Genomic DNA, 53348 nt, shown 5'->3' with positions numbered 1-53348 from the left:
GCCGCATCTCAATCACGCCGCTTCCTCCCGGGGTGGGGCACGGCGGGGTCGGGACGCAGCAAATCGTGATTGAGCTCGCAAATCTGCTCGATCGTCTCCTTCAGTTTCTGGTAGTTGTCCAGCCAACGACGAACCTCGGCCACCCGCTCCCGCCGTACGCTGATCTGTTGCGTCTGTCCGCGCCCATAACTGACCGTCAGCACGTACACCTGATGGCCCTCGCCGCGCGCGCATTTCGGACAGCCGCTCTTGTGACGCACGACTCGCTCCAACAGCGTCCCACGCAAAAGCTCGCCGGTGATCGGCAGCGTTCCAACCAGTTTCTTGCGCTTTTGAAGCGTGCGTTCACGAATCATCCCAATCAATGAATCAGGGGCGCGCACGGGCGTCAAACTCAAATCCGTCCAGGCTTGCAGAAAATCACAACTGCGCCGATTCTGCCCCAACACTCGGGCTCACGAATTTTGCGCCGGAAAGTAGCTAGTTACGGGAGGCCCGCGATGTCGAAAGACCACACCACACTGAACACCGCATTCCTGCTAATGGCTCAATACAACGGCAAGGCCGTAATCCCGCTCGCTGACGTGCAGCGGGATTACTTCAGTCACCTGGACGTCGTCCACATGCTTCGCAAAATTAACGACGGTGATATCCGCTTGCCTGTTGTTCGCATCGAGGACAATCAGAAGTCAGCCAAGGGAATCCATCTGCAAGATCTGGCCGACTACCTGGATGAGCGCCGCGCGGCGGCTAAGAAAGAGCTAAAGCAGGTCTGGGGATGATACCGCATAAAGGCTAGTTGCCTCGCCCGCCACCCGCGATCTATGGTAGCGGGGACTGGGGGATTTCAATGAAGAACATATTTGCGCTTTGCGCCGCGCTTTTGCTTGCCTGCTGCCAGACAGCCGAACCACCGTCAACCGCTAGTGGCAAGCCAGAGGTTACAATCCGGGCTTCGGTGTCCAAAATCAAAGCCCTGCTGATTACCCACGCCATGAACAACGGATTGAGCATCACTAAGGATACCGAGTATCTGCTCCAATTCGACAAGCCGACGACGAATGTTGGCGCAACGCTGTTGCTCGGATCGCGCTATGCTGGCACGCCAAACGAGCGCTACGTCATCACGTTCGCCCCTCTCGGTGAAGAAACTCGCGTCATAGCTTCTGCGATGTTCGTCACCAACCCTGGCTCAGGCTTCGAACAACTTACGCCAGTGAACGCTGGCCCGGGCATCGATCAGACTCAACGGGACTTGCAGCAGATTAAAGCGATGGCAGAAACGCCAGATACGTCGGTCGCTGCAGCGAAGCCAGGCGCCAAGCCCCGCGCTGTCACACGGTAAAGAAATTTGACGTTCGAGGGGATGATGGTAGTTAAATGAACCCAGCCAACAATAGCCTACCCTACTGGCCCGCCGCCCTACGGCTAAACCAGGCCGCCGCCTACTGCAGCCTGTCGGTCGATACGTTTAAGGACGTGTGCCCAGTCAGGCCGATCCAGTTTACATCATCCGCATGGGGCAATCGCTATTTGCGGGCCAGTCTCGACTCCTGGCTGGCGAGCCTCGATCCGAACGAGCAAAGCGCGCCCCCACGTCGTAAAATCGGTGACATGATAGGGCGATCCTCACGCTAAAACCAGCCTCGCCTTCGCATCCCTTACTGCTGCGCCAAGGCCTGACAGCCCCTCACTGCCTGCGCAAAATCAACCTTCGGATAAGCCGTCAACGTGCTGACTGGCGAAGCGTTCAGCACCTCAACGCCTAGCCTCTCCAGCAATGGCGCCTGAGCGTCCAGCACCTTCCGCCAAATGGTAACGCACAAGATGCCCTTGTTGGGTAAGCCGTGCTTATGGCCGCCATGCCAGTTGATGCCGCGATCTATCCGGCAATCATATCCGACCAGCACGATGCGTCGCGCGCCGAATTGAATCGCCAGGTTCAGGGCGTGGAAGCCGCCATTGCAGCCCCAGCCGATCGTGCCGTCAGGTTCAACAAGAATCTCGTTACAGTACTTGTTGATGCGAGCAAGCTTCAGGCAGAGCGCAGGATCCGTCTTCTGGCCGGATATTTTCAGGCCATTAAACGAAGGCACGCCACTCCACACGTCCCACCATTGCTTGTCGTGAGCATATAGCGCGTCAGCCCACGGAGCCAGGCGCCAACTATCGTTGATGGCTATGAACCTCGCTTTGCCACGCGCCTTCTCCAGCGGAACGCTTGCGGCGCTTGGCCCAGATGCCACTATGACGGGCAGTCTCACCTCGCCAATCAGGAAACCAGTCTGGCCTCTCGCCCTGCATGGAAACGCCCATTAGGCGAACGAACTTTCAATTGTTTGAATCGTGCCGATTGCGCGAGGCGTCAGCCAAATCACATGATCGGCTGCTTCTTCTGGATCATCAAACACAGCGAGGTGATGCTTCGCTTGTCCGGGCATCATTGCGCGGACGATGTAGAAGGTGGGTTGATCGGGCTTTTGTTCTGCAACAGCCTGGTTAAGGTCGCTCTGGAACTGATCCAGGCGCGCGCCGAGCTGGACTATAAGATCGTTGGACAAAATATCACTCCAATTATTGATTAAGCGCCGCTATTTCGGTGGGAATTCACTGCTGGGCCGTCTCTGCGGTCGCGGCATTGGCAGATTTGCCTGAGGAAAAGGCGACAAATCTGCTAGACCGGAGACCGAGCCAAGTTCACTCTCTGCGCTCTCGACATACGCATCTCGTTTCAGATGAGCATTACTCGGCAACAGAGACGCTTTTTAGAGCGACAGCAACTAAAAGCGGTGCGTCGTGAGCGACGGGTCGTGGGACCACCTGATACAAATCCGAAGTCATTTTTGACAAAAACACGTGCTGCGGTTGCACTTGTGGCATCTATGGCTACGATTATAACGTCCTCCTATCTCTACTGGCCTTCTATGGACGTGATCGCCGAGCCATGGGAAGCAATTACGGATGCGAGCAATGCCCACTTTGAATTCAAGAACGTGGGCCGAACCAAGATAAAGAATGTTAGCTTTGAGTGCCTGATTAACACAGTTAGCACGCGAAACTTTCATTCTTCCGGAGGTTCATCCAATAGGCCGCTTACTGGTTTTAAGAGCCAGAGGATTGGAGATTTAGCGGTCGAGCAGTTTGTATCGAGAGATTGCCTTGGGGGGCTCCCGGCCAGGATTGGTGGTCCCCCGCTTAACATCCGGATCGACGCGAGTTTTGAGTGGCCCATAACGGGTTATCGGCGACAGATAGCGCGATACTTTGTAAGCGAGACGGACGGGCATCGTGTATGGATGACACCCGAACCGTTGCCAGCAACTGCCCACTAACGAGCAAGTCGTCAAGCTGCGGCGCGCAGCTAACTGGACTGGGGAAATCGGAATGCTATCCGAAAGACAGTTTCTATTTTTGCGCGAGGCCGCCCTTCAACTGCAGTATGCGTTAGATGCTTTCGAGGAATTTGCGCGACTAAAGCAATCAAGCGCGCGCCCTGACACGCTGTTCAAGGCGTTGGATGACTTTCTCGATCATGCTGCACGGGTCGAAGCGGTGTTCTGGCCAACCAAGAAGTACTTCGCCAGGGGGCAGGAACTTCGAGAACTACTGTCCGTCAAGGACGACAATTATCTTCACAATCACGAGCTAAGAAACCGCCTTCAGCATTTCGATGAGTATCTGGACGACTGGATCGACAAGCCGCAGACCGAGGCTCACATCGGTGACTTGTTGGTCGACTCCGTCGTCAAAGTTAATGGCAAACGAATTTACGGTTTAAGGGAATTCGATAGTGCTACGACTACTTACATATTCAACGGCAAGGAATTCCTAATCGGACGTATGGCTGAGGCAGCTCGCAGCCTCATGAACGATCTGCAAAAGCTGCCGCCACATCCTTTGGGGACGGTCCTACCCCACCGTGAACGTCCTCTGCTAGCGGACGGTCACGGTGCTGGAAGCATAGATATTTAATTTATCGTCACAACGCCCGAATTGCTGTACCAATCTCCGGTGCTCAATCCGACTGACGACGTTGGCACCCCCTGAATGGAAAAGTGCGAGCCCTTGCCGCCTGCAGCAATGTAGTTGGGAGCGATCATGACTTCGACCGCACTGGATAGATTGGAAAACAGCGCAGTCGCACCGCCTCGCAAGCTATTGCCCCCCACAAAACCCTTGCTCGCGTTTGTTCCCGCTCCAGTCGTTCCGTCAAAGTTCAGTAGCGCCGTCATGAACTGCGCGTCGTTGCCGATGACGCTGAAGCCTTGGACCCCCGTGAGTTGCCCACCGATTGAGAAACCGTAGTTGCCACCAAGCGACGGATCAGCACCGCCCACCCTGTTGCCGATGATGTTGAGCCCATTACCGGCGTAGAAGCTACCCCAGACCTGTCCCGCAGCCGTGACGTCGTAGAACCCGCAGTCGATGATATTCACGGCGATGAACGGCACGACGGTACTTGTGTTCCAGAACCGGCCACTTCCATCCGCCGTCGATGCTTGCACATTGCAGCCTATGAACGATATTTTTTCCCCAGAACCAAGAACCGGGAACGCCGTACCACTCGGCGTGAAATTGCAATCCTTGAAATTGTGAACATTGGAAAAGATCAGCCCGCCGCTGCGCGCGACATTCTGAAACGCTATTGCTGTGCCATCTCCACCGAAAAGACACTTCTGAAACTCGGTCGTCAACGCACCGTACAAATTGATGGCTGCAGCGCTGCCATTATAGATCACGACGCACTTGCCCATGCTCATGGTTTGCGAGAATGACGTCAGCGTCGATTGGCCATTGTCGAGCAAATAGCCATCGTGGGCCGGATTGGTGCTAGCAAGCTTGATGTTCTCAAACGTGATACCGATTGTGTCGCGCGCATCAATAACCCGGGCGACACCCGCGCCCGCGGCTGTATGAATTGTCGTCGCCTGGTCAGCACCAGCACCCCAACCACCCTTACCTACAAATCGAATTAGCGCGCGGCCGAGCAAATTGAGCGAGGAAATAAGGATATCACCGCTTACAAGTACCGTGCCACCCTTTAGCGGAACAGCATCGACCGTCGCCTGCAACGCAATTGTCTGATCGCTGCCATCGCCAAGCACTCCGAACCAAGCCGAGTCAATTACCGGACCCGACAGATCCAACTGCCACCAATTGCCGGCTCCCTCCTGAAACGCCATCGGCCCACCAGATGCGCCGGGGACATAAGTCGCATATGATAGCGGATATCCCGCAGCATACCGCGTCACCTTGATGGCTTGCACCCCAACCGGAATCGTTGCGCCGGCGGCCTGCGCTCGTGTGTCGTATTGGTGGACCTGATTTCCAAGCGCAGCCTCGGAACCAGCAGCAGCAGAGGCGCTAGCGGCAGCAGCATCCCTAGCAGCTGTAGCGTCCGCAACAACGCCGGCCGTATCAACCGGCAGCGAAATCAGCGCCTGATAGTGGTCCACGCTCCAGAACAGAAGCGAACCGACGTTGGCAACGAATGTGTTAGCCGCTGGCGTCGAGTTAAGTGCATTCTTGATCGGCGTCGCCGCAGCACCATTGATGACAATAGTCATCGCCGCGCCAGTATTGTTCGCTGTGGGCGTCAAAAGATAGAGCTTCCGGCCCGGTACCTGCGGAGTCTCGGGCGCAGTAGCAACAATCGCGTCACCAGTCCCGCCCGCAACCGTCAGCGGAATAAGGGTGCCAGGCAGATCGCCAATGCGCGTCCATGAACCAGACCCAGAGCCGCCGACCTTCTGATAGAGGCCATTATTTGCTGGCGTGGGGTCATTATAGACAATAGCAAGCGAATTGGCGGCGCGGGCCAAGTCTGATGCGAGTTGCGCCAACGAAGCGTAGCCTAGACCGGGGCCGCCGCCGCCGCTGACCGCCTCCATAAGGTCCGTCCAAGCGCGAATTTCACGCTTCACAGGTTGATGCGCTCCGCTCGCGGGAACGCCGTCAGTGTCGTAGTCGCGCCAAACCTGTCGTCCGGTGAGTTGAATTGTCATAGATGGATTGGTCCTACTAATGTAGATGTTCGTGTTAAACCTCAGGCCGACGCCTGATCGTGCTGTTGAACGTTGTGCGGTGGTTGCGTGTTGTCTTGTTGCGCGGCGCGCGTGATGTGCTACACCCCCGCTCCTGTCGAATAAGGAGCTGCCGAGTGGCCAAGAAGACGACGAAGAAAGCCGCAAAGCCGCGCGCGCCGCGTCGTGAGTGGACCAAGGCTGATGTCAAGGAGCTGAAAGCGCACTCCAAAGCGCGGACTCCAGTCGCCAAGATATCGAAGCTCACGAAGCGCTCGATTGGCTCGCTGCGCCAGAAGGCGTTGCATCTAGGAATTGGGCTCGGGCATCAGCGGTAGTCGAGACGCCCTACCCCCATATTTTGAATTGCAGATGTGCGTATTTTGGTTGGCCGCCGGTCTTTCAAAAATCGTTCTTTTGAAGATCCGGCACGCCCCCGGGGTGATGGGCGCCGACGTTCCCGCAAGCGCCCATCAAGTCCATCACGCAACGGGTCGGATCTTAGCGTCACCGAGCACGGCGACAGCACCTGCCGCAATCGACGTGCCACTGTTTAGCGTCAACACCGTGCGAATGTAGCGATTGCCGCCGAGATAGCCTTGTTTGTACGTGGTCGACGCCGCGAGAGCGGCCGGCAGCGTGCCAACCAACAATGACGCGGCAACGTCGGTGAAGTTCGTGCCGTCTGAGCTATCCTGCAGCTTCGCGGTGAAGTTGGCAGCACCGACAATAGCGCCGGTGGTGATCACGATAGCGGCAGATTCAAAACCATTCGTGTCGACGGCAGTACCGTTCACGGTCGCGGTCTGTACTGCCGGAGCAAGCGTCTGAACGACGCCAATGTTCTGCGAAATATCTCGAAGCATAATACTATTCCTTTTCAACTATGATTGGTGGCGGACACTGCTGTTCCCTCCAGTGTCCGCCGGTCGCGCTGCTGAAGGACCGTCAGAGCGCGACGTTAGGTGTTCATCTCGCGCCAGACGCAGCGCTTGTCGCGCGGCTTGCTGGCCTTTACTTCCGCTTCTGCACGCCGCAGGCGCGCGCTTCTGCTCATCGGCTTGGCAGGCTTTGGTGCCGACTTCGGGGTGTACTTTGCTACAGTAGGTTTCGCCTTCTTGGTTGCCCGCTTCGCTTTCGCTTTAGCAACGTTCGCCTCAACCTTGACCAACAGCGCTTTCGTATCCGCCGCGATTTGACGACCTGTCTTCATCTTCATTGAAATTCCCATTAACGCACCAACAACTGAATGTTCGCTGGAACTGTCCAACGCGGTGACTTTCCGGCGCCCACGTGCCTGTGCTCAATTGCGCTTTCGATTAGCGTATTGAGCGGACATGTCGGGTCCGCGATATAAGCAAGCGAACCCATGTTGATTGGCCGGTAATGCAGCCACTCCACACCATCTTCGCGCTGTTGATTGATAAAGGTGTGGTGCCTCGAAATTTCGTCACCGAACGCGCGAGCCCTGTCGACGATGGATTCAACCAGCGCCTGATATTCTTCCCGACGCTGCGCTACGACCAGTTCGGAATATTCTCGCCTCGCTTTCGTTAGCTCCGGCGCCAGCAGCTTCAGTGCTTCAGCGATCGACTCCAACTCCTGGCCAATGGCCCGATATCGCGGCTCTTCGGCCCATGCCGGCGGCAACGGCGGCGGATTGAGTTCCTCGATCGGCTGCGGGCTCAGCAATTCTCCAACCAGTTCGACCGCGCCTTCATGCCTGAGCTTCGGTTTGGGTTTCGGCTTCGGCAGCTGCGCCACCCAGCCAAGAGTTGCACGCCTCGCGCGCTCAGCCAGTGATACCCGCTCTGGAGTCATGCTGACTCGTTCGCCGTCTTCCGACCGGCCAAAGTGGAAAATCTGCGGCGTACCGTTGTTAAGCTCACGCTGCAGTTCGTCCTGCCGATCAAGCAACTCGCGCTGCTTCGTAAGTAGCGCGGCGTATTTGGGATGAACGGCGGCGATGCGATCGATTAGGGACGGTTCAGATTTGGTTTTAGCCAATTGTAACTCCAGTGGTTTAGCGCCCTGCCCAGGCGTCATTTTGAAAGTCTGAAACGATGTTGCGCAGTGCTTCGCCGCTGATGGCGGTGACGCGCGTGGTGTGGTTGTCGGCGCGCTGTCCGAACTCCATTTGCGCAGATCCAGTGATCACAGCGCAGGCGGGTGGCTCCAACTGGAAGACAATGCTGAGTAAGCCGTCCAAGCACACGCGACCGGAGATCGCGCCTTCCAGCCAATCAACAAATTGCAGGCCGTCACCCTCTAATGCGGCAAAACTGCGCACCGTGGTCGGCACTTTTCCAAGACCATCGTCGGCGACGGCGCAGATCAGAAGCCTGGCAAATTCGAGGTTGGTAAGGTGCGGCCTGTCACTGCCGGTGGCTACTGGCAATAGGCCGGCTTCCGATGCACGCTGCGAGAGAGCGGCGACGCGATTCACATTCAAGCCAAGTCGACGCGCAACGACCTGGCACGCGCGACGCTTGCGCATGGTTTTGCAATCCTAGTTATCAGAGATGAAATGAAGAGCGCCAAGGTTTGACGCCGCTGTCGAAAAAGGACGCCGGCCGAGACCGGCGCCTAAGTTGTCACGTCGGGAGGGGAGGAACGCCCCCACGGGTGATAAAGCGGAATGAGTGGCAGATTAGGGACCGAGGTCTCGTAAACGAAACCGCAACCCTTCATCGCCAGCTAATGATGGTCGCGACAATTGGAGAAAAGCGGATGATGCAGTCTAGAGTGGATATATTGAGAAGAACGGCCTTGGTTCTCGCCAATGCGCTCAATTGCGTCGAAGTTGGCTCATTGGAATATTTCGACCTGGTTCGGCTGCTGGAGAAGACCGCGACCGAGCTTCGTCGACTAGGTGAATGATAACGAACGAGGCCGCCTCAATTGGCGGCCTCGTTCGCTTCGCACCCTCACGCCACCGCCAGATCCGCAGCGTCCCGCTTTGCGTATTCGGCCATGAGCTTGGCTATGGCACCGTCAACCAGCCGTACGGCCATGCGCTCGCCGGTCTTGGCCGACAAGCCAAGCTCTTCGCCGATCTCTTCGCTGGTCTGCGTTCCAAGCGCTAGCTCGAGCACGCGGCAGACCTCCCTGCCGAGGCGCCTTTTCATGGCTGCATGATCCAGGCGACAGGCTGCCTCGTGGTCGGCGTCGGGCAACTCATCGGGCATGGTGTGGCCGGCGTCCATGGCGAGACGGAATGTGTCGCTGTCCTGCGCAGGTCCGCGCGGTGTGCTGAACGTCTCGACCAAGCTGCGATACCGGCCGCGGACCTTGACGGCCACGATGCGCTTCTTGTCGTCATAGAGGATCCGATCAGCTTTCTCTGGCCGGCCAGCCTTCCGGTCCTCTTCATCGGCCACCGCCGCCGCGTAGATGTCGTCACCATCCGGCATCTCCTCGTCCATCCGGCCATCAACGCGGCTGATCTCGGTGCGGCCAGTGTCGTCTACTGGCAGGTTGTCATTAGCGGCGTGAAAGCCGCCACCGATCTCGATACCCTCATCGCCGGCATATCGCTCCAGCGCCTGAATCTCACGCCAGGCATCAGCGCGCTTCAGGCGGCCTAGCGTTGGCCAGTATTGGTTGCGAAACCGAACCTCGCGGGTGTCGTCTTGCTGAGTGCGCTGCTGGGCCAGGATGGCCCTGTGTTGCTCTGGTGTACGCGGCTGGTTGTCGTTGTGGTGATGCATGGATTGTCTCTCATAACGTGACGTGCAGGCCATTATCGGCTCTTGTTTCGTCGGCATCTGCGTGCCGATCGAATAATCAAACCAATCAAAAAAGTTTATGCGTGCCTTAGCGGCTGGTCTTCTGCGATCGATAAGCTGCGGACTTCGAGATACCCCGGCCGTTTTAAAATTCCGCGACTTCGGCTCGGACAGTTAGCTACCTTAATTTCCTGCCCAAACTCCCGAATTTTAAACCTTCAAAAATAACCTCAAAACTCGCGGGATTTAGCGCGCGATTGCACGACCGGCATGTACGCGGCTAGGTTGTACACTTTGCGGGTACCCGTACCCGGCTACCGGCAATGTCGGTCATTCCCCGGTGTGGGTCGCCGGTGCTTCGCCAACAGCTTGCTGAAGTCCATGTGTGGTGCGGCAATGCCGAGTTTATTCTCTAACCAGCCAACCGCTTCGACGGGCGATAGCCCAAGGCATGCTGACGCGAGGTCTATGGGCGACATGCCGACACCAGCGCTGTGGTCGAAGATGCCCTGCGGTTGCACCGACAGCGCACGGTTACGCTGCTTCGCATATGTGCTGCGTGTCGGTCGAAAGTTGGCGACGCTGTGGTAACCGCTGGCGTACGGACGCATATCCTCAAGACCGATATCCATAACCCATGCATTCAGATTGCTGAGCGCTTGGCTGTTGACTGCCGACCAGGGATGATCGCCGGCCGCAGACCTGGGTTGGTTGTCACGCACCCTAGCCCGCTTGATGATGGTGCCGTGCGCTGCGAAGTGGGCTTCCGCACACTCTAGCAGAGCGTCCACGGTTCCCGGTGTAATTTCCGGCAGATCAGCGAGTGGCGTTTCGGCAGGACTGCCGTTGTGCCATTCGTACGGCTTGCCGGTGTCCGGATGAGTGCCGAACGCCACGAACATGTTGCCGACACCAAGAACCTCGACTTGGCACTTCACACCGCTAATCAGATAGGCGCCCGTCGACGTCTTTCCGCGCGGCTCGGTGGTGCGGAATGCATAGAGCCGCTTCGGTGCCTTGCCGATGCGAAACGGTGCTGCACTGGCGCCAGGAACCATGCCGCGAATGGCCTCAGCGGTTGCTTGGTCTGGTGTGTCGACGTCCAGACCCACCAATTCGCCGCAAATCAAGCCCGTCGAAGGGTAATCGGCATATTGCCGCGAATAGACTGGCACCACATTCGCCGCCAATTGCAATTCCTGCCAACGGTAGCCAGCAGGTGTCTTACCCTTCACGGCAACGGGTCGATAGCCGTGCGCAATCAAGCCCCGGCGAAGGTGGTTTATAGGTTCAAGCATTTTGGAATCCTGGTGACGCAATGACGCGTGGTGACGCGTTTTCCGTATGATCTCTCACACGCGCGCGTATATGGGCCAAAAAAGGAAAATCCGTCATTACGCGTCATGCGTCATTGCTTGCAGCGGGCCGCGAAACCTGCACACCGATGTACATTGCTCCGTGTTGTGTGCGCTTCCTCTCGAAACCTCGTTTCACAAGCTCTTGCCCGAAGGATTTTGCCGTTCCGGCATGTTCGCCTGCCGCCTCTGCATATTTCGCCCACGACTCGAATAGATCGGCGGCGAATTCGGAAACACTCCTATTTCGGATATCAACCCGGCAACAATCAGAGAGCCATTGCCCAAAGACGTCCTGCTCAGCGAAGTAAGCCTCGGTCGCCTCCGCAATAGATTTCGGGCGCACCAGACCTTCGCGCTGCCAATCCAGATATCCATTGATCGCCCAGCGCAGGATGCCGGGTGCTTCGCTAATAAGCTTCTTATCTAGCTCAAGATCCTTCTTCGCGGGCGTGTGCGTGAACGGCACGATCATGAATCGACGTCTATTCGCCTCGTCAACGCTATGCAGCGATGGTTGGTGATTGCCGATAATCGTCAGCTTAAACTGCGGCATGTAGGTGAAGAAGTTTTCCCGCATGAAGCGCGCGGTAATCGGGTCGCCACCGGTCAGCGACTTGATGCGACTTTCCGCCCAAGCGCGACCCTGCTCAGTCTCGGATGCAGTCACCAGGCGTGCGCCGCGAAGCATGGCAAGATCGGTCGGGTGGCGGTCCCACTTGCTGGCAGTGAACGTTTCCATGCTGGCAACAACCGCATAGTCGTTCATGATGTGCTTGACAGTGTTGACGTACATTCCCTTGCCGTTCCCGCCAGGGCCGTATGCAAAAACCAATTTTTGCTCTCGCGTATCGCCGGAAAGGCAATAACCGGTCCACTGTTTCAGGAATCGGATCTTCTCCTTATCGTCGTTCATGGCTTCAGCTAGAAACTGCAGCCATCGCCGACAATCTTCTGCGTCAGATGGCGAGACAGATGTGATTTTCGTAATGCCGTCTGCTGGATCGGCCTCGCGCAGCTTTCCAGTGCGCAAGTCAACGGTGCCATCTGGCGTGCCGAGCAGGAAAGGGTCACGATCCCAGTCCTCGAACGTGCGTGCCAATATCGGCTCGCCTTGCGCAAATCCCTCAACGCCGCGCGCAAAAGAGCGCTTTCTGATTGAAGCAAGCGTTCTTGGGCTGTTAGTACCCTTCGACATCTCGCGCGCCATAAGTCGCGCGTAGTGCAGTGCGATCTCTTTTTCGTCGCGCTTCCAGTATTGCCCGGTCCATTCGTGCCATGCACCAGCAGTATGACAATAGCGAAGCTGGTCGCGATAGACGTTCGCAAACACCTTGGCCACACCGTCCTCGGTTGGTGATACTCCCGCGCCGATCTCGCGCTGATTGTCGTTGGCGGCGAAATCGTGGAGGATAACGTTATCGGTCGGTTTAGCTGTAGTGCTGTGCATCGTGCATGCGCCCTTCATGGCAATAAAGTTTGTTGGATCAGATTGCGCTGGCATATCGGCATTCGCCCAAAATCATAGTTGCGATAGTCTTGACCATTTCGCGATCGAACGCAGCGCCGCGTGCGAAGGCTCGATACGAACCGTCGTGAGCGCGGGTAATGCGAACGCCGAACATCTTGACGCCCGGCATGATTTCGACGTCTGCCAACGCGAGATCAGCGCCGAGTGGCGCGTGTGTTGCGATTATCTTCATCGAAGTATGCGTCTCCCATCTGAAACATCCTGGTCAGCTCGCGGTCGATCTGGATCGGGTCGTAATACAAATTGTGAGAACCTGGGATCTTGATCGGCGTGGTGTCGCGGTGGAAGTTAAGCTGCTGCGTCATTCCTTTCCTCCAAGTGTTTGTCGACTGATTACGATCGGCACTCACTCAAGCCCCGAAACTTGGCACCTACCAATATGTGGTTGATCGCCGCGCGAAACGTAAAGCGCCAACAAACAAAACTAGGCATCGGCGACGCGAAAACGGTTGCGGCTTAGAAAATAAACTTGGCAGCACGCATTCTGAACGCTCGAAATTCTTTAGTGTCTTCAATGTGCGAACGGATCACGAAAGTTCAGAACGGACGTTGATTTTCCTAGCGTGCTGGCCGGATTTCGATTCCGAGGGTCGGGAGTTCGAATCTCTCCGAGCGCGCCATTCTTTTTTGGCGGGGTTTGTTGTCCGATCATGGTGCTGGCCGATCTGCCGGTCGTTTCCGGCAGACCGGCCTTGCCTCAATGATGAGCCGAGACGCTCTTCATGCATTGGGACAGGAGATCGGCACCGGCAGAGTGGCCCACATCGCCCAGGCTGATCATGCCGACCATCCGTTTGCTCTTGTTGATCACCGGTAGCCGGCGGATCTTGAGCGTCTCCATGTGATGCACCGCTTTCGCGAGATCGTCGTCTTCCCGGCAGCAGTGGATGCCCTTGGTCATCACATCCCGCGCCATCGTGCGCGCAGGGTTGAAATCCTTGCTCACAAGACCTTTGCAGACGATGTCGCGATCCGTCACCATCCCGATCAGATGATCGTCATGCCCGATCGGAATGCAGCCGATGTCATGCGCTTGCATCAATTTCGCGATTTCGGTGATTGGGGTGTCGGGGCTTACCCAATCGACGCCCTTGTGCATCATGTCCTTGACTTTCATGGAGGACCTCCCTTGCAAGGCAGCAGCCCCCTCTCTTGCAATTTATACAGCAGATCGGGCGCGAGCGCATGTGTGCCGCGCCTTGATCAGGGCGCGCCGACAGATGGCCACGTCATCATGCCGCGTCAGTCGTGCGCACTGATGCGGCCGTGCAGCGCATTGGCGGTCAGGCGTGCGAACTGCGCACGACCGAGATGAAGCAGCGTCTCATGATCGCCGGCTTCTATATAGATATCAGGCTGCATCTGGATGCCGTCATCAACGATAACGTCGAGCCCATAGCAAATGCCGGCGGCGGGAACCGCCCCATGCGCGCAGTCCGCGAACAGCTGATCGATCTCGCTTTCGCCGGCCATGGCGATATTGTCGCCGAATCTCGCTCTCAGATCCGCCAGCCTGAGGTGGTGCGATGCCGGCAGCACGGCGAGCAGGTAGCCGCCGTCACGACGCAACACAATCGCCTTGGCCAAGCGATCGCCCGGGACGTGACATGCCTGGGCAGTATGGGCGGATGACATCGTCAGCACGTGCGGGATTTCTTCGTACTCGATGTTTTCGGCAGAGAGATATTTGTGCAGTGTGGGAGAAATAGTCATGGCGTCACCTCCGGTGCGACATGCAACCCATCCACCGTGGTCCTGCCCGCCGCACGATGAGCGGCTGCGTGGTTTTCAAGACAAAGCATAATTCTTGTCGCTGGACGCTGCAATTCAATCCCTAACGCGGGCGCCCCCCCAGGCTGAGTCGCAGCGCTCGATCGCAGGGCATCCCAGACTTGCCAATTGGAGCGTGTCGCCGGCTATGGCATTGTAGCGCCACAGCGAAGCAATAGTGCCCATCCTCATCGGCCGTGGCGCGCCATTTCACGGTTTTGCGCGACTGCGGCGACGGGTGGTGCACTGCGGCTAGCGCCCCAGAGAGAACCGCATTTCACGTCTGCGCCCGCTCGAACATCATCAGTTCCCAGTCAGCGCGCGTCTCATCGAATTTCAGGATGTGCAACGCTCCGTCGCTATCGAAATGAGGCGCCAGCATCGTACCGTCGTCATCAGGATGGAGCTCGGCTTCAACGCGCATGGTTGGCCTCCCAATGACGGCGGCGCCCAATGCCGCCGCGAGCAGCGTACCGGGTCAGCGCTCCGACGGCCGAGCCGATCTGGCATTGGCTCGCATGGGCGCGCGCGCATAGCCTTCGGGGATAACGATCGAGGGATCGGCCGGGTCCAGCGCATCGTGCGTGACCACCGTGCCCACGAGCGCGGTCGTGGCAAGATCGAACTCTGTCTTTCGCACGGAGGCAAGCGAGGTCTGGACACGCGTGCGGTAGAATACGTAGGCGGCAAGCAGCGCCTGGACAATCGCGGTAAACAGGAATAGCGCGCGCGGCCCTGCCGCCGACATGAAGATGGCGGCAATAAGAGGCCCGAGCACCGAACCGAGGCCGTTGGTAAGCAGGATTGTAGCGGCTATCGGGACGATGTCACTCGCCGGTGTCTTGTCATAGGCGTGGGCAGCGGCAAGCGAATAGCCGGGCAGCGCGAGCGCCCCGAAGAGAATGCCGAACAGCAGCAGCGTATTTCCCGATGCGGAGATCAGCCACGAGGCGACGCCCGCGGCGGCGGCTCCGACCAGGAGAACAAGCAAAACCCAGCGGCGATCGAAGCGGTCGGACAGGCGGCCGATCGGCAACTGGACGATCGCTCCAGCCAGCACCGACGTACTCATGAACAGCGCCGCATGATTGATGCTGAGGCCGCTGCCGGCGGCCGACAGCGGCGCAAGCCCCCAGAATGCACCGTTAGCGGCTCCAATCATGAAACTTGCGACCAGCGCGACCGGCGCCGCGCGATAGAGCTGCCCGACGCGAAAGCTGACGATGGTGATCGGTGCTGGTTGCGCCGCGCGGGTCAGCGCCACCGGCACGATAGCCAACGAGGACAGCATGGCTGCCACCATGAAGTTCCCAGCCTCGGCGATCGGATAAAGCGTCACCAAACTCTGGCCAAATGTGATGGCTACATAATTGACCACCACATACGCCGACAGCACGAGTCCGCGAGTCTCGTTCGAGGCGCGATCGTTGAGCCAGCTCTCGACCACCAGGTAGAGTCCGGCGAGGCAGAGGCCGGTCAGGGCGCGGAACACGATCCAGGCCGCGACGACCGGCGCGAGCGCGTAGGCAAGCGCCACGGCAGCCGCTACCGCCACCATTGCCGTAAAGGCGCGAATGTGTCCTGCGCGCAGGATCAGGTAAGGCGCGAGCAGACAGCCGCTGACGAAGCCGACGTAATAGGCGGAACTGATGACGCCGAGCGCAAGATTGTCAAAGCCTTCTGCGCTGCCGCGCAGCGGCAGCAGGGTAAATTGCAGGCCGCTGCCCGCAAGCAGGAACGCGAGCCCCAGGAGCAACGACACGATCGGTCGCAAGGTCTTCGGCATCCAGATCGACCCAACATTCATCGGAGTTCAGGTTCATTTGAATCCACAATGTGTTGATAAGGCAGATGGATGATAAAAAGTTGCGAACCAATTCAGGGGCAATTGCGGGGGGATCGGTTGCGCTGAGTCAAACGTCTTCGCAGTCATGCCTGGCGCGCATCTCCAGATATGGAATTTGAGTGGACAGCAACAAAGGCGAAGCCTTTGCGCGGGTAGCAAAGCAGTCGATCACCGGCTGAAATGGCAGGGTTCGTATCACTGCGATCCTCAGGGGTGACGCCGCGCCAGGTTCAAGTTCAAGGCCTTGTCCAGATTGCTGGCCTTTTCCAGCGCTGCTGCGCTCGGCAAGAGGGCCGACGCGAGGTCGGTCCCGGTGAAATCGGCGCCTGCGAGATTGGCGTTGGACAAGTCGGCTCCCGCAAGGTCGGCCTGCTTGAGATCGCAATTTGCCAGGTTGGCGTTCTGCAACTGTGCGAATTCGAGATCCGCACGAGAAAGCCTGGCGCCGCTCAGATCCGCATTCCTGAGATCGGCGGATTTGAGCACGCCGCGCATCAGGCCCATCGATTGGTTGCGCATATCGGCGCTCAAATCGGCGCCGGTGAGCCTGGCCCCGGTCAGGCTGGCACCGGAAAGATCCGCGGTGACGCGGGCGCCGTTCAGATCGGCGCCGCCGAGCTTCGCGCGTTGCATCTGCGTGCCGAGCAGTGATGCGTTCACAAGAGACGCACCGGTCAAATCCGCGTCGATCAGCCAGGCCTGGTTGAGGATGGCATGATCGAAGCGTGCGCCTTTCAGATTGGTCCGGTTGAACTTGACGAGGCGAAGATTGCTGCCGGAGAAGTCAAGCCCTGAGAGATCGAGGTTGGAGAGCCGCTTCCCTTGCAAATCCGCGGAGCGCTGGCCTGCGGGGTCCTGAGGCGCCGCCTTGAGGAGCGCCTCGACCTCGGCGCGCGTCATCTCCGCCATCGACATTTCGGAGCTGTTGAGGTCGACGTTGCTCAACATGCCCTGCGATACGGCGTCAATGGGATCAACCAGCAGCACCGTCAGCGCCACAAGAGCAAATGCGAGACGAAACAGCATCACCGTCCCTCCGCTCTTCGAAGTCCGGCATCGTCGCCCGTATTTTCGCTTGCTCGCAGCGTCAGCTTGCTGGTCGAAGTGGGCCGCCGGATTGTGCAACAGTATGAAACCGGGTCATGCTCCTGGCAATGCCGTGGCTGCCCCATCCGAGGGGAAGTCAAGCGTTAGATCGTAGCCTGTCGCAGATTCGGCGATCGCGGCGAGGAACCAGGCCGGTGCGTCATAGGCCTGTCATGCCCATCTTCATCGGCCGTGGCGCGCCTACTCCGCCAAAGACAGCGGACGAAACCATTTTCCCCGCTCCGCGAAGTCAGCCCGAAACAAACCTGGCGCAGCCTCCCCCCTATTGCACCAAAGGGGATTGGATCATGTGGGACTTCATCAACGCATTTTACCGGGAATTTTGCCTGGCTCGCCTGCAGGAGATGCGGAAGGTCGAGCACATCGTCTAGTCGGGCTCGAGCATGAAGAACGACCGGCCTTTGGGCGGCGCGATCGTGGCGGCCCTGGCGATCGCGGCAGTGGTGTGGGCGACGATCGGCCCTGCGCCAACCCACAAAAGGGTTCTGAATCATCAACCGATCGCGCGGCGCTAGGCTGCCGGGGTGATCAGGCCGACCCTCATGTCCTTGGCCAGGTAGACGCAGGTCTCGTCCGCAAGCACCCGACCTTCGGCAATTCCCAGCACCAGTCTGCCGCGCCTGACCTGACGCATGTCGACCTCGTAGCGCACGCGTCTGATATCGGGCGTGATATGCCCTCTGAACTTCACCTCGCCGACACCGAGCGCACGGCCCCTGCCCGGCGAGCCCGACCAGCCGAGCCAATAGCCGATCATCTGCCACATGGCGTCGAGCCCCAGGCACCCCGGCATCACCGGGTCGCCGGAAAAGTGGCAGTCGAAGAACCAGAGGCCGGGGGTTATGTCCAACTCGCCGACGATGCGGCCTTTGCCGAAGGCGCCGCCGTCGACGCTGATCTCGGTGATGCGGTCCATCATCAGCATCGGCGGTGCCGGCAATTGCGCATTGCCCGGGCCGAAATAGCCGCCCTCACCTGATCTGAGCAGCTCTTGCTTGCTGTAGGAAAGTTGCGGCGTGTGAAAGTCGTGCGGGTTGGGCAAGGCGAGACCTTTGCTGGGGTGCTGATATCGGTTGCTGAACGTCAGGTGCTGCCGCTGCGGTCGCCTGCTCCCCCGTCCGCCTCCGTGCTCAGGCGCAGTGCGGCCGCGATGAAGGCCCAGATGTCGCGCGTCAGTCGCTCCGGATCGGGCCTCGGCTCGCGCATCAGGCTGCCGATCAGCGCTTGGCGAATCCCGCCGATCATCAGCGCGATGGTGAGATGAGGATCGATCTCGCCGGAGACGATGCCGTCACGCTGCGCCTTCTCCAGCATGCGCGCACCGGCGGCGAGCTGGCGGTTGGTGAAGGCGGTCTCGACGTCGAGCACTTCGGGCGCGCGGCTCAACGCCCCGATGACCAGCGGGGCAAACGGGTGCGCATAGTGAAACGCGACATAGGCGCCGATCCGTGCCCGTTCGCGGGCCGCCCAGCTTTCCGAGGGCAGCGTGGCGCCGCTGAACGCCGCCTCATCGAGGCTGACGTAGAAGTCCTCGACGACGGCGGCGATCAGACCCGCCTTGGATCCGAAGTGATGATAGGCGAGCCCGACCGAGACCTGCGCACGTTTCGCGACAGCCTGCATCTCGAGATGCCCTTGCCCCCGGATGAGCTCCGCCTCAGCCGCGCGAACCAGCTTTTCTCGTGCCCCTGCACCGGTCACGGACATTCTGAGCCTCCTTGAATTGAATTCAATTCAATAGAAGGTTGAGAGAATGTCAAGCCACTGGGCTCGTGTTGTCGCTCCAGCGCACCAAAACCGCAGGAGCGCCCCGTACTGATCACGCCCGCTCTTGCGCGGCCATGTCTTGCAGGAGCGCGAGAGCCTCATCGGCACGGTGCTCGGGCACCAACAGATGATCATGATAGAACGCCGAGACCGCGTTCACGCTGATGGCGGCGTCCGCGAGGCGAGCTTCGATCGCGGCGAGAAAGCCGACAGCGTCAAGCGAGGAGTGAACGGTCAGGGTGAGAAGGCGCGAGGCGAACAAATAGCGCAGCCCGGCGCGTTCGGCCTCCTCTCGCAGCATCAGTCGTGCCTTCCCGTTCGCGAAACGTCAGCAGCGGCGTGACAGCGGCCGGCATGTCCTCGCCCGCGGCAATCGTGCAGAACACGAAAACGCCGTCCTGCATTTCGGGCTTCATCGTCCGCAACAACGCCTTGAGATCGCGTTCGCCGGCCACTGCGCATCTCCTGCAAGAGATGTCGCCCATTTTATCCGCGCGGGATGCCGACGCCACAATGGTGACAGAGACGGCGTTGGGCTGGGCGCGGCACGTCGCGACAGCCGTCAACTTGCGCTTCAGTTGCTCGGGATCTTGCGGCGGACGGCCTCCACGCCGGCGTCAGTGACGCGATACCTTCGCCCCGCGGCTCCCTCCGGCACGATCCAGCCCTTCTCGAGCATCCCCGCGACAGTGCTCGGCCCGACGCCTGCGGGAAACGGGAGGCGATTCCTGATCGCGTCGATCGCCACGCGCTCGAGATGCGTGGCGACGTGCGACGGGCGCGCCCGATAGGCCTTTGCGACAATGAGGATCGACAGAATTTCCGCGCGGCGGCGCACGGCTGAGGGGCTGCGGGTCAGCTCGTTGCTGATCTCAAGGGCATTCTTGCCGGCCTTGGCGAGTTCCTTAAGCTTCTCGTCCTCGTTGGAGGTCCAGTGCCGCACGCTCCCCATTTGCCCCTCATCGCCTCGATACATCGTATCTGGAACCGATGCATACGCAGGCAGCGCTGATTTGCCATGTGACTTTCGGCACCCGTTGATGCGCCGATCGGGACTAACGGCGAGGCAGATGGCACGCGTCGAATTGACGCTGGCCGAGGATATCAGCAAGGGGATCGACAAGGGAATCGACAAGGCATCGGCCCGCGAACGGCACCCTCATCAGGGAGCCGATCGCGGCGCCATCGGATGCGGCAGTCAGTGCTTGCTCGGCTCGAGGGTGATCAGCACGCCGGTCGGCTCCGGCTCGTGCGGCCGCAGGCTCGTGAGCTCCGGATCACTCCACTCGGCAAGACTCACGACCTCGCCTGTCTGCCCCTTCATGTCTGGTGCTTCGGCGGGTTCGAGCACCTTGAGGCCATTCCTGTCGACGAAGAACGTGTGGTCACCGAACACACTGTTCAATTGTGCGACCGCCGGATGGTTCTCGGGAAGCACCTGGGCATCCAGCTGCGTCATTGTTTGTTTCACCTGCGCGGAACTTAACTTCATGCGCTGCTCCTCTTTTCTTGGTTTCGGCCTTGGTTGGTTTCCTTGGCTGGTTGCCTTGGCTGGTTCCCCATCGCCCGCGTCCTCAGGACTCTCGAACCGTTCCCGCATCGAAACGTTCCCGCACGCGACACAATGACTCCGCGCACACAGGTTCCGCGGAAGCTACGCGTCCTTCAATTCCGCGCGACCGGACCGCGCGCTATGTCGTCGACGGCGACGTTGTGGCTTGCATGGGCTCGCGCGCAGGCCGCATGTGAATCAATGCATCGAGAACCAGGACGAGGACGGGACGATGCTCGTCGTCGACCAGTTCCGTCTTGAAGATCACGACGGCGTCGCGCCGCTCCGGCCTGATGGTGATCTTCTGGATCTCTGACTGGCCCGTCAGCGTGGCCGCTGGACGCACCGGACGCGGCAAACGAATCTCGAGGCTCCGTCCGACGATGCCCGCAACCTTGGTCCAGATCGCCTCCACCACGAGGCGTTGATAGATCGCGATGGTGTTGAAGCCGCTGGCAATCAAACCACCGAACGGGCCTGCTTCCGCTGCAATCGGGTCGGCATGGATCGGCACCGGATCATATTTGCGAGCGAAGTCCAGGATCTCGGCCTCGCCGATCGTGTAGGCGCCGAGCTGAAATGTCTGGCCCTCAGCGAGATCTTCCGCATACAGCATTGCGCAGCTCCGTGTTTCAGCTGCGACGATAGACGAATGCCGACGGCGTTCCATTACCTGAGAGGTCATCGATTGCCGTCGCACGCGGCAACCGATCCCGAGACGGACGCGCGACGTGGATCGCGCGCTGCATGTTTCGTCGACGTTACTGCAGCCGCGCGGACCTCGCCTTCGCGGCCTTGACGGTGTTCTCCATCAGGCAGGCGATCGTCATCGGGCCGACGCCGCGCGGCACCGGCGTGATGGCGGAGGCAACCCGCACCGCTTCGTCGAAGGTGACGTCGCCGCGCACCTCATAGCCGCCCTCCGGCTTCTCGACGCGCGTGGTGCCGACATCGATGACGATGGCCTGCGGCTTGATCCAGTCGCCGCGGACGAGCCCGGCCTTGCCGACCGCGCTGACCAGGATATCGGCCTGACGGCAGATGTCGCTAATGCCGCGGGTGTGGACGTGCGTCTGCGTCACCGTCGCATGCTCCTTCAGGAGCAGCGCGGCCATCGGCTTGCCGACAACGTTGGAGCTTCCGATCACCACGGCATGACAGCCGGTGAGATCGGTGCGGATCGACTTGATCAGGCGCAGGCAGCCGAGCGGCGTGCACGGCACCAGCGCGTCGTCGCCGTGAAACAGGCGGCCCGCATTCAGCGCGTGCAGGCCGTCGACATCCTTGCATGGATCGACCGCGGCCATGATGCGCAGGGTGTCGATATGCGCCGGCAACGGCAATTGAACGAGGATGCCGTCGATGTCGTCGCGTGCGTTGAGCGCATCGATCACGCCGAGCAGATCGGCCTCGCTGGCATCGTGCGACAGGAATTCGACCTCGCCGCGCAAGCCAAGCCTTTCGGCCATCCTGATCTTGCTTTGGACGTAAATCTGGCTGGCGGGATCGTCGCCAACCAGGACCACGGCGAGCCCCGGCACGCGGGGCAGCTGGTCGAGTTCGTCTGCTATGCTGTCGATGAGAATCCGGGCATGCATGTGCCCGTCGAGAATGTTCGCCGTCATGGCACCTCCGTTCGAAGTGGTGCCCAGGCGCGCGGCGTTCAGCCTCTGCGCTCCCCGATGGTCATCCATCCAAGCGCCAGTCGCGCAGATAGCGGGCTTATATCCAGCCCACCCCGTCGAGGCAATGGCTCGGCCGTCACAAGCCACGGCTCCCAAAAAGCGAGGCTGACCCCGCCGTCGGCGCGCGAATGGGCCGCGGCCGCCGGCCCCGGTATTCCCCTGGAAGCCAACCCGGAGGGTCACGTCGGGGGTAGGATTTGTATGGAACTTGCGATAAGTCACGCTACCCGCCCGGCTTTTCCGATCGCGGGCGCCCTCCTCCGGTCATCACGTCATTTCGGACATTTTGGACATGAGACACATCATCCTCGCGCTGGCGCTCCTGTACCCGGCTGCCGCGCTCGCCCAGGGTACCACCCCGCCGCCCGCCGACGCCAAACCGGCCGCCGCGCAGCCGCCGATGGTCGGCGACAAGCCGCTGGTCCAGGTCGGCAAGAAGTCGGCCGCCAGGAAGGGCGAAAAGACCGCCCCCGGCAAGCCGCAGTCGGTCGCACAGAAGCTGCAGGCCTGCCAGGACATCGACGACGGCACCAAGGACCGGCTGAATTGCTACGACGAGATCTTCAAGCCGCAGCCGAAGCCGAAGGCCCCCGCCGCCAAGGCCGTGAATGAGTGCCGCTTCTCGAAGGAAGAGGACGAGCGTCTGGCCTGCTACAACGGCTTCGCCGACAAGATCCCGCGGCTGCCCCGCTAATCGCCCTCGCCGCTACCGAAGCGGCGATGGCTCGAGCTCGAGGCCAATTGTCGGGTTGATGACGCGATTACGCGCCACGGCCGCCAGAAGCAGCGGCCGAGCGCCGACGTCGATTATACGGGCTGGGCTACCAAGTGCCGAAGCCGCCGAAGAAACCGCGCTGCTGCTGCTGGGCCATGCGGAACGGCTGGAACATACCCGGCTGCGCCATGCGCATCGGCTGCAAATGGGTCGGCGGGCGGGCCCTTGCGATCCGGCGCTTCTTGGGCGCCGGCTTTGCTTCCGCCACCACCGGCGCGGTCTTGGCATCGGCCTTCGCGTCGCCCTTGCCTTCCGGCGGAACGAACTGGGCGAAGGTATCGCGAACCCGCGAACCCGGCGACGTGATCGGCGGCGTCGCCGCAGCGACCGCGTTCACCTGAGCCGGAACGATGGTCGGCAGGTTGGTGTCATAAACCACCCGCTCGGGCAATTTCTGGGTCGACCTGATGCGGACCAGGCTCCTGTCGAAGCCCGGCGACGACAGGGTCGAGAGGGCGGCCACGTCCTCCTGCGGCACGATCGCGGTCACCACGAACAACAGCGCGAGCAATGCTCCGCCGACAAACAGGAAGTAACGCGCCACTGGCATCTTGATAGCTCCCCCCGCGCAACGTGGGCGCGGTTTATCTCGCCTAGGCACGACGACTCCTGTCATCGCGCGCTGAACTCATCGTTTGCGCATGATCGCCCCGCAAAATCGCCATCCGCGCTGCCGGGCCATGGTCAAACGGGCAAGCTATTAGTTAGTTCCTCGCTGCCCCCTGTGGTTCACCCTCGGCGGTCACTTTTTCGGGATGAAGCGGTCAGAGGCGGCTCGCGGTCACCACTGCGCATTTGGCCTTGCTCGCGTTAATATTTACGAACCCGATCAACATGTGGGGATAGGTCTTGCGGCTCTTCATGGCGATGATGCCGGGGATCGCGCGCCTGAGGTCGGTCACGTGACTGCCGTCATCGCGGATGAAGTCGCAGTCGATCTCGACGTCCTTTACCGCGAAATCATTTCTATTGCGCAGCGTCAGGGTGACGAGCGCTTTTGACCCGAGCCCGCCGCGTTGGAAGAATTGCGAGGAGATGCGTAGCCCGTCGAGCGGCGATTTCTCGGTCGTCGGCTCGGTGGGCTTGGGCTCGGCCTCGAGCGTTGCCTGCGGCGGAGTGGCCACCCCGACGGTCGCGGGCTCGGTGGCCGGCGCGGCCGCCACCGGCGGAGAGGGTACGTCCTTTAAAGTCCCCTGATCCGATTGCGTCTGGGTAGATACATTTTGCGTCGGGAGGACGAGTGAGGAGTATGCCGGCCAGTCGTCCTTGCCTCCGGCGTCGCTCGGCTCGGGCAGCATCAGCCATGCGGCGACCCCGGCGACGACAATCAGCGGCAGCGCTACGCTCGCGCAAAGGCGGACTGCACCGACACGTCCGGCGCCAGCATTCGCAAACGAATGACGAAACGACGCCAAGCCGATCCGCATTCTCGTGCCCTCACCCCGGCGACAACGCCGCAAGCAGCACCCCGCCGCAGGGCCTCGGAGGCGACCACGGCAGGGCGCCACTACTAAGACAACAACGGATATCCGAAATGGTTTCATTTCAGGGCGGCAGTATTGCGGCAAACCTAGCAGGCAAGCCGCGCACGAGGATGGAATTGCCCGCGACCGGCCGCTAGATTTGCGCCGCTTCAGAAACAGCGCCCGCGGTACACACGGCGCGACAACAACCAATAAGGAGATCGCGATGCCGACCGTGACCTGGGACCATGTCCACCTGCGCAGTCCGGATCCCGAGGCGACCGCCACCTGGCTTCGCGACATCCTCGGGGCCGAGATCATCCGCGGACCCGGCCGCATCGACGTTCAACTCGGCGGCGCCAGGGTGTTCATCGCGGAGGTGGCTCCAGGCGATGGCGTCAACGCTCCGCCGGTAACGCCCTATCAGGGGCTCGACCATTTTGGGCTCACGGTGAAGGACATTGACGCGGTCGCCGCCGAGATCAAGGCCAAGGGCGTCGAGTTCACGAAGGAGCCGACCACGATCCGCCCCGGCGTCCGCATCTGCTTCATCCGCGGCCCGCAAGGCATCTCGATCGAGCTGCTCGAGCGCGACAAAAAATACACGTAAGCGCGACGACAGGCGCTCGTCGACGTGGTCCGGATCTCGCGACCGCTACGTCATGCTACCGGGCATGAAGCAGCGGATCGTGATGCCCATGTAGCTGCGGATCGGCCAGACCATGGCGCGGCCGGCGCGGTTGGGCTCGGTGATCACGGCCTCGTCCGGCACGTCGATCCATTCGCCGTCGAGACGAACACGATAATGTCCGTCCTTGGACTCCCAATCGACGTCGCTGACGGCGGTGCCGTCGGCATCCGAGCAGCATGGCCCCTTCCCGCTGCGCAAACCATCAAACCATTGTTTGAGCGGCGAATTGGCATAGCGGCCATCGGGATCGCGCGCCTGCGCAACATGTGCAGCGGCCACCAACAGGAACACAAGGCCAAGGCACAGTGACGTTGTGGCACGGCTCGCACGGAGACGGGCCCAACTTCCAGGGTCGCTGCGCGGGCGCGCCAAACGGCCGCCGGCTTCAATCCAGTCTGTCATGTATGTATGCTCCAGCACTACCGGCCAGTGCAACCAGAGCCATGCATTTCGCGGGCCAATATGATTCGCGCGTACGGTCCGCTGTCATCGCGCCGTCACACCGGCTGGCAGGAACCGAGGGTTCGTACCAACTCCGGACGTCCCGGAATCAACCTGCCGCGTTGCACGAGGTTGCGCGCTTTGGCATAAAAAACCAACTGGCTTCCGTGGGCGCGGGGCCGGCAAGCGGGACGTCATGAAGAACGGGCTGTATTCAATCCACGTCACTCTGCTGGACGGGCGCGTCGGCAAGGGCAGCGGTGTGATTCTTTTCTGCGACGGCCAGATTCTGGGCGGCGACGCGTTCCTCTACTATACCGGCAGCTACACGGTGAAGGGCGACGCCTTCAAGGGCGAGGTTTTGGTGCAGCGCCACACCACGCCACGCGAGACCGACAATCCGCTGTTCGGCGGCCCGGCCCCAGTCGGCATCGGCGTCTCCGGCACCTTCACCGACACCCGCGGCACGATGAGCGGAACCGCGCTGGTCGGCAAGGCAAGCCTGATCTTCGGCGCGACGCTGCACAAGCTCGCGGATATCAACTAGCCGTTTGCCGACGGGCTCGGACCAGACGCTCCCGAAGGACGTCAAATGTCCCTCGTCGCCTCTCAGGTCGCGCCTTGCGCCTCGACGTAGAGCGCGTAGATCGAGTGACAGGCCGCCATATAGAGGCGGTTGTTCTTCGGCCCGCCGAAGGTCAGGTTCTCGCACCGCTCGGGCAGACGGATGAAGGCGAGCCGTTTGCCCTCCGGGCTGAACACCATCACGCCGTCGAGATCCTCCGGCTTTCCCTTGAGCTGATAGACCTTGCGGCCGTCGACGTTGGTCGGTTCAGACTGCAGCGCCCCGTTGCTTCCCCAACCGCACCAGAGGTTGCCGTCGCGGTCGACGCGGAAGCCGTCGAGCGATCCCTGATCGGCGGCGTCGATCAGTTTCGTCTTGTTCCCGACAGTGCCGTCCGCATTGACGTCGTAGCTCCAGATGCTGCGGTTCGGCGTGCCCTTCCACTCGACGACGTAGAGCTTCTTCTCGTCCGGCGAGAAGGCAAGCCCGTTGGGATTGACGAGGTCGGTGATCACGGCCGTCAGCTTTCCGTCAGTCCCGATGCGGAACACGTTGGTGTTGTCCTGCTCGCGCTTGGCCTTGAATCCTTCCCACTCGCCGGCAATGCCGAACACCGGATCGGTGAACCAGATCGTGTCGTCGGACTTCACCACGATGTCGTTGGGAGCATTCAGGCGCTTGCCTTCGAAATTGTCGGCGAGCACGGTGATCTTGCCGTTCTTCTCGGTGCGCGTGATCCGCCTTGTGACCGAATGCTCGCAGGTCACGAGCCGCCCCTGACGGTCGCGGGTGTTGCCGTTGGCGAAATTGGCCGGGCTGCGGAAGACGCTGAGGCTGCCGTCCTTCTCGCTGTACTTCATGATGCGGTTGTTGGGGATGTCGCTGAACAGGAGATAGCCGCCGTCAGGGAAATAGACCGGCCCCTCCGCCCAGCGCAGGCCGGTTGCGACCTGCTCGAGCGTGCTGCTGTAGAGCCGGTATTTCGCAAAGCTCGGATCAAGGATCTCGACCGCCGGATCGGGATAGCGCTGGTTGGGTTTGAACGGAAACGACTGCGCCAGCGCACGGCCCGCCACCGTGCTTGCCACGCCGGCGCCGATGCCGGCAATCACGTTGCGACGCGAGATCATGGTCTTCTTCCCCTTCTGATTCCGCCGACTGGCCGACGATCCATTGAGCGAGCGGTACGGGCGTTGTCCCTGATGGTCCAATGCCCTTCCGGCATCAATCGATACTGATCGAATATCGATGCTCGGGAGGCAGCGATTTCCGCACGCTCGATTAGCGACGCGTTGAGACTCCGGTCCGTCACCCTGAGGAGGCGCGCAGCGCCGTCTCGAAGGATCGACGGCCACCGGCGGGGCCGTGCATCCCTCGAGGCTCGCCCAGCGGCGCAAGTGCGCCGCAAGGCTTGCACCTCGAGCGACAAAGGCGGAGCCTTTGCGCGGGGATGACGGGTTAGACTGCCAAATGTCAACTGACCGGGTTACTCCGCCGCCTGCTCCAGCGGTGCGACGCGGGGCAGGATCATCCGGATGCGCGTGCCCTGGCCCGGTTCGGAATCGAGGTTGAGGCGGCCGCCGAGACGGGTGGTGATGATGCTGTAGACGATGTGCAGGCCGAGCCCGGTGCCGCCCTGGTCGCGCCGCGTCGTGAAGAACGGATCGAAGGCGCGGCGACGCACATCGAGGCTCATGCCGCAGCCATTGTCGGCGAAGATCACCTCGACATAGTCCTTGCCCGAGGCGTGCACCTGGATGTTGACCTCGCCCGCCCGACCGTTCGGAAACGCGTGCGCGACTGCGTTCAGGAACAGATTGGTCAGCACCTGGCCGTACGGCCCGGGATAGGAATTCATGATCAGGTTCGGTTCGCAATCGACGTTGAGCGTCAGATTGTGTTTGCGCAGGCCGGGCCGCAGACTCATCACCACCTGCTCGGTAAGATCGCCGAGATCGAAGGTGCGCTGGTCCGAATAGTTGCGGTCGGCCGCGACCTGCTTGAACGACTGGATCAGCTCCGCGGCGCGGTTGAGATTGGCGACGAGCTGCGACGACGCATCACGGGCGGTGTCCAGGAAATCATTGAGGCTGGAGCGGCGCAGATCGCCGCGCTCGACCTGGCCGGCGAAATTCGCGGTCTTGCGCTCGAGCGCGGATGCTACCGTCAGGCTGATGCCGACCGGATTGTTGACCTCATGCGCGACGCCGGCCACCAGCCGTCCGAGCGCGGCGAGCTTCTCGGCCTCGATCAGCGAATTCTGGGTCTCGCGCAGATTGCGCAGCGCCGCTTCGGCGGAATCCTTCGCCTTGCGCATCTCCTGCTCTGAACGCTTGCGCTCGCCGATGTCGAGCGCGACGGTGACGATGTTCTCGATCTCGCCCTGCGCATCGAGGATCGGCAGCTTGTTCACCAGCCACTGCCGCATGTTGCCGGCGGAATCCTTGTACTCCTCCTCGTAGAAGCCGAGCTCGCGGCGTGCCGACAGCACGCGCTTGTCGTTCTCGTCGGTCTTGGCCGCGCCGTAGCGCAGCATCAGATCGGCGGTGGTCTGGCCGGTCGCGTCCTGCGGCTCGATGCCGAAGATGCCGGCCATGTAGCGGTTCATCATCACATAGCGCAGGTTACGGTCCTTCACGTTGATGACCGCGGGCACGGTGTCGATCACCATCTGCAACAGGCGGCGGCCTTCGGCGATCGCATCTTCGGCGCGCTTCTGGTCGGTGATATCGCGCACCGTACCTTCGTAGCGGATCACCTCGCCGCTGTCGTTGCGCACAGCGGTGGCCGAGTCGGACAGCCACAGCACGGTGCCATCGCGCGAGCGCACCTGGTACTCGTAGTCACGCACCATGCCGTCGCGCTGCATCAGCTTCTGATATTGCGCGCGGGCCGCCCGATCCACATAGACCGCAGAGGCGATATCGTCGATGCCGTTGATCAGGTCCTGCGGCGTGGCATAGCCCATCATCCACGCCAGCGCAGGGTTGGCGTTGAGCAGCGTGCCACCCGGCGTCGTCACGTAGATGCCGTCGACGGAGGATTCGAACAGCTTGCGGTAGCTCTCCTCAGCCAGCCGCTGCTCGGCAAGCGCACGCAGCGCCGCCTCGCGCGCGCTGTCCGCGTCGACAAGCGTCCGCCGGAACACCTCGGCGGCGCGCGCGATATCGCCGATCTCATTGTCGAGATCGGCACCGGGAATGAACGCGCTCTTCTCGCCGCCCGCGACCTTGCGGATCGCGCCCGCGATCCTGGCAAGCGGACGAACGGTGCGGCGAACCACGAGGATCGATGCGAACAGGCCGATCAGGACGCCGGCCGTACCGAGCACAATGCTCTGCCATTTCGCCTCGGCCAGCGTGCGCGCGAAATCCCGCGACAGCACGTGCCCGCGCCGCGCGCTGAGCTCGCGCAACAGCTCGGTGACGCGCTGGATCAGCCGCCCCTCCTCACCGAGCACCTCGCGGTCGATGTCGGCGATCTGGCCCTCGCGCACCGAGATAGCGATGATCGCCTCGGCATATTTGTCGACCGCGGTCCGCAAGGCGGGATCGGCAATGGTCATCGCGCGCATGTTCTGCGCGGCCTGCTCGGCCGCTGAGGTGTTATGCGCGAGCAGCGCGGTGCCGATGCGGCTCTGGATTTGCGACAGCGCCGTCGCCACGACCGGATCCGGACTCGCGGCGATCGCCTTGTCGAAGGCATCGCGCAGCGGCGGCAGTGCGGCAACCTGTTCTGCGCGACCGCTGAGCAGCGTCGATATCTGCTCGATGCCGCTCCGATATGTCGCAAGCCGCTGGGTGACGCCGTCGATCATGTCCTGCTGCTCGGGCGCAAGCTCGATGCGCGTCTTCTTCAGGATCTCGCTCAGCGATTGCGCCGCCTCCGCGACCTGGGCCGACTGGTTGCCCGGCTCGGTGACGAAATCCCGTGCGGCCAGCCGCAGCTCGTTCATGCGGCGGTCGATATCCTCGGCGATGTCGCCGACGCTTTGCAGCCGCTGCAGCTCGGCAAAGGTCGTATCGATGTGACGGATCGCGATCACGCTCGCGGTGGACGTGATGATGATCACAGCCAGGACCAGCATGAAGCTGCCGAACGTGAGTTGGCCGATCGACAGCGAGAACGCTCGTGGCGCTTGCGAATTCGGCGGCAGTTCTGCGGTCATGTCATCGAGGCCGGGGGATCCTGTCGGCCGCAATATACGGGAAATTACGGGCTTTTGGGAACATGCTGACACAGATCAACAAGCCGGTCGTAAGACCGAGGGTGATTTGCGTCACGCAGGTTGAGCCTATGCCCCGATCCGGCACTGCTCGGCAGCATCCGGCCGGAGGCCAGAAGCACAGCGCCCCGGAGTTGACGATCTCAGGCCGTGGCGAGCTTCCGCGCCGGGATCGTCATCGCGGCGACACCGATCACGACACAAGCGAGCCCGACCCATGTCGTCGGGCCCAGCCGTTCGCCCAGAAACACGACGCTGAGCGCAACCCCGATCGGCACCCGCAGATAGGCCTGCGCCGTGGTGCCCACCGAGCCGAGGGTCTGGATCAGGCGGAAGTAGACCACGAAGGCGATCGCGGTCGAGAACACCGCAAGGGCTGATAGCGCCAGCAGCGACGTCGTCGACGGCGACAGCGTCCAGGGCCGCTCCACGACAAGGCTGATCGGCACGAGGATGACAGCCCCCGCGATCAGCGAGCCGGCCGCCGGCGCCATCGGGTCGAGGCCCTTGAAGCCGCGGCTGAAGATCGCAGCACAGGCGTAGCAGATGGTCGCAGCCACGATCGCGACCTCGGCGAGGATACCCCTGTCGAGGTCGCGGAATGCATCCACGCCGACGATCAGGCAGATGCCGGCCATGCCGGCGACCACGCCGAACAGCTTTCGCGGGCTCGCCGTCTCGTGGCGGGTAATGGCGGCCGTGAACAGGAAGGTGAAGATCGGCGAGGCCGAATTGAGGATCGTGGTCAGGCCGGCATCGACGAGGCGCTCGCCCCAGGCGATCAAGGTCCAGGGGATCACGCTGTTGAGGCAGGCCTGGAAGACGAAGCGGCGCCAGGTCGCAAGATCCGTCGGCATCGTCACGCCGCGGATTCGCATGATGACAAGCAGCAGCAGGCCCGCGATCGCGGTCCGCGCCGCGATCAGTGTGATCGGCGGGATGGTCTCGACCCCGAGCTTGATGAAGGTGTAGGAGCCGCCCCAGAGCGTGGCGAGCGCAAGCAAGAGGGCCAGCTCGAAGGCCATGCCGGGCTGGCGGGGGATGGCGGTCATTGGCAAGGATTCCGTCTTGATGGTTGAGACGGAAACTACATCGGCGGTAGGCGATGATACTTCGGTACAGGCCGAAGTGTGTAGAAAGCGATTGTCTTTCTCATCGTCGTCCCGGCGAAAGCCGGGACCCATTACCACAGGGCTGTGTTGTTGGAAAAAGGTGCGGCCCCAGCATCGCGCAACAATGAAGATCGGTGGTTATGGGTCCCGGCTTTCGCCGGGACGACATCGTGTGTTACGCCGCCTGTGAGCCATATACTCTCTATCCGTCAGGACGACGGATCACGCCCTACCCTCCCGCGCCGACCTCGAAGACCTCGCCGTCATAGCCCGCCTCCTTGGGGATTCGGAGCTGGCGGCCGGTGGCGGTCTTGGTCATCACGGGCGTCACCGTGACGATCGACATGCCCTCGGCATCAGCGAGCGCAGCCTCGACGCTGGCCTGCTTGCCGAGGCGGATCAGGTTGCGCGTGGTCGGGAACGGCAGCTTGAAGCGGCCGGTCTCGCCGCCCGCCAGCGCCTCGCGCGGCGACACCCAGATCGAATCGGTCGACTCCTTGCCGTCATGGGCACCGAGTTGCTCGGGAGGTGCGGCGGCGAGGAAGAACCAGGTGTCGAAGCGCTTCGGCATGCCCTCCGGCGTGATCCAGTGCGCATAGGGCACGAGCTCGTCGAGCGCGAGCACCATGCCGCTGTCGGCCAGGATCGCCTGGAAGGTGATCTTGCCTTCGTTCAGGTCAGCGCGATGGGCATTGGCGATCTCGCTCGCCCGGTTGGCATCGACGAGAGCCTTCGAGCCCTTCGGCCGCGCCAGCAGGATGCCGCTCTCCTCGAACGTCTCGCGGATCGCGGCGATGCGGAAGCTCAAGGCCGCCTCGTCGAGCCCCTCGCCGCCCGCATAAAGTGCGGGGCTGGCGATGATCTCCTTGTCGTTCTTGTCGATGCTGCCGCCGGGAAACACCAGCGCACCGGAATTGAAGTCGATCTCATAATGGCGAACCATCATGAAGACCTCAATTTCCTGCGCTGGCTTGCTGTTGCGCAGTAGCAGGATGGTGGATGCCGGGCGTGGTGCGACGATGTTGGCCATATCGGAGTTAGCCTGCTGCGCTGGATTGGGGTTGCAGATTGGCGCGACGATCGACGCGGGCCACGCGGGACAGGAGATAGTCGACCTCCGCCCTCGCCTGCGGCGTGATGACCGCACCCGGCTTGCGCTGCGCGCTGGACGAGATGATGCCGCGCTTCTGCAGCACATATTTGCGAATCGTCAGACCGACGCCGGGCTGCTGCTCGTAACGGATCAGCGGCAGATGGGCATCGAACAGGTCGTGCGCCGCATCGCGCTTGCCGGCCTTGGAGAGATTGACGACGTCGATCAGGAGCTCCGGGAAAGCGTAGCCGGTCATCGCGCCGTCGGCGCCGCGCTCCATCTCGAAATCCAGGAACAGGCCGCCATTGCCCACCAGGATGGACAGCGGCCGCAGCGAGCCGTCCTTCTGGAAGTTGCGCAAGGTGGAGATCTTCTCCAGGCCCGGCCAGTCCTCGTGCTTCAGCATCACGCAGGACGGCGAGTCCATCACGATCTTGCGGATCACGGCGGGTGTGAACACGACGCTCAGCGTTAACGGATAGTCCTGCAGCACCCAGGGAATGTCGTCGCCGACAGCTTCCTGCGCCTGCTTGAAATAGGTGACGATCTGGTCGTCGGTGCGCAGGTTCGGCGGCGGCGCTATCATGACGCCGGCAGCGCCCGCATCCATCGAGGCCTTCGCCAGCGACCGCATCGAAGCGAAGCCCGGCGCCGAGACACCGACGATCACCTGCAGCTTCTTGGCGCGCTTGACGAAGCGCAGCGCGACCTGCTGGGCTTCGGCGGCATCGAGCTTCGGCGCCTCGCCCAGGATACCCAGTACCGTGACACCGTCGCAGCCGACCTCAGTGTAGAAATCGGTCAGCCGGTCGATGGATGTTTCGTCGATGCGGCCGTCGTCATGGAACGGGGTCGGCGCAATCGCAAAGGTTCCTGCGGCCTGGGCGGTGAGTTTGGTCATGGGTAGCTCTATCCTTATCCGTCATTCCGGGGCGATGCGTCAGCATCGAACCCGGAATCTCGAGGTTCCACAATGCGCAACCGCGCATTGGGGTTCGTCCTTCGGACGCCCCGGACAGGTAGCATCAGAACCGCCGCGCGCCCATCTTGATCTGCTCCTCGGAGAAGAAGATCTCCTTGGCGTGGGTGGCGATGTCCTCGGCCTTCCAGCCCGTGAATGGCGGCTTCCAGCCTTCCATTTCCATCATCCGCATTTCGCGGACGCCGCGGGGGCCCGAAACGCCGAGGACCTTGCCGGTCTGGTCGCCCGAGAGGTCGCTGACCATGTAGAGCACGGCCGGTGCGATGCCGTCGGGACCGAGCGCCGCACCCGGGTTCTCCTTGTAGCGCGGCAGGTCTGCCGTCATGCGGGTCAAGGCGCCCGGTGCCAAGGTCCAGATCCGGATGTTGTACTTGCGGCCTTCGATCGCGAGCACGTTCGAGAGGCCCCAGATGCCGCCCTTCGCCGCGCCGTAATTGGTCTGGCCGAAATTGCCTATCAGCCCCGAAGTGGACGAGGTGTTGACGATGACGCCGCCGCCATTGTCCCGCATCCATTTGAACACCGGCTGGGTGCAGCAGAAGGTGCCCTTCAGATGCACCTTCATCACCTTGTCCCAGTTCGCTTCCTTGGCCTTGTGGAAGGTCTCGTCGAGCAGGATGCCGGCATTGTTGACCAGGATGTCGGCGCGGCCGAAATTCTTGATGGCGTCGTCGAACACCGACTGGCCGCCGGCCAGGGTCGAGATGTCGGCGCCGTTGGCGACCGCGCGGCCGCCATCGGCCTTGATCGCATCGACCACCTTCTGCGCCATCGACTTGTCGGAGCCCGAACCGTCGCGCGGGCCGCCGAGATCGTTGACCACCACCGCCGCGCCCTCGCGCGCGAACAGCTTTGCGTAGGCTTCACCAAGTCCGCCGCCGGCGCCCGTGATCAGCGCCACCTTGCCGTCGAGTAATCCCATGGTTTCTTCTCTCTGTTATTGATTGCTCTTCCTTACCTCGCCCCGCTTGCGGGGAGAGGTCGGATCGCATCGCACGATGCGATCCGGGTGAGGGGGTACAGGCCTATCCGCGATATCAACTATGCGGAGACAGCCCCTCACCCCACCCCTCTCCCCGCAAGAGCGGGGCGAGGGAGCGCACTGCCCTCGCCGCTTACGCCAGCACCGTCTTGCCGCTCTTGATGACAGTGACGCCGCGCGACTTCACCTTGGCCTCGAACGACACCACGTTGCCGTCCTTCCACAGCTCCATCGTCACGGTCTCGCCGGGAAACACCGGCGAGGAGAACCGCGCCGCGTGCTGCTTGAAGGCCGACGGATCGTAATCGGCATAGGTCTGCAGCACGCCGCGGCAGGTGATGCCGTAGGTGCACATGCCGTGCAGGATCGGCCGCGGGAAGCCGGCCTTCTTGGCGAACTCGGGATCGGAGTGCAGCGGATTTCGATCGCCGCACAGGCGGTAGATCAGCGCCTGATCGGGCCGCGTCGTGATGTCGACGACCTTGTCGGGCGCGCGCTCCGGCACCTTGTGGGGCTCGGGCTGGCCGTCCGACGGTCCGCCAAAGCCGCCGTCGCCGCGCGCGAAGCGCGAGGCCACCAGCGTGGCGAGCTTCTCGCCCTTCTCGTCCTTCAGCACGGTCTGGTGGCGGATCACCGCGCCCTTGTCCTTGCCCTTGTCGAAGACGTCGAGCACGGTCGAGTCGGCGGTGATGTGAGCCGCGGTCGCGAACGGCTTGTGGAAGGTGATGTCGCGCTCGCCATCGACCACCATCACGCGGTTGAGATTCATCTCGCCGGGACCTGCGCCCCACGCGGCCACCGACGCGAAAGTCGGCACCACCTTCAGGGGACGCGGCGTCAGCACGCCCTCGTTGACGAAGGCGAGCTCCTTCTCGTCCATCGGATCGGCGCCAAGGCCGATGCCGTAGGCGTAGAGCATCACGTCGCGATCGGCGTAACTGTACTTCTGGCCGAGATTCTTCAGGGCCATCAGCTGTTCGTACACGATTGGCATTGTCGTTTTCTCCCCGAACCCTATTTCTCTGTGCCGCCCGTCGATGCGCCCTCTCCCCTTGCGGGAGAGGGCTACACCGGCACTCGTCACAAACTCACTTCGGTGAGGGATTCGTACCGCAGAGAGACTCTTTAACGCGGAGAGAGACCCCTCACCCGCCTTCGCTGTCAGCGAAGGCACCTTCTCCCACAAGGGGAGAGGGTAAATCTTAGGCCGGCGTGAAGAACGGCAGCGGAGCGCCGTCGGTCGGCTTCCACACCACCTTCACCTTCTGGCCGATCTTCACCTTCTCCAGATCGCAATCGACGATGTTGGTCTGCAGCGAAGGACCTTCCTTCAAGGTCACATAGGCGATTGCATAGGGACCGGTCGGCGATTTGCGCATCAGGCTGTAGGTGTAGACCGTCGCTTCGCCCGATGCCTCTTCCCACACCGTCTTGTCGGAGAAGCAGAACGGGCAGATCGCGCGCGGGAAGTAATGGGCTTCGCCGCAGGTGTTGCAGCGCTTGATCATGAACTTGCCCTGCTTCGCCGCGTCCCAGAACGCTGCGGTCTCCGGGTTGGTCACCGGGGCATTGTACTTCTTGGCTTCAGACATCACGCACGCTCCAGAATACAAGTTGAGGCGGCGTGGCGAACGCCGAGCAGACCACCGGTGCCGTGGGCGATCGCGAGGTCGCAGTTCTTCACCTGCACCTTCGGATGCGCTTCGCCGCGCAGCTGACGGACGGCCTCGAGGATCTTGGTCATGCCGCCGCGGTTGACCGGATGGTTGCTGCAGAGACCGCCGCCGTCGGTGTTGAACGGCAGCTTGCCGACACCCGAGATCAGATTGCCGTCGGCGACGAACTTGCCGCCCTCGCCCTTCTTGCAGAAGCCGAGATCTTCGAGCTGCATCAGCACGGTGATGGTGAAGCTGTCGTAGATCGAGGCGTACTTGATGTCCTTCGGCGTCACGCCTGCCTCTTCGAAGGCGCGCGGGCCGGACCACACGCCGGCGGAGTACGTCAGGTCGAGATTCTTGCCGCCGCGCGGCCCCTTCGCCGCCTCGCCGTGGCCGATCAGGCGCACCAGCGGCTTCTTCAGGCTTTTGGCGATCTCGGGCGTGGTGACGATCATCGCGCCGCCGCCGTCGGTGACGACGCAGCAATCCATACGGTGCAGCGGATCGGAGATCATCGGCGAGTTCAGCACGTCCTCAACCGTGACGACCTCTTTGAGCATCGCATGCGGATTGTATTGCGCGTGATGCGACGCTGCGACCTTGATCCAGGCGAGCTGCTCGGAGGTGGTCCCGTAGTCGTGCATATGGCGCATGGCACACATGCCGTAGGCATTGTGCGTGGTAGCCCCGTAGGCGGACTCGAAATCGGCCTCGGCGCCGGCGGCGCGCGGCGGCATCGGTCCGGTGCGCGGCTTGCCGGCCAGCGTCACCAGCGCGACCGAGCACTTGCCCGCGGCGATCGCCTCGGCGGCGTGGCCGAGATGGATCAGATAGGAACAACCACCGGTCTCGGTGGAGTCGACGTGGCGCAGCTTCTTGGTGTTCAGGCCGAGATAATCGACCATCGGCCACAGCCCGCCCGGCGCATCGCCGGCGCAGAAATAGCCGTCGACATCGTCCTTGGTGAGCCCGGCGTCCTCGATCGCGCCCTTGGCGACCTCGGCGTGAAGCTGCGCTGTTGATTTATCGGGTGCGTGCCGGGTGGGATGTTCGTAGATCCCGGCAATGTAGGCTTTGCCCTTGATGGTCAAATCGTTCTCCGCTGGCGTTTCCAACTGTCCAGCGTTTTTCTGAACTGCCGTGCCGGCCTTGGCAAGCGCGGAAATATTCCGTCAGGCGAGACTGGGATGAGCGTGCAATATGCGCGTCTCAAAACCGATGTCGTCCCGGCGAAGGCCGGGACCCATAACCATCGCTGTTCGTCGTTGCGCGACGCTGGGGCCGCAGCTCGATCTAACAACGCGACCCAGTGGTTATGGGTCCCGGGTCGCGCTTCGCTTGCCCGGGACGACGCTGAATGTGTGGCTACACTACTCCGCCGCCATCTGGCGCGGCGCCGGCGGCGGGTTGGCGAGGTCGGCGGCGAGTTGCGCGTAGCGAACCTTTGTCTCCGTGATCGCCTTGTCCTTCACCGGGCCGTAACCCCTGATGCGATCGGGCAGCGAGAGCAGTTCGACCGCGATGTCGTGATTAAGTGGTGACACCAGGCCGAGCACGGTCGCGATATCCTTTTCGTAACCCGCGATCAGGTCGCGCTCGAGCTTGCGGTCGGAATTGTAGCCGAAGATGTCGAGCGGCGTGCCGCGCAGGAAGCGGAAGCGCGCCAGCACCTTGAACGCCGACATCATCCACGAGCCAAATGCACGCTTCTTCGGTCGGCCCTGCGCATCGAGGCCGCCGCCGAGGATCGGCGGTGCGAGATTGAAGCTGAACTTGTACTCGCCCTCGAACTGGTCGCGCAGCTGCTTCTCGAAATGGCCGTCGGTGAACAGGCGCGCCACCTCGTACTCGTCCTTGTAGGCGAGCAGCTTGGCGTAGTTGATCGCAACCGCACGCGGCAGCGCCTCGCCGTAACCGCCCTTGGTCGCGGCCTCGCGGACCTGATCGACCAGCTTGCGGTAGCGCTTTGCCAGACGCGAACTTTGGTAGTCGGTCAAAAGTCCCATGCGATGGGTGATGATTTCATCGAGCGACATCGCCTCCAGCGTCTTCGCCGGCGCGACGTCATCGTGATCCTTCATCATATCGGCAAGGCGCGCAGGATCGGCAGCGGCGAGCCGTCCTAGCTGGAACGCTTGCGTGTTCATCTTGATCGCGACGCCGTTGACCTCGATCGCCTGCTGGATCGAGTCTGCCGAGAGCGGCAGCAGCCCGCGCTGATAGGCGAAGCCCATCATCATCATGTTGGTGGCGATGGAATCACCGAGCAGCGCCTCGGCCGGCTTGGTGAAGTCGAGGAAAGCGGAGTCCTTGCGCAGCTCGGTCTCCAGCACACTGTTGACCTTGCGGCTCTGGAAATTGAAGTCGCGGTTGAGGATGAAATCCGCGGTCGGGATCACGTGGCTGTTGATGATGCCGACGGTCCGGTTCGCATCGCACAGCGTGATGGTGTCCTTCGAAGCCGCCACGACCTCGTCGGCCGCGAGCACGAGATCGGCGGTGCCGGTCACGATGCGGGAACAGGTCACATCCGCGGTGTGTTCGGAGAGCCGGACATGGCTCAGCACCGCCCCGCCCTTCTGCGCGAGACCGGACATGTCGAGGATCATGCTGGCCTTGCCCTCGATATGGGCGGCCATGCCGAGCAGCGCGCCGATCGTCAGCACGCCGGTGCCGCCGACGCCGCCGACCGCGATGTTGTAGGGCCGGTCGAGCGCGGGCTTCGACGCCGGCTCCGGCAGATTTTCGATCGCACCGAGATCGGGCGGCGCCCGCCGCCTGAGCTTGCCGCCGTCGACCGTGACGAAGGATGGGCAGAAGCCCTTCACGCAGGAATAGTCCTTGTTGCAGGTCGACTGATTGATGGTGCGCTTGCGCCCGAGCTCGGTCTCCAGCGGCTCGACCGAGATGCAGTTCGACTGCACCGAGCAGTCGCCGCAGCCTTCGCAGACTGCTGGATTGATCAGCACGCGGCGCGCCGGGTCCTCCATCAGGCCGCGCTTGCGGCGGCGGCGCTTCTCGGCGGCGCAGGTCTGCACGAACACGATCGCGGACGTGCCCTTGTACTCGCGGCACATCTTCATGACGTTCTCGAGCTCGTCGCGATGATAGAGCTTCACGCCCGGCGCGATGGTATCGGACGGATAAGAACCCGGATTTTCCGAGACCAGATAGATCTCCCGGATGCCTTCGGCGTGGAGCTGGAAAGTGATCTGCTGCGGCGAGAGATCGCCGTCATGACGCTGGCCGCCGGTCATCGCCACCGCGTCGTTGTAGAGGATCTTGTAGGTGATGTTGGCCTTGGAGGCGATCGCCTGGCGGATCGCAAGGATGCCAGAGTGGAAGTAAGTGCCGTCGCCGAGATTGGCGAAGATGTGGTTCTCGTTGGTGAACGGCGCGATGCCGACCCACGGCACGCCCTCGCCGCCCATATGGGTGAAGGTCTCGGTCGAGCGGTTCATCCACAGCGCCATGAAGTGGCAGCCGATGCCGGCAAGCGCGCGGCTGCCTTCCGGCACCTTGGTCGAGGTGTTGTGCGGGCAGCCCGAGCAGAAATACGGCACGCGGGTGACCGGCGCCACCGCCTGCATCTGCGTCGACTGCCGGCCGTTGAACCAGTCGGCCTTGGCGCGCAGCATCTCGGCGATTTCAGGATTGAGATTAAGTCGAAGAAGCCGCTCGGTCAGCGAGCTTGCAAGCGAGGCAACACTGAGCTCGGCGGCGAAGGTCAGGAAGCGCTTGTCGTGATCGTCCATCTTGCCGACGATGCGCGGGCGCACGTCGTCGCGCCAGTTGAAGAGCTCCTGCTTGACCTGGTTCTCGACGATCTCGCGGCGTTCCTCGACGATGAAGATCTCCTCGAGCCCGACGGCGAAGTTGCGCACGCCTTCCGGCTCCAGCGGCCAGGGCATACCGATCTTGTAGAGGCGGATGCCGATCTTGGCGGCGATCTCGGGCGTGATGCCGAGCTCGCGCAGCGCCTGGCGGATATCCTCGTAGCTCTTGCCGGAGGCCATGATGCCGTAGCGCGCGTTCGGCGAATCCATGGTGACGCGGTTGACTTTGTTGGCGCGGGCGAACGCGATCGCGGCGAAGCCCTTGTAGTCCTGCAGCCGACGATCCTGCTCGAAGCGGTCATCGGGCCAGCGGATGTTGAGACCGCCCGGCGGCATCTCGAAATCGGTCGGAATGATGAACGGCGTCATCTCGTCGGTGAGATCGATCTCGGCCGTAGTCTCGACCGTCTCGGTGATCACCTTCATGCCGACCCAGCAGCCGGAGTAGCGCGACATCGCGATACCCAGCAGGCCCATCTCGATCATTTCATGGATGCTGGAGGGGTAGAGGTAAGGCATCAGCGCGGAGATGAAGGCGTGGTCGGACTGATGCGGGACGGTGGAGGACTTTGCGCCGTGGTCGTCGCCGGCAAGGCAGAGTACGCCGCCATGCTTGGCCGCACCTGCAGCGTTGCCGTGCCGGAACACGTCGCCGCAGCGGTCGACGCCGGGGCCCTTGCCGTACCAGATGCCGACGGCGCCATCGTACTTGGCGCCGGGCGACAGGCCGAGCTGCTGCGAGCCCCAGATCGCGGTGGCCGCGAGGTCCTCGTTCACGCCGGGCTGGAATTTGACGTTGTACTGCTCGAGATGCTTGCGGGCCGCAAACAGCTGCTGGTCGTAGCCGCCGAGGGGGGAACCGCGATAGCCTGAGATGAAGCCCGCGGTGTTGAGGCCTGCGGCGCGGTCGCGTCTGATCTGCGCCATGGGCAGGCGAACCAGTGCCTGGATGCCTGTCAGAAAGACGTGGCCGGTGCCTTGGGTGTATTTCTGGTCGAGGCTGATAGGCCCTTGGTTGATTCCCATTTAGCCCTCTTTTCGATGGTCGCGACGACTGTCTTTTAGCTAGTCATCCGAGCTTGTTAGAACCACTCTATGTCGGATTTTCCGCTGCGCGCAGCACAATTCTGAGCAAGCAAGCCCGGTGCTCGAAAATCGCAATTTCGTGCCGGGAATATCGTAAGCGCATTTCGGTTTCTGTCGCAGGACAGGCCCGCGGCGAAATGGCGTAACGCGACCGGTCGACCAGGCGGAGGAAGAATGCGGCAGCGACGGCGAACGACCGATGCGATTCTGGTCATCATACTTTTGTGCGGTGCGTTCGCGGCGCACGAATGTTCGGCCGAACCGTCCGAGGACGTCATCGCCCACGGCAAGGCGCTGACGATCGCCGGCGACTGTGCGAGTTGCCACACCGCCGACCCGGCCAAGCCCTTTGCCGGCGGCAAGCGGATCGACACGCCGTTCGGCGCCGTGTTCTCGCCCAACCTGACGCCCGACCGCGATACCGGCATCGGCGGCTGGAGCGACGACGACTTCGTCCGCGCGCTGCGCACTGGCGTCTCGCCTGACGGCACGCATTACTACCCGGCCTTCCCCTACCCCTATTTCACCAAGCTGATCCGCGACGACATCCTGGCGATCCGCGCCTACCTCGCGACCCTTGCGCCGGTCGGCAACAAGGCGCCCCCGCTGGAATTACGCTGGCCGCTGAACTATCGGGTGCTGATGCGGGCGTGGGACGCCCTGTTCTTTACGCCGGGCATCATCCAGCCGGACCAGGGCAAGAGCCCGGAATGGAATCGCGGGCGCTATCTGGTCGAGGGCCTTGCCCATTGCGGCGCCTGCCACACGCCGAAGAACCCCTTCGGCGCCGACCGGCCCGACCACGCCTTTGGCGGCAGCATGGTCCAGGGCATGTTCGCGCCAAGGCTCGATGGTGCTGCGCGCAGCGGGCTGAAGTCGTGGAGCGTCGACGATGTCGTCGAATATCTGCAGAGCGGCCGCAACGGGCACAGCCATGCCGGCCCGCCGATGTCGGAGGTCGTCGTCAACTCGACATCCAAGATGAGCGACGGCGACGTCCACGCCATCGCGGTCTACCTCAAGAGCCTGCCGGCCGGCACGCCTGAGCCCGTTGTCGCCCCGCCCTCGCAAGCGCAGATGAGCGACGGCGAGCGGATCTATCGCGGTGCCTGCGTCGCCTGCCATGAACTCGACGGTTCGGGCGCGCCGCGGATCTACCCGCCGCTGCCGGGCAACGCCAATCTGCAATCGGCCGACCCGGCGAGCACGCTGCGCATCATCCTCGACGGCGCGCAGACCGTGACTACGCCGCGGGCGCCGAACACAGGATCGATGCCGTCCTATCCGAAGCTGACGGACCAGCAGATCGCCGACGTCGCGACCTACATCCGCAACTCCTGGGGCAACGCCGCACCGGCAGTGACCGCTGACGAGGTCGCCAACGCACGGCAGACGAAGTGACCGCTCACCGCTCCTCGCCATTGAACACGAACTTTGGCATCTCCCATTTGTAGCGGATCGCAAGCAAGCGCAGCGAGAGGCCGAGGGCGAAGGTCAGCAGGGTCCAGAGCTGGGGGTTCGGCTCCAGGCCGAAGGCGGTCGCATAGAACAATCCGGTGACGACGGAGACGCTGGCGTAGAGTTCGCTGCGAAACAGCAGCGGCACCTCGTTGCAGAGGATGTCGCGCAGCACACCGCCGGCGCATCCGGTGATCATGCCGGAGACGATGACGATCGGCAGCGAAGCGTCGACCTGCCACGCCACATCGCAGCCGGCCATCGTGAACACCACGAGCCCGATCGCGTCGAGCACGAGGAATGCGACGTTGAGCCGGTGTACCAGCCGCGCCAGCAGGATGGTGACGAGTGCAGCGACCCCTGCGATCGCGAGATAGATGGGATGCGCAACCCACAGCAGCGGATAATGCCCGAGCAGCACGTCGCGGATGGTGCCGCCGCCGAGCGCCGTGATGGCCCCGAGCATGCAGACGCCGGCCCAATCCATTTTTCGCCTGCCCGCGGCGAGCGCCGCCGTCATCGACTGCGCCGCGACCGCGATGAACGAGAGCACGTGCAGCACCGAATCGGTGGGCGGCATGGTCCACATCTGAAAAGACCTCATGAAACAGGCGACCGGAACCGGGAATCGCCGGTTCCATCATGAACAGGTTGCAACATTGACGCGGAACATCCTGTCGCGCCAGCCATTGTCCCCCACGTAGCTTTGGAGTGCTAACGGAGGAACGATAATGACCTACGATCCCAACGATCCGTATCGCGCCAATCCGACCGACGAAGAACTCCGCCGTCAGGCGCGCTTCAATAGCCTGGACAACGAGGTGCAACCGGATCCGGAGCTCGGGGAAGGCTCGGCCAGCAGCACCAAAATCGCGATGTTCGCAGTCGCGGTCGCCGTGGTGCTTGGCGCGCTGTTCTACGGGCTGAACAACACATCGGTGAACCAGGCGGGCACGACACCGCCCACGCAAACCGCACAACAGAACCCTGCCAACCCGGCAGCGGCGCCTCCTGGCATGCGCGACGTGACACCGAAACCGAACAGCCAGCCCGGCGTGACCACGGGCGCAGCGCCGGCGCAGCCTGCGCCCCCGCCCGCCAACAAGCAGACCGGCCAGCAGAACGACGGCTCGACGGGCAACAAGAACAACTATTGAGCGCGCGGACAATGACGAAGCAGCGGGCGATCGGCCCGCTGCTTTTTGTCTCGGTTACTTGAACATCTTGTTGAGCTCGCCGCCGGGATAGCCGTTGGCGAACTCGGTGAAGGTGCCCTTCTCCGCCATCTCCTTTGCGGCTGTCATGACGCCGGCCCAGGCCATCCGCGCCAGCGAGCCGCCGACGCTGATCCGGCGCACGCCGAGATCGCCGGCTTCCTGCAGCGACAGGCCCGATGCGCCGATCAGCAAATTGACCGGCTTCGGCGCCACCGCCTTCACGACGGCTGCGATCTCGTCCTTGGTCTTGATACCAGGTGCATAGAGCACGTCGGCGCCGGCGTCCGAATAGGCCTGCAGCCGCTCGATCACCAGCTTGAGGTCCTGCACGCCCCACAGGAACGCTTCGCAACGCCCGGTGAGCAGCACGCCGCTGTTGTCGGCATCGATCGCCTTGCGCGCCGCCTTGATGCGCTCGACCGCGAGCTTGTGCTCGAACAGCGGATTGGCGGCATCGCCCGTGGAGTCCTCGATCGACAGCCCGGCAACGCCGGTCTTCGCGCCGCGCGCGACGTTGACGGCAACCTTGTCGGGCTCGACGGCAAAGCCGCCTTCATAATCTGCATTGACAGGAATATCGACCGCCGCGCACAGCGCCGTCAGATGGTCGCAGACGTCATCGACAGTGACACGGTTGTCGGCCTTGCCGATCGTCCAGGCAAAGCCCGCGCTGGTCGAGGCCAGCGCCTTGAAACCGAGATGTTGTAGCGCACGGCCGCTGCCGACATCGAACGGGTTCGGAATGATGAAGCATCCGCTCTCATGCAGCTTCTTGAAGGTGGCGCGTTTGTCAGCAGTTGTCAGCATGGTCGTCTCCCAAAGGTCTGATTGGCCGCGCACAGATAGGCACGCGCGCTTGCGCGCGCCAGAGCGACTCGAAACACGCTAGTGCGCTTCGTGCGCTGCGCGGCTGTCCTTCGGCGCCTGCTCGCGGTCGTTCAAGCCGTAATCCCTGATCACACTGGCGACGCGCAGGCGATAGTTCTCGAATATCCGCGCGCGGCCCTTGGCCTGGGTGCGGCGGTGCTCGACCGTGTTGCGCCAGGCCTCGACCGCCTTCTCGTCGCGGAAGAATGACAGCGACACGAACTTGCCCTTCTCGGTGAGGCTCTCGAACCGCTCGACTGAGATGAAGCCGTCGATCTCTTGCAGGATCGGCTTCAATTCGGCGGCGAGATCGAAATATTGCTGCCGATGCTCCGGCTTCGGCCAGACTTCGAAGATCACGGCGATCATGAATGGCTCCGCTGTTGTTGTGATGGACGCACTATAGCGCGATCTTGCGCAGAAAGGTCCGTTCCTCCGCCAGGATGAACCTGTTTTCTTCCGCGAAGTTGAAGTTCGCCACGCTCTCCTTGTCGGTGCGCAGCCGCGCGCGATAGGCCTCGTAGGCGGCCAGGCTCTCGAACGAGACCAGCGCAGACGCGATGTTATTGGTGCCCTCGTGCGGCATCCAGTAGCCGATCAGGTCGCCACCGCAGCGCGGGATGATCGAGAGCCAGTTCCTCGCATACTCCTCGAACATCGCCCGCTTGAACGGATCGAGCTGGTAGCGGATGAAGACGGTGATGGTCATTTGCGAACCCTTTCCTGTGTTCACCGTCATTGCGAGCGCCAGCGAAGCAATCCATCGCTCCGCGCAACGACGATCCCACGTTCAACACTACCCGCTTGCCCGACGCCAATGCTTCGGCTATCATCGAACTATGAAAGCAGGACCCGACATCTCCCGGGTCGCCGCCCTCGTCGGCGATCCCGCACGCTGCAACATGCTCACCGCGCTGATGACCGGCCGCGCCTTGACCGCAAGCGAGCTGGCGCAGGAGGCCGGCATCACGCCGCAGACCGCGAGCTCGCATCTGGCGAAGCTCGAGGCCGGCGGGCTGATCGAGCCGGAGAAACAGGGCCGCCACCGCTACTATCGCCTCACCGATCCTGATGTCGCCGACGTGCTCGAGGGCCTGCAGGGCATCGCCGCGCGCGCCGGCCATATGCGCGTGCGCACCGGGCCGAAGGATCCGGCGCTGCGCCGCGCCCGCATCTGCTACGACCATCTCGCCGGCGATCTCGGCGTGCAGATGCTCGACAGCATGAAGCGGCAGAAACTGGTCCGCCAGACCAAGCAGGCGATCGAGCTCACCGGCGAGGGCAAGCGCTTCATGGCGGAGGAGTTGCAGATCGACGCCAACACGCTGACGCATCCGCGCCGTCCGGTGTGCAAGGCCTGCCTCGACTGGAGCGAGCGGCGGCACCACCTCGCGGGCACGCTGGGCGCTGCGATGATGGACCGCTTCACCGAGCTGAAATGGGCCGCGCGCGACGTGACGCCCGGCAGTCGCGTGGTGAATTTTTCGCGCAACGGCGAAAGGCGATTTACCGCGCTGTTCGGAGCGAGCGAATAACGGCGCGCCGCGCACGCGCTTATTTGAATCCGAACACCGGATATCTGTGTTTCTCGACTCACGCGAAGTATGACGAATTATTTCTGGGCTTGCTTGCGTCGCACTGACGCAGCAGGCGGCTGCAATGTTCATGTCGCATTCAGCCCGCGCTTTTAAGGTCGACGACAGCGGGCACGGCTTCTGCAATGATCCGGCCGGGCGAATCGGGAGTGAATGTTTGTTGCCGCGAGCAGCGGCCCATATCGAAGGAGAAGACATGAAGTATCTTTTTGCAGCAGCAATTTTGGTCACGACCGCGTTCGCCGGAATGAGTGCCGCTGAAGCAGCGGGTGGATGCGGCCCCGGCTGGCATCGTGGCCCCTACGGCGGATGCGTCCGGAACCGCGGCCCCGTCGTGGTCGCCCCCGGCCCTGTCGTCGTCCAGCGTCCCGTGGTTGTGGTGCCGCGCGGCCGCGCCTGCCCCTATGGCTTCGCCTGGCGCTACGGCCGCTGCCGTCCGATCTGATCGCGGCACGATGCACCAAACAAAACCCCGCCTTGCGCGCTAGCCCTGGCTTAAGTGTGGAATTTTAACTCCACCTTCATCGGCATCCCTTACTCCATAAGGAATTCGGGGTGCCGATCATGCCGGAGATATCTTCGGGAAGGCCAAAAGGCTCCGTCTCCCTTTGGAAGGGTCAACGTCAACTTCTGCAAGAACCCGCTCTGTTCGAAATTCGGTGTTCACGCCGAAATCGAGGACCAGCGCAGCAAAAACAGACTCAAAACAAACAAACGATCCCTTTGCATTGTCGCGGGAGTGCGCAACGACGCCGCGCTCCTCTGCTCCGGCTACAACACAGCACCGTCGTCAAGAGCAATGAGGCGCTCTCACGCCGTCTGGGAGGAATTCGACAGACACCTCAAGGCTTGGGAAACCCGCCGCGGGTCACTTGATGAGAGCGTCGTCCGGGATCGCCAGAGTGCTCTTCTCGCCGGAAAACCCTGCCGTATGAGACTGCGACCACAGTTCGTTATCGCAGTTTGCCAAGCCATAGCGCAGTGAGCTTCGAGCGATTGCTCACACCGAATTTGGCGTAGATCGACTTGATGTGGAAGTGCGTGGTATTCGGACTTTGGTCGAGCCTCTGCGCAATCTGCTTTTCCGTGTGCCCGTCGAGCAGTGCGAGCAACACCCTGCGTTCGGCAGGTGTCAGGGGCGCATTGGCGATAAGCAGACCGTAGCAGAGCAATTGTTGTCGGTGAAACCATCTCAACCCGCGCATCACGAAGCCCAGACGCTCGGCGTCCTGCGCCGAGAAGCGGGGTGTCTGCGCATCGCGAAACACGAAGAGGCGAATCCTCACGTCGTCATTGAGCGCCATGCGTACGGAAATGCTGTCGGCGAAGCCGACGTCCAGATAGTGCCGTCGATAGTGCTCGCCCTCGAACCATTCCGGTGGCAGCGCTTCGAACAGCAGGCGGACGCGGAATGGCTCATCTCCCGACGCGGAAAGGATCTGAGACAGGTCGACGTTGTCGGACCAGAGCTTATCAAACTGTTTCTGTACAGATGCTGCCACCGCAGGTGTCGGGTGCAGCACCCGGACCATGCGCGGACGCCAGCCGAGCAAGGGATCGGCCCGCTTCGGCGAAGGCAATCGCACGACCACACCCCATAGCGCATTGCGTGCCGACAGCATGGTGCACAGTGCGGACAGCAGGTGTGTTAGCGCAGCGTCGCCATCGCCGACTGAGAAGTCGGCCAGTTGATCCCAGAGTGCATAAACTTCTTGATTTTGCGGAACGGTGGAATCTGTGGAGAGATGCATGTCATTCCCAGAGCATATGCAAGTCGCCGACCTTCACGGGCACATATAAAGGACAGCGAACCACCTTTCTAGGTAGTTACCAGGCGCATCAAATGACGGGATAGATGGCGGGATATTCGGCAAGGGTGCTGGGACAACGGCTCCTCTCACCGCAACGATATTCGGATGTTCATTATGCCTAAAGCAATTCGCGCGCACCACCTGACGCCCGAGGACCGGGAGGCGTTCAACCGGTGGCGTTTCGCCTTTTTCATCGCCCTATCATGCGCCGTTTTGATTGCGCTCGCAGCCTTTGAGCAACGGCCGCCGACCGAAGTGTCGATCCGCCCGACTGGTCCGATGCCCGGCGTCAGCGTTCCCTGATCAAGCAGCTTTTGAGCCGATTTCCTTCGTTTTGAAGTTTTAATTGCATTGCCCGCAGACTTCGACGGCAGCATCGCGAGTTCGTGCGAGATGCGCGACGCTCGATGACGCCCGGGCAGCAACCGCTGGAATCTGCCATGTGGGCTCTCGCAACTGCCGCAATCGCGAACGCTTTCGTGCGGGCGTTCTCCGCATCATCGCCGCGGGCAAATCTCCTCAAGCAGCTCGCGTTGCTCTGCGGAGCCGTCCTGTTCGTGTGGCTGTTGTCACTGACCTATGGGTTGGATCTCAGCGCTGCATTTTTCTAACCGGTGGGATTCGGGAACATGGTCCATTCAATGCCCGCTTGCACTGCCTCGCAGCCGTGCACTGGTCTCAAAGCCAACGGCGCCGGAGAGGCAAAGTGATCTGGACCGATCTACTGGGCTATGCGGCGTCAGCCATGGTCCTGGCAACGTTCTGTACGACCAGCATGCGTCAGCTGCGCCTTCTCGGCATAGGAAGCAACATCCTATTCATTTTGTTCGGATTGATGGCGCATATCCATCCGGTGTTGCTGCTTCACCTCGTCCTTCTGCCTGTCAACCTTGCCCGTCTGATGCAGATGCGATCGCGCGCACCGCCCGCTGCGCCGCTGCAAACCTTCGAGAGTCGTTTATGACTGCTACATCACCGAGACGTAGAACGCACGCTTGGCCGCATCGGTGGCGGTGCGCGAACGACGAAATAGGCAGCAGGCACTGGGTCTCTCCGGTTTGTTTTTGCAAGGCCGGCCATGCGACTGCGTCCGCCGTAGCTCAACGAGCGAAGGTGGAAGTCGTAACTCGTCGCACGGAACGAAACAGCAAGTTACGCCAGCGCTCGCCCACGCAGCACAGTCTGCAACGCTGACCCGTCATGTCCACTCCGGCCGTTCCGTGCACGGCGGAACAGGATTAGCATCGTCGCCTCCCCGCCCGACGGGATCAAGAAGCCACAAGGAGGCCGCCATGAAGCAAGGACAACCGATCAAGGATGCGAGCCATCTCTACGAGGTCGAGCGCCGCGCCCAGCATGCCGCCCGCCCCGGCTTTCGCATCACGGAGCTGCAACTCTCGCCGACGCAGAAGGTACCGTGGCACACTCACAGCAACGTCTCCGACACATTCTACGTTCTGGAAGGCCAGATGCGGCTGTTCCTGCAGGAGCCGAAGGAGGAAGTGAACTTGAAGCCCGGCGAAGTCTACGCCGTGAGGCCGACGCGGCCTCACCTCGTGACCAATGCCGGTTCAACTTCCCTCACCTTCCTGGTGCTGCAAGGCGTCGGCGAATACGACTACGTGCCGCTGGCGTCGTCGCATTAGGTTCGAGCAGCACTTTTCCATTCGTCGTCCCTGCGAAAGCAGGGACCCATAACCACAGGATCGTGTTGTTGAACCGAGCTGCCCCAGCGCGGCACAACAACATCCGCCTGTGGTTATGGGTCCCGGGTCGCGCTTTCGCTTGCCCGGGACGACGCGGGGATAGATACCGATTCACATATCAAACAGCGCTGAGGATGTGCGTCCGCATTCTCGCGGCGCAATTCGCCCGAGTCTTGTCTTTCGTTCCGCCGCTCTGAGAACAGAGGGCGCAGGGAAAGCCGGGTGCCGATCGCACCCATGGGCCCCGAGCAATGGGTAGAAAGCTCGGGGGTAGGACCACAGGTGTAACCGGAGACTCCGGCTTTCCCTGCGCGATGGTTTACGGCTTATACGTGCTCCCCCCGGTGAGACTGGGCTTTTTTGTCACCGCCTTCGCCAGAACGCTTTCACGTTTCAGCGAGAGGACACCTGCCACTAGGGCGTCAGGCCTGCACGACTTCGCCGTCCGCCTCACGCGCACTCGTCAGTTGCGCAATCGGCGTCCACCGCGTCCCACACCGCGTTCGTGACGATCGCGATCCGCCCCTCATCGGGTGAGACGAGCGAATTCATACATCAAATTCCACTTCCGAAAAACAGAATTATTTTCGCCGCATGGGCTTGACGGGTTTTCTTGAGTTGCCCGTCGGGTTGATATGTCGCAGGTGGCACGGATGGATTTGACTTGCATAACGCGATCAGTCGCGCGGCCGCCAACTACAGAGGCGTCGCAGAACGGATCACATCAGCTTCAGCGGCGCATCATGGACGACGCGAAGATCGATGTTGCCGATCAGGCGCGCGCGGCGCGCCTCGGCCGAGCTGATCGCGCCTTCGGTCTGACGCAACGTGCTGACATTCGATCCAAGCGACACGATGCCTATGAGGATCAGCGCGATCGATCCGAGCGCGACAGCCGGACTGTCGCCAAGCAGACCGAGGAGCGCCGCAACCAGCAACACGAACCCGCCTGCGATCGCCACCTTCGAGCCCAGGATGATCCGCCGGCAGCGCTCGGCGATCTCGGCAAGATCCTCGATCCGCTCTTCAAGCTCTGAAATCTCGTCGGTCGGATCGTCTTCGGCCGTCATGTTCAAGCTCGTCGCTCGCAAGGCGGGTTAGGCGGAAGCCATAACCCGCCTCAGATCCCATGAGGCAAAGATGGTGGGTTACGCGGAGTTTGTCATCGGGCCGCGCTTCGTGCGGACCCGTTCACCAACCGACCCTACAGCACCTCTACAACGGCAAATTGTCGTGCTTCTTCGCGGGGATCTCGACCTTCTTGTCCTTGAGCATCGCCAGCGCCCGCGCGATCCGGCGGCGCGTCGAGTGTGGCATGATGACGTCATCGATGTAGCCGCGTTCGGCGGCGATGAAGGGGGACAGGAAGCGGTCTTCGTATTCCTTGGTGCGCGCGGCGATCTTGTCGGGGTCGCCGATATCAGAGCGGAAGATGATCTCCACCGCGCCCTTGGCGCCCATCACGGCGATCTGCGCGGTCGGCCAGGCGTAGTTCATGTCGGCGCCGATTTCCTTGGACGCCATGACGTCGAACGCGCCGCCATAGGCCTTGCGGGTGATGATGGTGACGAGCGGCACCGTGCACTGCGAGTAAGCGAACAAGAGCTTGGCGCCGTGCTTGATCAGGCCGCCATATTCTTGGCTCGTGCCCGGCAGGAAGCCCGGCACGTCGACGAAGGTGACGATCGGGATGTTGAAGGCATCGCAGAAACGCACGAAGCGCGCGGCCTTGCGTGATGCGTCAGAGTCGAGCACGCCCGCCAGCACCATCGGCTGGTTGGCGACAAAGCCGACGGTACGCCCCGCGATGCGGCCGAAGCCGGTGACGATGTTCTTGGCGAAGGTCTCCGAGATCTCGAAGAAGTCGCCCTCGTCGACGACCTTCAGGATCAGCTCCTTCATGTCGTAGGGCTTGTTCGGATTATCGGGGATCAGCGTGTCCAGGGACATGTCGAGGCGGCCGATATCGTCGAAGCTCGGCCATTCCGGCACACCGTCGGTATTGTTGGACGGCAGGAAGTCGATCAGCCGGCGCATCTGCAGGAGAGCGTCGACGTCGTTCTCGAAGGCGCCATCGGCGATCGAGGAGCGCGTGGCGTGCACCGAGGCGCCGCCGAGCTCTTCCGCGGTGACCACCTCGTTGGTGACGGTCTTCACCACGTCGGGGCCGGTGACGAACATGTAGCTCGTGTTCTTCACCATGAAGATGAAGTCGGTCATGGCGGGCGAATAGACGTCGCCGCCGGCGCAGGGTCCCATGATGACTGATATCTGCGGGATCACGCCCGAGGCGATGACGTTGCGGCGGAACACGTAGGAATAGCCCGCGAGCGCGGCGACGCCCTCCTGGATGCGCGCACCGCCGGCGTCGTAGAGGCCGATGATCGGCGCCCTCGCCTTCATCGCCATGTCCTGCAGCTTGGTGATCTTCAGCGCATGGGTTTCCGACAACGAGCCGCCGAACACGGTGAAGTCCTTGGCGAAGACGAAGGTCTTGCGGCCGTTGACCGTGCCCCAGCCGGTGACGACGCCGTCGCCGGGGATCTTCGTCTTCTCCATACCGAACTCGATCGAGCGGTGCTCGACGAACATGTCGAACTCCTCGAAGGAACCCTTGTCCAGCAGCAGCTCGATACGCTCCCGCGCGGTCAGCTTGCCGCGGGCGTGCTGCGCCTCGATGCGCTTCTCACCGCCGCCCAGCTTGGCGCCGGCGCGCCGTTCTTCGAGGGTATCGAGGATATCTTTCATCTGTCTCCGCCCGTATTAGCTACTGGACCACCGCCTGAGGGGTGGCGCTGACGCGTTGTCTTGATGCGAACCGGTTCCCACTTCGCCCGAAAACGCTTTAGCACGGCATTTTCGGAAGCGGAAACCGGCTTGTGGGCAGGCCAGAGCGCAAAAACGGTAGGATTTTCCGATATCTGGGGAGTTGACGATGACTGAAGCAACCACGGCCGAGACCGGCGCACCGACCGGCGGGGTCCGCACCCTGCTCCGGCTCGAAGGGCTGGCGCTGTTCCTCGGTATGACCTTTCTCTATGCCGAATGGGAGGGCTCGTGGCTGGTCTATGTCCTGCTGTTCCTGGTTCCTGACCTGAGCTTCGCCGCCTATCTCGCCGGCCCCCGCGCCGGCGCCATCGTCTACAATGTCGCCCACGCCTATCTGGCGCCGGTGGTGCTGATGACGCTCGGCTTCGCGCTCGCGGAGCCCCTGGTGCTCTCGATCGCGATGATCTGGCTCGCCCATATCGGGATCGACCGCGCGCTCGGCTATGGGCTGAAATATTCCAAGGGCTTTGGCTTCACCCATCTCGGCCGGATCGGGAAGGCGCAGGAGCCGGCTTAGCGTTCTCACCTCGTCATGCCCGGCCTTGGGCCGGGCATCCACGTCTTTACTTTCCAGCGGCGAGGAAAGACGTGG

The 53348-nt window shown here is 62.0% G+C and carries 60 protein-coding genes, 1 pseudogene and 1 riboswitch; of the genes and pseudogenes, 16 read left to right on the top strand and 45 right to left on the bottom strand.

Annotation, left to right across the window (positions count from 1 at the left end):
- Window positions 1-8: 8 nt before the first annotated feature.
- Complete coding sequence (locus AS156_RS02705; RefSeq protein ID WP_136625947.1) at window positions 9-449, bottom strand: DUF6788 family protein; 441 nt, start codon at window positions 447-449, stop codon at window positions 9-11.
- A gap of 51 nt (window positions 450-500) precedes the next feature.
- Between AS156_RS02705 and AS156_RS02700 the strand changes: the two genes are divergently transcribed.
- Together AS156_RS02700 and AS156_RS02695 are read left to right on the top strand one after the other, a co-directional pair.
- Window positions 501-782 (top strand): pyocin activator PrtN family protein, encoded by a 282-nt coding sequence (locus tag AS156_RS02700; protein WP_201455983.1) that lies wholly within the window; start codon window positions 501-503, stop codon window positions 780-782.
- A 68-nt stretch (window positions 783-850) separates the two neighbouring features.
- Window positions 851-1345 (top strand): hypothetical protein, encoded by a 495-nt coding sequence (locus AS156_RS02695; protein ID WP_245312517.1) that lies wholly within the window; start codon window positions 851-853, stop codon window positions 1343-1345.
- Between the two features lie 316 nt (window positions 1346-1661).
- On the opposite strand, the gene AS156_RS02690 is transcribed toward AS156_RS02695, so the two are convergent.
- Together AS156_RS02690 and AS156_RS41705 are read right to left on the bottom strand one after the other, a co-directional pair.
- A complete protein-coding gene (locus AS156_RS02690) occupies window positions 1662-2096 on the bottom strand; it encodes a hypothetical protein (protein ID WP_201455982.1) in 435 nt (144 codons plus the stop codon).
- Between the two features lie 219 nt (window positions 2097-2315).
- Window positions 2316-2561: a hypothetical protein gene (locus AS156_RS41705; RefSeq protein ID WP_136625972.1), complete on the bottom strand. Its 246-nt coding sequence runs from the start codon at window positions 2559-2561 to the stop codon at window positions 2316-2318.
- 823 nt (window positions 2562-3384) lie between these two features.
- On the opposite strand from AS156_RS41705, the gene AS156_RS02680 reads away from it, so the two are divergent.
- Window positions 3385-3972, top strand: coding sequence for a hypothetical protein (locus AS156_RS02680; RefSeq protein WP_066499615.1), 588 nt, complete (start codon window positions 3385-3387; stop codon window positions 3970-3972).
- On the opposite strand, the gene AS156_RS02675 is transcribed toward AS156_RS02680, so the two are convergent.
- A complete protein-coding gene (locus tag AS156_RS02675) occupies window positions 3969-5924 on the bottom strand; it encodes a hypothetical protein (protein ID WP_136625971.1) in 1956 nt (651 codons plus the stop codon). The genes AS156_RS02680 and AS156_RS02675 overlap by 4 nt on opposite strands.
- A 236-nt stretch (window positions 5925-6160) precedes the next feature.
- Here AS156_RS02675 and AS156_RS02670 point away from each other — a divergent pair, with 236 nt between their 5' ends.
- Window positions 6161-6361, top strand: a complete 201-nt coding sequence (locus AS156_RS02670) for a hypothetical protein (protein WP_066499610.1) — start codon at window positions 6161-6163, stop codon at window positions 6359-6361.
- Window positions 6362-6505: 144 nt separating this feature from the next.
- Here AS156_RS02670 and AS156_RS02665 read toward each other — a convergent pair whose 3' ends face one another.
- From AS156_RS02665 to AS156_RS02610, 14 genes are all read right to left on the bottom strand, one after another.
- Complete coding sequence (locus AS156_RS02665; RefSeq protein ID WP_066499607.1) at window positions 6506-6889, bottom strand: hypothetical protein; 384 nt, start codon at window positions 6887-6889, stop codon at window positions 6506-6508.
- 95 nt (window positions 6890-6984) lie between these two features.
- Window positions 6985-7242 (bottom strand): hypothetical protein, encoded by a 258-nt coding sequence (locus tag AS156_RS02660; RefSeq protein ID WP_066499605.1) that lies wholly within the window; start codon window positions 7240-7242, stop codon window positions 6985-6987.
- A gap of 11 nt (window positions 7243-7253) precedes the next feature.
- Window positions 7254-8030: a hypothetical protein gene (locus AS156_RS02655; RefSeq protein WP_136625970.1), complete on the bottom strand. Its 777-nt coding sequence runs from the start codon at window positions 8028-8030 to the stop codon at window positions 7254-7256.
- A 16-nt stretch (window positions 8031-8046) separates the two neighbouring features.
- On the bottom strand, window positions 8047-8520 hold the full coding sequence (locus AS156_RS02650; RefSeq protein WP_066499601.1) for a hypothetical protein: 474 nt from the start codon (window positions 8518-8520) through the stop codon (window positions 8047-8049).
- A gap of 430 nt (window positions 8521-8950) precedes the next feature.
- A complete protein-coding gene (locus AS156_RS02640; protein WP_082747288.1) occupies window positions 8951-9733 on the bottom strand; it encodes a hypothetical protein in 783 nt (260 codons plus the stop codon).
- Window positions 9734-10065: 332 nt separating this feature from the next.
- Complete coding sequence (locus AS156_RS02635) at window positions 10066-11049, bottom strand: bifunctional DNA primase/polymerase (protein ID WP_066499595.1); 984 nt, start codon at window positions 11047-11049, stop codon at window positions 10066-10068.
- Between the two features lie 103 nt (window positions 11050-11152).
- Window positions 11153-12610 (bottom strand): phage/plasmid primase, P4 family, encoded by a 1458-nt coding sequence (locus AS156_RS02630; protein ID WP_245312516.1) that lies wholly within the window; start codon window positions 12608-12610, stop codon window positions 11153-11155.
- Entirely contained in the window at window positions 12594-12809 is a 216-nt protein-coding gene (locus AS156_RS41700; RefSeq protein WP_136625969.1) for a hypothetical protein, read from the bottom strand. Before AS156_RS41700 ends, AS156_RS02630 begins: the two co-directional genes overlap by 17 nt.
- Entirely contained in the window at window positions 12772-12942 is a 171-nt protein-coding gene (locus tag AS156_RS42665; RefSeq protein WP_160331042.1) for a hypothetical protein, read from the bottom strand. The genes AS156_RS41700 and AS156_RS42665 overlap by 38 nt, the downstream gene beginning before the upstream one ends.
- 392 nt (window positions 12943-13334) lie before the next feature.
- Window positions 13335-13754, bottom strand: a complete 420-nt coding sequence (locus AS156_RS02625; protein ID WP_066499587.1) for a CBS domain-containing protein — start codon at window positions 13752-13754, stop codon at window positions 13335-13337.
- A gap of 125 nt (window positions 13755-13879) precedes the next feature.
- Window positions 13880-14350, bottom strand: coding sequence for an aminoacyl-tRNA deacylase (locus AS156_RS02620; protein WP_066499584.1), 471 nt, complete (start codon window positions 14348-14350; stop codon window positions 13880-13882).
- A 334-nt stretch (window positions 14351-14684) separates the two neighbouring features.
- Window positions 14685-14831, bottom strand: coding sequence for a hypothetical protein (locus tag AS156_RS42660; RefSeq protein WP_160331041.1), 147 nt, complete (start codon window positions 14829-14831; stop codon window positions 14685-14687).
- Window positions 14832-14885: 54 nt separating this feature from the next.
- Window positions 14886-16214, bottom strand: a complete 1329-nt coding sequence (locus AS156_RS02615; RefSeq protein ID WP_245312515.1) for an MFS transporter — start codon at window positions 16212-16214, stop codon at window positions 14886-14888.
- A 246-nt stretch (window positions 16215-16460) separates the two neighbouring features.
- Window positions 16461-17279 carry a pentapeptide repeat-containing protein gene (locus AS156_RS02610; RefSeq protein ID WP_066499582.1) on the bottom strand — a complete coding sequence of 273 codons (819 nt, stop codon included), beginning with the start codon at window positions 17277-17279 and terminating at the stop codon, window positions 16461-16463.
- A gap of 464 nt (window positions 17280-17743) precedes the next feature.
- Between AS156_RS02610 and AS156_RS45580 the strand changes: the two genes are divergently transcribed.
- A complete protein-coding gene (locus tag AS156_RS45580) occupies window positions 17744-17875 on the top strand; it encodes a hypothetical protein (protein ID WP_283807897.1) in 132 nt (43 codons plus the stop codon).
- On the opposite strand, the gene fabA is transcribed toward AS156_RS45580, so the two are convergent.
- From fabA to AS156_RS02575, 7 genes and pseudogenes are all read right to left on the bottom strand, one after another.
- On the bottom strand, window positions 17872-18402 hold the full coding sequence (gene fabA / locus AS156_RS02605; protein WP_066499578.1) for a bifunctional 3-hydroxydecanoyl-ACP dehydratase/trans-2-decenoyl-ACP isomerase: 531 nt from the start codon (window positions 18400-18402) through the stop codon (window positions 17872-17874). The two genes, AS156_RS45580 and fabA, sit on opposite strands and share 4 nt — an antisense overlap.
- Before the next feature lie 41 nt (window positions 18403-18443).
- Window positions 18444-19067: a TetR/AcrR family transcriptional regulator gene (locus tag AS156_RS02600; RefSeq protein ID WP_066499575.1), complete on the bottom strand. Its 624-nt coding sequence runs from the start codon at window positions 19065-19067 to the stop codon at window positions 18444-18446.
- Between the two features lie 112 nt (window positions 19068-19179).
- Window positions 19180-19582: pseudogene (locus AS156_RS02595) on the bottom strand (ACT domain-containing protein).
- 119 nt (window positions 19583-19701) lie between these two features.
- On the bottom strand, window positions 19702-20079 hold the full coding sequence (locus AS156_RS02590) for a hypothetical protein (protein WP_066499567.1): 378 nt from the start codon (window positions 20077-20079) through the stop codon (window positions 19702-19704).
- Between the two features lie 246 nt (window positions 20080-20325).
- Window positions 20326-20619 (bottom strand): hypothetical protein, encoded by a 294-nt coding sequence (locus tag AS156_RS02585; RefSeq protein WP_066499644.1) that lies wholly within the window; start codon window positions 20617-20619, stop codon window positions 20326-20328.
- A 199-nt stretch (window positions 20620-20818) separates the two neighbouring features.
- Entirely contained in the window at window positions 20819-21295 is a 477-nt protein-coding gene (locus AS156_RS02580; RefSeq protein WP_066499565.1) for a MaoC/PaaZ C-terminal domain-containing protein, read from the bottom strand.
- 145 nt (window positions 21296-21440) lie between these two features.
- On the bottom strand, window positions 21441-22304 hold the full coding sequence (locus AS156_RS02575; RefSeq protein ID WP_066499563.1) for a bifunctional 5,10-methylenetetrahydrofolate dehydrogenase/5,10-methenyltetrahydrofolate cyclohydrolase: 864 nt from the start codon (window positions 22302-22304) through the stop codon (window positions 21441-21443).
- Between the two features lie 14 nt (window positions 22305-22318).
- Window positions 22319-22398, bottom strand: a riboswitch (ZMP/ZTP riboswitch).
- Window positions 22399-22656: 258 nt separating this feature from the next.
- On the opposite strand from AS156_RS02575, the gene AS156_RS02570 reads away from it, so the two are divergent.
- The gene (locus AS156_RS02570; RefSeq protein ID WP_066499562.1) at window positions 22657-23058 is read left to right on the top strand and encodes a hypothetical protein; all 402 of its coding nucleotides are present in this window, start codon (window positions 22657-22659) and stop codon (window positions 23056-23058) included.
- Window positions 23059-23185: 127 nt separating this feature from the next.
- Here the strand turns inward: AS156_RS02570 and AS156_RS02565 are convergent, their stop codons facing one another.
- Together AS156_RS02565 and AS156_RS02560 are read right to left on the bottom strand one after the other, a co-directional pair.
- Window positions 23186-23689, bottom strand: a complete 504-nt coding sequence (locus AS156_RS02565; RefSeq protein ID WP_066499561.1) for a hypothetical protein — start codon at window positions 23687-23689, stop codon at window positions 23186-23188.
- A gap of 214 nt (window positions 23690-23903) precedes the next feature.
- Entirely contained in the window at window positions 23904-24566 is a 663-nt protein-coding gene (locus tag AS156_RS02560; protein WP_066499557.1) for a hypothetical protein, read from the bottom strand.
- Window positions 24567-24828: 262 nt separating this feature from the next.
- Between AS156_RS02560 and AS156_RS02555 the strand changes: the two genes are divergently transcribed.
- Window positions 24829-25212: a VOC family protein gene (locus AS156_RS02555; protein WP_066499555.1), complete on the top strand. Its 384-nt coding sequence runs from the start codon at window positions 24829-24831 to the stop codon at window positions 25210-25212.
- Window positions 25213-25257: 45 nt separating this feature from the next.
- Here the strand turns inward: AS156_RS02555 and AS156_RS02550 are convergent, their stop codons facing one another.
- Complete coding sequence (locus AS156_RS02550; RefSeq protein ID WP_082747286.1) at window positions 25258-25695, bottom strand: hypothetical protein; 438 nt, start codon at window positions 25693-25695, stop codon at window positions 25258-25260.
- 235 nt (window positions 25696-25930) lie between these two features.
- Here AS156_RS02550 and AS156_RS02545 point away from each other — a divergent pair, with 235 nt between their 5' ends.
- Window positions 25931-26281: a GrlR family regulatory protein gene (locus tag AS156_RS02545; protein WP_066499553.1), complete on the top strand. Its 351-nt coding sequence runs from the start codon at window positions 25931-25933 to the stop codon at window positions 26279-26281.
- 62 nt (window positions 26282-26343) lie between these two features.
- Here the strand turns inward: AS156_RS02545 and AS156_RS02540 are convergent, their stop codons facing one another.
- From AS156_RS02540 to AS156_RS02495, 10 genes are all read right to left on the bottom strand, one after another.
- Window positions 26344-27429, bottom strand: a complete 1086-nt coding sequence (locus AS156_RS02540) for an SMP-30/gluconolactonase/LRE family protein (RefSeq protein WP_066499634.1) — start codon at window positions 27427-27429, stop codon at window positions 26344-26346.
- Between the two features lie 356 nt (window positions 27430-27785).
- Window positions 27786-30467 carry a PAS domain S-box protein gene (locus tag AS156_RS02535; protein ID WP_066499549.1) on the bottom strand — a complete coding sequence of 894 codons (2682 nt, stop codon included), beginning with the start codon at window positions 30465-30467 and terminating at the stop codon, window positions 27786-27788.
- A 200-nt stretch (window positions 30468-30667) separates the two neighbouring features.
- Window positions 30668-31576: a DMT family transporter gene (locus tag AS156_RS02530; protein WP_066499547.1), complete on the bottom strand. Its 909-nt coding sequence runs from the start codon at window positions 31574-31576 to the stop codon at window positions 30668-30670.
- 289 nt (window positions 31577-31865) lie between these two features.
- On the bottom strand, window positions 31866-32666 hold the full coding sequence (locus AS156_RS02525) for an NUDIX hydrolase (RefSeq protein WP_066499544.1): 801 nt from the start codon (window positions 32664-32666) through the stop codon (window positions 31866-31868).
- Between the two features lie 7 nt (window positions 32667-32673).
- Entirely contained in the window at window positions 32674-33630 is a 957-nt protein-coding gene (locus AS156_RS02520) for a dihydrodipicolinate synthase family protein (protein ID WP_066499542.1), read from the bottom strand.
- Between the two features lie 124 nt (window positions 33631-33754).
- Window positions 33755-34633 carry an SDR family oxidoreductase gene (locus AS156_RS02515; protein ID WP_066499540.1) on the bottom strand — a complete coding sequence of 293 codons (879 nt, stop codon included), beginning with the start codon at window positions 34631-34633 and terminating at the stop codon, window positions 33755-33757.
- Window positions 34634-34826: 193 nt separating this feature from the next.
- Window positions 34827-35687 (bottom strand): MaoC family dehydratase, encoded by an 861-nt coding sequence (locus tag AS156_RS02510; RefSeq protein WP_066499539.1) that lies wholly within the window; start codon window positions 35685-35687, stop codon window positions 34827-34829.
- A 208-nt stretch (window positions 35688-35895) separates the two neighbouring features.
- A complete protein-coding gene (locus tag AS156_RS02505; RefSeq protein ID WP_066499538.1) occupies window positions 35896-36285 on the bottom strand; it encodes a Zn-ribbon domain-containing OB-fold protein in 390 nt (129 codons plus the stop codon).
- Window positions 36285-37442: a thiolase domain-containing protein gene (locus AS156_RS02500; protein ID WP_066499536.1), complete on the bottom strand. Its 1158-nt coding sequence runs from the start codon at window positions 37440-37442 to the stop codon at window positions 36285-36287. The genes AS156_RS02505 and AS156_RS02500 overlap by 1 nt, the downstream gene beginning before the upstream one ends.
- 279 nt (window positions 37443-37721) lie before the next feature.
- Window positions 37722-41213 carry an indolepyruvate ferredoxin oxidoreductase family protein gene (locus AS156_RS02495; protein WP_066499534.1) on the bottom strand — a complete coding sequence of 1164 codons (3492 nt, stop codon included), beginning with the start codon at window positions 41211-41213 and terminating at the stop codon, window positions 37722-37724.
- 234 nt (window positions 41214-41447) lie between these two features.
- On the opposite strand from AS156_RS02495, the gene AS156_RS02490 reads away from it, so the two are divergent.
- A complete protein-coding gene (locus tag AS156_RS02490) occupies window positions 41448-42674 on the top strand; it encodes a c-type cytochrome (protein WP_066499532.1) in 1227 nt (408 codons plus the stop codon).
- Between the two features lie 4 nt (window positions 42675-42678).
- On the opposite strand, the gene AS156_RS02485 is transcribed toward AS156_RS02490, so the two are convergent.
- Window positions 42679-43320, bottom strand: a complete 642-nt coding sequence (locus AS156_RS02485; protein ID WP_066499530.1) for a trimeric intracellular cation channel family protein — start codon at window positions 43318-43320, stop codon at window positions 42679-42681.
- A gap of 142 nt (window positions 43321-43462) precedes the next feature.
- Between AS156_RS02485 and AS156_RS02480 the strand changes: the two genes are divergently transcribed.
- Entirely contained in the window at window positions 43463-43888 is a 426-nt protein-coding gene (locus tag AS156_RS02480; protein WP_066499529.1) for a lipase chaperone, read from the top strand.
- Window positions 43889-43942: 54 nt separating this feature from the next.
- Here AS156_RS02480 and AS156_RS02475 read toward each other — a convergent pair whose 3' ends face one another.
- The 3 genes from AS156_RS02475 to AS156_RS02465 all read right to left on the bottom strand — a co-directional run bounded on the left by AS156_RS02475 (window position 43943) and on the right by AS156_RS02465 (window position 45524).
- Window positions 43943-44755 (bottom strand): isocitrate lyase/PEP mutase family protein, encoded by an 813-nt coding sequence (locus AS156_RS02475; RefSeq protein WP_066499528.1) that lies wholly within the window; start codon window positions 44753-44755, stop codon window positions 43943-43945.
- 78 nt (window positions 44756-44833) lie between these two features.
- A complete protein-coding gene (locus AS156_RS02470) occupies window positions 44834-45184 on the bottom strand; it encodes an antibiotic biosynthesis monooxygenase family protein (protein WP_066499526.1) in 351 nt (116 codons plus the stop codon).
- Window positions 45185-45215: 31 nt separating this feature from the next.
- Window positions 45216-45524: an NIPSNAP family protein gene (locus tag AS156_RS02465; RefSeq protein ID WP_066499633.1), complete on the bottom strand. Its 309-nt coding sequence runs from the start codon at window positions 45522-45524 to the stop codon at window positions 45216-45218.
- A 130-nt stretch (window positions 45525-45654) separates the two neighbouring features.
- Between AS156_RS02465 and AS156_RS02460 the strand changes: the two genes are divergently transcribed.
- The gene (locus AS156_RS02460; RefSeq protein ID WP_066499524.1) at window positions 45655-46350 is read left to right on the top strand and encodes an ArsR/SmtB family transcription factor; all 696 of its coding nucleotides are present in this window, start codon (window positions 45655-45657) and stop codon (window positions 46348-46350) included.
- A 256-nt stretch (window positions 46351-46606) separates the two neighbouring features.
- Window positions 46607-46855, top strand: a complete 249-nt coding sequence (locus AS156_RS02455) for a GCG_CRPN prefix-to-repeats domain-containing protein (protein WP_066499632.1) — start codon at window positions 46607-46609, stop codon at window positions 46853-46855.
- A 508-nt stretch (window positions 46856-47363) separates the two neighbouring features.
- Here AS156_RS02455 and AS156_RS02450 read toward each other — a convergent pair.
- Complete coding sequence (locus tag AS156_RS02450) at window positions 47364-48161, bottom strand: helix-turn-helix transcriptional regulator (RefSeq protein ID WP_066499523.1); 798 nt, start codon at window positions 48159-48161, stop codon at window positions 47364-47366.
- 165 nt (window positions 48162-48326) lie between these two features.
- Between AS156_RS02450 and AS156_RS02445 the strand changes: the two genes are divergently transcribed.
- From AS156_RS02445 to AS156_RS02430, 3 genes are all read left to right on the top strand, one after another.
- Entirely contained in the window at window positions 48327-48524 is a 198-nt protein-coding gene (locus tag AS156_RS02445) for a hypothetical protein (protein ID WP_066499521.1), read from the top strand.
- 403 nt (window positions 48525-48927) lie between these two features.
- Entirely contained in the window at window positions 48928-49185 is a 258-nt protein-coding gene (locus AS156_RS02435; RefSeq protein ID WP_066499510.1) for a hypothetical protein, read from the top strand.
- Window positions 49186-49513: 328 nt separating this feature from the next.
- Window positions 49514-49867, top strand: a complete 354-nt coding sequence (locus AS156_RS02430) for a cupin domain-containing protein (RefSeq protein WP_066499508.1) — start codon at window positions 49514-49516, stop codon at window positions 49865-49867.
- A 779-nt stretch (window positions 49868-50646) separates the two neighbouring features.
- On the opposite strand, the gene AS156_RS02425 is transcribed toward AS156_RS02430, so the two are convergent.
- Together AS156_RS02425 and AS156_RS02420 are read right to left on the bottom strand one after the other, a co-directional pair.
- Entirely contained in the window at window positions 50647-50997 is a 351-nt protein-coding gene (locus tag AS156_RS02425; protein ID WP_066499630.1) for a hypothetical protein, read from the bottom strand.
- Window positions 50998-51142: 145 nt separating this feature from the next.
- Window positions 51143-52675, bottom strand: coding sequence for an acyl-CoA carboxylase subunit beta (locus AS156_RS02420; RefSeq protein ID WP_066499506.1), 1533 nt, complete (start codon window positions 52673-52675; stop codon window positions 51143-51145).
- Window positions 52676-52862: 187 nt separating this feature from the next.
- Here AS156_RS02420 and AS156_RS02415 point away from each other — a divergent pair, with 187 nt between their 5' ends.
- Window positions 52863-53273: a DUF4260 domain-containing protein gene (locus AS156_RS02415; RefSeq protein WP_066499500.1), complete on the top strand. Its 411-nt coding sequence runs from the start codon at window positions 52863-52865 to the stop codon at window positions 53271-53273.
- Window positions 53274-53348 lie beyond the last annotated feature (75 nt).

Origin of the sequence: Bradyrhizobium macuxiense (assembly GCF_001542415.1) — a bacterium.
Classification (GTDB): domain Bacteria; phylum Pseudomonadota; class Alphaproteobacteria; order Rhizobiales; family Xanthobacteraceae; genus Bradyrhizobium; species Bradyrhizobium macuxiense.
This window is presented reverse-complemented; position numbering and strand designations above follow the sequence as displayed.

What these genes read in the sequence shown, in the direction of transcription:
- AS156_RS02700 (WP_201455983.1), top strand. Translation starts at nt 501, where the DNA reads ATGTCGAAAGACCACACCACACTGAACACCGCATTCCTGCTAATGGCT.
- AS156_RS02695 (WP_245312517.1), top strand. Translation starts at nt 851, where the DNA reads ATGAAGAACATATTTGCGCTTTGCGCCGCGCTTTTGCTTGCCTGCTGC.
- AS156_RS02680 (WP_066499615.1), top strand. Translation starts at nt 3,385, where the DNA reads ATGCTATCCGAAAGACAGTTTCTATTTTTGCGCGAGGCCGCCCTTCAA.
- AS156_RS02665 (WP_066499607.1), bottom strand. Translation starts at nt 6,889, where the DNA reads ATGCTTCGAGATATTTCGCAGAACATTGGCGTCGTTCAGACGCTTGCT.
- AS156_RS02660 (WP_066499605.1), bottom strand. Translation starts at nt 7,242, where the DNA reads ATGAAGATGAAGACAGGTCGTCAAATCGCGGCGGATACGAAAGCGCTG.
- AS156_RS02650 (WP_066499601.1), bottom strand. Translation starts at nt 8,520, where the DNA reads ATGCGCAAGCGTCGCGCGTGCCAGGTCGTTGCGCGTCGACTTGGCTTG.
- AS156_RS02640 (WP_082747288.1), bottom strand. Translation starts at nt 9,733, where the DNA reads ATGCATCACCACAACGACAACCAGCCGCGTACACCAGAGCAACACAGG.
- AS156_RS02635 (WP_066499595.1), bottom strand. Translation starts at nt 11,049, where the DNA reads ATGCTTGAACCTATAAACCACCTTCGCCGGGGCTTGATTGCGCACGGC.
- AS156_RS02630 (WP_245312516.1), bottom strand. Translation starts at nt 12,610, where the DNA reads ATGCCAGCGCAATCTGATCCAACAAACTTTATTGCCATGAAGGGCGCA.
- AS156_RS41700 (WP_136625969.1), bottom strand. Translation starts at nt 12,809, where the DNA reads ATGAAGATAATCGCAACACACGCGCCACTCGGCGCTGATCTCGCGTTG.
- AS156_RS42665 (WP_160331042.1), bottom strand. Translation starts at nt 12,942, where the DNA reads ATGACGCAGCAGCTTAACTTCCACCGCGACACCACGCCGATCAAGATC.
- AS156_RS02625 (WP_066499587.1), bottom strand. Translation starts at nt 13,754, where the DNA reads ATGAAAGTCAAGGACATGATGCACAAGGGCGTCGATTGGGTAAGCCCC.
- AS156_RS02620 (WP_066499584.1), bottom strand. Translation starts at nt 14,350, where the DNA reads ATGACTATTTCTCCCACACTGCACAAATATCTCTCTGCCGAAAACATC.
- AS156_RS42660 (WP_160331041.1), bottom strand. Translation starts at nt 14,831, where the DNA reads ATGCGCGTTGAAGCCGAGCTCCATCCTGATGACGACGGTACGATGCTG.
- AS156_RS02615 (WP_245312515.1), bottom strand. Translation starts at nt 16,214, where the DNA reads ATGAATGTTGGGTCGATCTGGATGCCGAAGACCTTGCGACCGATCGTG.
- AS156_RS02610 (WP_066499582.1), bottom strand. Translation starts at nt 17,279, where the DNA reads ATGCTGTTTCGTCTCGCATTTGCTCTTGTGGCGCTGACGGTGCTGCTG.
- AS156_RS45580 (WP_283807897.1), top strand. Translation starts at nt 17,744, where the DNA reads ATGAAGAACGACCGGCCTTTGGGCGGCGCGATCGTGGCGGCCCTGGCG.
- AS156_RS02600 (WP_066499575.1), bottom strand. Translation starts at nt 19,067, where the DNA reads ATGTCCGTGACCGGTGCAGGGGCACGAGAAAAGCTGGTTCGCGCGGCT.
- AS156_RS02590 (WP_066499567.1), bottom strand. Translation starts at nt 20,079, where the DNA reads ATGGGGAGCGTGCGGCACTGGACCTCCAACGAGGACGAGAAGCTTAAG.
- AS156_RS02585 (WP_066499644.1), bottom strand. Translation starts at nt 20,619, where the DNA reads ATGAAGTTAAGTTCCGCGCAGGTGAAACAAACAATGACGCAGCTGGAT.
- AS156_RS02580 (WP_066499565.1), bottom strand. Translation starts at nt 21,295, where the DNA reads ATGCTGTATGCGGAAGATCTCGCTGAGGGCCAGACATTTCAGCTCGGC.
- AS156_RS02575 (WP_066499563.1), bottom strand. Translation starts at nt 22,304, where the DNA reads ATGACGGCGAACATTCTCGACGGGCACATGCATGCCCGGATTCTCATC.
- AS156_RS02570 (WP_066499562.1), top strand. Translation starts at nt 22,657, where the DNA reads ATGAGACACATCATCCTCGCGCTGGCGCTCCTGTACCCGGCTGCCGCG.
- AS156_RS02565 (WP_066499561.1), bottom strand. Translation starts at nt 23,689, where the DNA reads ATGCCAGTGGCGCGTTACTTCCTGTTTGTCGGCGGAGCATTGCTCGCG.
- AS156_RS02560 (WP_066499557.1), bottom strand. Translation starts at nt 24,566, where the DNA reads ATGCGGATCGGCTTGGCGTCGTTTCGTCATTCGTTTGCGAATGCTGGC.
- AS156_RS02555 (WP_066499555.1), top strand. Translation starts at nt 24,829, where the DNA reads ATGCCGACCGTGACCTGGGACCATGTCCACCTGCGCAGTCCGGATCCC.
- AS156_RS02550 (WP_082747286.1), bottom strand. Translation starts at nt 25,695, where the DNA reads ATGACAGACTGGATTGAAGCCGGCGGCCGTTTGGCGCGCCCGCGCAGC.
- AS156_RS02545 (WP_066499553.1), top strand. Translation starts at nt 25,931, where the DNA reads ATGAAGAACGGGCTGTATTCAATCCACGTCACTCTGCTGGACGGGCGC.
- AS156_RS02540 (WP_066499634.1), bottom strand. Translation starts at nt 27,429, where the DNA reads ATGATCTCGCGTCGCAACGTGATTGCCGGCATCGGCGCCGGCGTGGCA.
- AS156_RS02535 (WP_066499549.1), bottom strand. Translation starts at nt 30,467, where the DNA reads ATGACCGCAGAACTGCCGCCGAATTCGCAAGCGCCACGAGCGTTCTCG.
- AS156_RS02530 (WP_066499547.1), bottom strand. Translation starts at nt 31,576, where the DNA reads ATGACCGCCATCCCCCGCCAGCCCGGCATGGCCTTCGAGCTGGCCCTC.
- AS156_RS02525 (WP_066499544.1), bottom strand. Translation starts at nt 32,666, where the DNA reads ATGGCCAACATCGTCGCACCACGCCCGGCATCCACCATCCTGCTACTG.
- AS156_RS02520 (WP_066499542.1), bottom strand. Translation starts at nt 33,630, where the DNA reads ATGACCAAACTCACCGCCCAGGCCGCAGGAACCTTTGCGATTGCGCCG.
- AS156_RS02515 (WP_066499540.1), bottom strand. Translation starts at nt 34,633, where the DNA reads ATGGGATTACTCGACGGCAAGGTGGCGCTGATCACGGGCGCCGGCGGC.
- AS156_RS02510 (WP_066499539.1), bottom strand. Translation starts at nt 35,687, where the DNA reads ATGCCAATCGTGTACGAACAGCTGATGGCCCTGAAGAATCTCGGCCAG.
- AS156_RS02505 (WP_066499538.1), bottom strand. Translation starts at nt 36,285, where the DNA reads ATGTCTGAAGCCAAGAAGTACAATGCCCCGGTGACCAACCCGGAGACC.
- AS156_RS02495 (WP_066499534.1), bottom strand. Translation starts at nt 41,213, where the DNA reads ATGGGAATCAACCAAGGGCCTATCAGCCTCGACCAGAAATACACCCAA.
- AS156_RS02490 (WP_066499532.1), top strand. Translation starts at nt 41,448, where the DNA reads ATGCGGCAGCGACGGCGAACGACCGATGCGATTCTGGTCATCATACTT.
- AS156_RS02485 (WP_066499530.1), bottom strand. Translation starts at nt 43,320, where the DNA reads ATGTGGACCATGCCGCCCACCGATTCGGTGCTGCACGTGCTCTCGTTC.
- AS156_RS02480 (WP_066499529.1), top strand. Translation starts at nt 43,463, where the DNA reads ATGACCTACGATCCCAACGATCCGTATCGCGCCAATCCGACCGACGAA.
- AS156_RS02475 (WP_066499528.1), bottom strand. Translation starts at nt 44,755, where the DNA reads ATGCTGACAACTGCTGACAAACGCGCCACCTTCAAGAAGCTGCATGAG.
- AS156_RS02470 (WP_066499526.1), bottom strand. Translation starts at nt 45,184, where the DNA reads ATGATCGCCGTGATCTTCGAAGTCTGGCCGAAGCCGGAGCATCGGCAG.
- AS156_RS02465 (WP_066499633.1), bottom strand. Translation starts at nt 45,524, where the DNA reads ATGACCATCACCGTCTTCATCCGCTACCAGCTCGATCCGTTCAAGCGG.
- AS156_RS02460 (WP_066499524.1), top strand. Translation starts at nt 45,655, where the DNA reads ATGAAAGCAGGACCCGACATCTCCCGGGTCGCCGCCCTCGTCGGCGAT.
- AS156_RS02455 (WP_066499632.1), top strand. Translation starts at nt 46,607, where the DNA reads ATGAAGTATCTTTTTGCAGCAGCAATTTTGGTCACGACCGCGTTCGCC.
- AS156_RS02450 (WP_066499523.1), bottom strand. Translation starts at nt 48,161, where the DNA reads ATGCATCTCTCCACAGATTCCACCGTTCCGCAAAATCAAGAAGTTTAT.
- AS156_RS02445 (WP_066499521.1), top strand. Translation starts at nt 48,327, where the DNA reads ATGTTCATTATGCCTAAAGCAATTCGCGCGCACCACCTGACGCCCGAG.
- AS156_RS02430 (WP_066499508.1), top strand. Translation starts at nt 49,514, where the DNA reads ATGAAGCAAGGACAACCGATCAAGGATGCGAGCCATCTCTACGAGGTC.
- AS156_RS02425 (WP_066499630.1), bottom strand. Translation starts at nt 50,997, where the DNA reads ATGACGGCCGAAGACGATCCGACCGACGAGATTTCAGAGCTTGAAGAG.
- AS156_RS02420 (WP_066499506.1), bottom strand. Translation starts at nt 52,675, where the DNA reads ATGAAAGATATCCTCGATACCCTCGAAGAACGGCGCGCCGGCGCCAAG.
- AS156_RS02415 (WP_066499500.1), top strand. Translation starts at nt 52,863, where the DNA reads ATGACTGAAGCAACCACGGCCGAGACCGGCGCACCGACCGGCGGGGTC.